The organism is Variovorax sp. Root434 (assembly GCF_001426595.1).
Taxonomy (GTDB): domain Bacteria; phylum Pseudomonadota; class Gammaproteobacteria; order Burkholderiales; family Burkholderiaceae_C; genus Variovorax.
Genome location: NZ_LMEK01000001.1, coordinates 169506 through 225260 on the forward strand (window position 1 = coordinate 169506; position 55755 = coordinate 225260).

Below are 55755 nucleotides of genomic sequence, written 5' to 3' on the forward strand. Positions count from 1 at the left end.
GGTTTCCTTCTTCTCCACGGTGAGCTTGGAGCTCAGCGTCTCGTAGACCTTCTTCAGGTCGTTCGCCGTGCCGGCGTAGAAGTACTCGGCGTTCGTCTTGTTGGCGATGGCCTTGAGCGTTTCCTCGTCGAGCCGCACGCGCATCGACCAGCCCTCGAAGCCGATAGTCTCGCCGTCGACCGTGCCCACGCCCACCGTGTAGATGCGCACGCCGCGGTCGGCCGCAGCCTTGGCCGCGTCGAGCGGGTCGACGCCGGTGGTGCGCTGCCCGTCGGTCAGCATGATGATGGCGGCCGAGGTAAAAGAGCCCGGCGCCACGGGCGTGAAGTCCTTGAGTTTCTTCTCCGACTGGTCGATGGCCGCGCCGCGCTGGCGGCTCGGCGCGCTGAACTGCTCGACGTCGATGCCCGCGTCGGGGAACAGCGTGGCCAGCGACACCACGATGGCGTTGCCCGTGGCAGTGGCGCGCTGCAGCTGGAAGCTGTCGATGGCGGCCACCAGGTCCTCGTGGTTGGTGGTGGGCAGCTGCGCCACCTGCGCGCTGCCCGCGAAGGCGACGATGCCCACCTTCACGCTGCGCGGCAGGTCCTTGATGAAGCTCTTGGCCGCCTCCTGCGCCGCCACGAGCCGGTTGGGCTGCACGTCGGCCGCGCGCATGCTGCCCGACACGTCCATCGCCAGGATGATGGTCTGCTGGTTCGACGGCAGCACCACCACCGCCATCGGCCGCGCCGCGGCCACCAGCATCGCAGCCATCGCCAGCAGGAACAGCGCGGGCGGCAGATGCCGCCGCATGCTCTGCCCGGCACCCATGGCCTCGCGCACGATCGACAGGCTCGCGTAGCGCACCGCCAGCTTCTTCTTGCGGCGCAGCAGCCAGAGGTAGAGCAGGATCAGCAGCGGCAGGGCCGCCAGCAGCCATAGGAATTGAGGCCAGAGAAAAGTCATGCTGCCACCGCCTTCATGCCTGCCGGGCCGATGCGCGCGCGGCGCTTGCGCAGATCGGCGAAACGAACGATGGCTTCCACCAGGTCGTCATTGGTCGAGAGTTCGAGCGCGTCGACGCCGGCCCTGGCCAGTGCCTCGCGCAGTGCGGTTTCACGTTCGGACGCCAGGCGCGCGAAGCGCTTGCGAAAGCCCGCGTCGTGGGTGTCGACCCACAGCTGCTCGCCGGTCTCGGCGTCGCGCAGCGGCACCAGGCCGAGGTCGGGCAGCTCGAGTTCGAGCGGGTCGAACAGGCGCACCGCGATCACCTCGTGGCGCTGCACCAGCTGGCCGAGCGGGCGCTCCCAGCCGGGCTCGCTCAGGAAGTCGGACACCACGAACACGGTGGAGCGGCGCGGCATCAGCGTGGCGGCCGACTTGAGCAGGTCGGCCAGGCGCGTCATGCCTTTCTGCGTGGGCGCGGCCTCGGCCTTTTCAGCGCGCTTCTCCATCGCGTGCAGCAGGTGCAGCACGTGGCGCCGTCCGGTGCGCGGCGGAATCACCGCTTCGAGATCGCTGCCGTAGACCAGCGCGCCCACCCGGTTGCCGTGCCGCGTGAGCAACCGCGCCAGCACGCCGACGAAACCCGCCGAGACCTCGCGCTTGGCCTTCAGGCCCGAGCCGAAATCGACCGAGCGGCTCAGGTCGAGCACGAACCACGCAGCCATCTCGCGGTCTTCGGTGAACACGCGCACGTGCGGCGTCTGCAGCCGCGCGGTGACGTTCCAGTCGATGTGGCGCACGTCGTCGTGGTGCTGGTACTCGCGCAGGTCGGCCAGGTCGAGGCCGGTGCCGCGCATCAGCGTGCGGTAGTCGCCCTGCAGCAGGCCGTCGAGGCGGCGGATCACGGTCCATTCGAGCCGGCGCAGCGCGCGTTCGGCCCCGCCGGCTTCTGCGGCGAGCCGTTCGTCGTTCGCGGCCGCGGGGGCCTTACGCCACCAGCTTTTCATGTTCGAGAGGTTTGGGTGGAGCGGGAACCGCACGCATGATCTTCTCGACCAGTCCGTCGGGCGTCAGTCCCTCGGACAGGCCTTCGTAGGAAAGCGTCACGCGGTGGCGCAGCACATCGGGCACCAGCGCCGTCATGTCTTCCGGCAGCGCGTAGCTGCGGCCGCGCAGCAGCGCCAGGGCACGCGCGCCCTCGGTCAGGCTGATGCTGGCGCGCGGGCTGGCACCGAAGGTGATGAAGCGGCGCAAGTCCTTCAGGCCATGTTTCTCGGGCGTGCGCGTGGCCGACACCAGCTTCACTGCGTACTGGATCAGCGAAGGGTCGACATACACGCGCCGCGCCTCGGCCTGCAGCGCAGCGAGCTGCTCGGTGGTGGCCACAGGCGTGGCGTTGACGGGCGGGCCGATCACGCGCTGGACGATGACGAATTCTTCCTCGTCGCTCGGGTAGTCGACCAGCACCTTCATCATGAAGCGATCGACCTGCGCCTCGGGCAGTGGGTAGGTGCCCTCGGTCTCGATGGGGTTCTGCGTGGCCATCACGAGGAAGGGGCGCGGCACCTTGTGCGTCTCGCCGGCGATGGTCACCTGGCGCTCCTGCATCACTTCGAGCAGCGCGCTCTGCACCTTGGCCGGCGCGCGGTTGATTTCGTCGGCCAGCAGCAGGTTGGCGAACACCGGTCCCAGCGAGGTGCTGAACTCGCCCGTCTTCTGGTTGTAGATGCGCGTGCCCACGAGGTCGGCGGGCACGAGGTCGGGCGTGAACTGGATGCGCTTGAACTGGCCGCGCACGATGTCGGCCAGCGTCTTGACGGTGAGCGTCTTTGCCAGGCCGGGCACGCCCTCGACCAGCAGGTGCCCGCCTGCGAGCATGGCGACCATCACGCGCTCGAGAAAGCGGTCCTGGCCCACGACCACGCGCTTCACCTCGTAGAGGATCTGCTCCATCAGTTCGGCGGTGCCGGCGGGCGTGGGATTGACGGTTTCTGAGCTCATGCGAAGGACTTTCGAAAAGAATCGTCAGAACGGCGGCGAACCCGCGGCGGACGCGGCGTTCTCGATGGGCACCGCGAAGCCGATGCCGATGAAGGTGCGCTGCTGTGTCGGGTTGAGGATGGCGGTCACGATGCCGAGCACCTCGCCGTCCATGTTGATCAGCGGCCCGCCCGAATTGCCGGGGTTGGCCGCCGCGTCGAACTGGATCAGGTTGCCCAGCTCCTGCTTGCCCTCGGGCGAGCGGAACGAACGCTTCAGGCCCGACACCACGCCAGCCGACACGGAGGGCCCGATGCCGAACGGAAAGCCCACGGCCGCCACCTGGTCGCCGGGCCGCAGGTCGGCGGTCGAGCGCATGGTGGCGGGGATCAGGTCGTCGGGAATCTTCTGCGCCTGCAGCACGGCAAGGTCGTTCTCGGGTTGCACGCCGGTGATGGTGGCCACGGCCTCCAGGCCGTCGAAGAAGGTGACCTTGATCTTGTCGGCGCCCGCGACCACGTGCAGATTGGTCAGGATCACGCCCTTGTCGACGATCACCACCCCCGTGCCCACGCCGCGCTCGACCTCGCCCGGTGTGCCGCCATCGCTGGGGGCTTCGGGCGGCTTGCCCTTGGCGAGGTTGCGGCCGCGCTTCTGGATCTTGGCTTCGGGCGTGTTCTTTTCTTCGCCGTAGCTCACCACCCGCACCACCGAGGGCCGGATGATGTCCGCGGCCTTGGCGGCCGGCGAGGGCAGGGTGTTGGTCTGCAGCGTGCGCAGCACGGCCGCGTCGATGTCTTTCTGCGTGAGGGCCTTGGGGCCCGGACGCGGGACCCACAGCGCCGCGCCGGTGACCAGCGCGGCCGACAGCACGACCAGCATCGCGAAGCTGCGGCGGCCGGGTTGCCAGCCGGTCTTCCTTGCGGGGGCGGCTTGCAGCGCAGGGCCCGCGCCGACCGCCTCGGGCGAGGCTGGCGCCCCTGCCCGTTCGGCCGCCTCGTCTGCGGCCGGTGGCAGCGTGCGGGGCGAATGGCTGTAGACACCTGGCCTGCGCATCGGAGCACCTCCGGCAAAAAAATCGCGTGAAGGAGTTCACAGTAGCACGCTTTCCACGCCTGCGCATCCCATCGGGCATCATCGCGCGATGGCTACCTTCGTCGATACCCACTGCCACCTGGATGCGCCTGAATTCGGTGCCGAGATGCCCGTCCTGCGCGCCCGCGCCGCCGCGCGGGGCGTGGCGATGTGCGTAATCCCGGCGGTGGCCGCCTTCAACTTCGCCGCCGTGCGTGAACTGGCCCATGCGCAGGGCGATGCCTACGCGCTGGGCATCCACCCGCTGTGCACCGGCGAGGCGAAAGACGAAGACCTCGAAACCCTCGATGCCGAGCTGGCCGCGCGGCGCGGCGACCCGCGGCTGGTGGCGGTCGGCGAGGTCGGGCTCGACTACTTCGTCGAGGGGCTCGACGGCGAGAAGCAGGAGCGTTTTTTTCACACTCAGTTGCAACTGGCACGCAGGCACGGGTTACCCGTGCTGATCCATGTGCGGCGCTCGGTCGACAAGGTGCTCAAGCACCTGCGGCAGACGGCAGCCGGCAAGCCATGGCAGGGCATTGCGCATGCCTTCAACGGCAGCGAGCAGCAGGCGCATGCGTGCATCGAGCTCGGGTTGAAGCTCGGCTTCGGCGGCGCGGTGACCTTCGAACGCGCGCTGCAGCTGCGGCGGCTGGCCGCCACCTTGCCGCTCGGATCGATCGTGATGGAAACCGATGCGCCCGATATCCAGCCGCACTGGCTGTACCGCACGCAGGCCCAGCGCGATGCCGGCGAGCCGCAGGGCCGCAACCAGCCGGCCGAGCTGCCGCGCATCGCCGAAGTGGTGGCCGGCCTGCGCGGCATCGGCCTCGACGAGCTGGCCGCAGCCACCACCCGGAATGCGCTCGAAGCGCTGCCGCGTCTGGAAAATCTCATGGCCATGTCGGCGCGTCCGCCGCACCCCGCGTAGGCCAATGCCCCGTCCTGCCTGCATGCGGGCAGATGCCGCGGATTTGCTGTCATCCTCGAGCGCCACCAGTTCGTTGCTGGTTCAGTGGCAAGCAAGTCACTCAAAACTTCATCCAACAAGGAGCTTTTACATGAGCACGTCTTTCGTTCGCACCATGCCCGTCGTCCTCGCACTGGCACTCGCCTCCATCGGCGTGTCGGCCGTGGCCCAGACCACCGCGCCTGCAGCCGCGCCGGCCCCCGCTGTGGCCCCGGCCGAGCCCACAACCACCGAGAAGATGAAAGAGACTGGCAAGGAAGCCGTCGACGCCACCAAGCGCACGACCAAGAAGGCTGTCGCCGCCACCGAGAGCGGCACCAAGAAGGCCTGGAATGCCACCAAGCGCACCACCAAGAAGGCCACCAACGCCACCAAGAAGGCAGCCACCAAGACCGGCGAAGCCGTCGAGAACGCCGGCCACAAGACGGCCGACGGCATGCGCAGCACCGGCAAGGCCATCGGCGAGAAGATCCCCGGCACGGCCGAGAACGAAGCCGCCAAGAAGTAAGTGATCCCGGACCTGTTCCGGCCTTCGCGAAAGAACCCGCTTCGGCGGGTTTTTTCATGGGCGGTGCAAACGCGCGCGCGACGGTGGCACGATTGCCGCCCATGAATCCACCCGCCGCATCCGCTACCGCCGCGAGCACGCTGCTCACAGGGCTCGCGCCCATCGTGTCGCCGGCCACCGTGGTGCTGGTCCTCGGCAGCTTCCCCGGGGTCAAGTCGCTCGAACGGCAGCAGTACTATGCACACCCCCAAAACCAGTTCTGGAAGATCTTGCAAGCCGTCTGGCCCGAAGTTCCCTTGCCGTCGGGCATAGACAGCTACGCGCAGCGCTGCCGGTGGCTGCTCGACCGCGGTCTGGGCGTGTGGGACGTGTACGGCGCCTGCGAGCGCGAGGGCAGCCTCGATTCGGCCATCCGCGCGCCCGTGGCGAACGACATCGCCGGGCTGCACCTGCCAAAGCTCGCGGCCATCGCGCACAACGGCGGCGAGAGCTTCAAGCACGCACGGCACACGCGCACCCTCGGCGTGCCGGTCTACCCGCTGCCTTCCACCAGTCCCGCCAATGCGTCGTGGAGCTTCGAGCGCAAGCTCGCGGCCTGGCGCGAGGTCTTCGCCGCCCACCAACTCGTCTGATGGCATCCAGCAAAATTCCCGCCGTTCTTCCCGAAGTCAATTTTTCCGACTGGGGCGACATCCGCTACCTGCACCTGGGCACCGAATGGGTCCAGGGCTCGATGAAGCTGGACGCGCCCTTCGAGATCGAACTCGAATACGTGCAGCGCATGATGGCCTGGCTGCTGTTCGCCGACAGCAAGACCGTGGCCAGCCGCCATGCGATGCAGCTCGGCCTGGGCGCGGCCACGCTCACCAAGTTCAGCCGCAAGATCCTGCGCATGCGCACCACCGCGATCGAGCTCAATCCGCAGGTGGTGTCGGCTTGCCGCGGCTGGTTCAAGTTGCCGCCGGACGACCCGAAGCTGCGCGTGGTGATCGCCGATGCGGCCGCCGAGATCCGCAAGCCCGAATGGCACGGCACGGTCGATGCGCTGCAGGTCGACCTGTACGACCACGAGGCCGCCGCACCCGTGCTCGACAGCGAAGACTTCTATGCCGACTGCCGCGCGCTGCTCACCGAGGACGGCTGCATGACGGTCAACCTCTTCGGCCGCTCGTCGAGCTATGAGCGCAGCCTCGAAAAGATCGCCGGCGCCTTCGGTGCCGATGCCGTCTGGGCCTTCAGGCCGACGCGCGAAGGCAACACGGTGGTGCTCGCGCAGCGCACGCCGAGCCGCCCGAAGCGCGAGGCGCTTGCCGAGCGCGCCCAAACGATCCAGACTCGCTGGAGCCTGCCCGCGCCGAAATGGCTGCGGGTCTTCAAGCCCCTGAATATTTCACTTACCCGACCTGCCGGCTCATGAGCGTTGTTCCCGCTGTTTCTGCTCCCGCCCCCCTGGCTGCCCGCCACGAAGGCCCGCTCGACCTGCGCCGCCTGATCGAATGGCTGGCTACCGACGGCGTGATCTCGCCCATGGAGGCCAAGCGCACCATCGCGCGCTGCGCCCAGGCCGAAAGCCGGCAGGCGCCGCTGGTGCGGCTGGCCAACGTGGCCATGACGCGCGAGGGCGACGGCAAGCCGCTCGATCTCGAAATGCTCACGCAATGGCTCGCGGGCCGCGCCGGGCTCACGTACCTGCGCATCGATCCGCTCAAGGTCGACGTGGGCAAGGTGGCCGACACCATGAGCGCTGCGTATGCCGAGCGCCACAAGGTGCTGCCGGTGCAGGTGCTGCCCAACGAGGTGGTGGTGGCCACGGCCGAGCCCTTTCTCACCGACTGGATCGCCGAGGTCGAGCGCCAGTCGCGCCGCGCGGTGCGCCGCGTGGTCGCCAACCCGGCCGACATCCAGCGCTACACGGCCGAGTTCTTCGCGCTCGCGAAGTCGGTGCGCGCCGCGCAGAAGGCCGGCGGCAACACCGGCGGCGCGAGCTTCGAGCAGCTGGTGGAGCTCGGCAAGAGCAACAAGCAGCTCGACGCCAACGACCAGAGCGTGGTGCAGGTGGTCGACTGGCTCTGGCAGTACGCCTTCGACCAGCGTGCGAGCGACATCCACCTGGAGCCGCGCCGCGAGCAGGGCGTGATCCGCTTTCGCATCGACGGCATCCTGCATCCGGCCTACCAGATGCCGATGGGCGTGATGAACGCGATGGTCGCGCGCATCAAGCTGCTGGGCCGCATGGACGTGGTGGAAAAGCGCCGTCCGCTCGATGGCCGCATCAAGACCCGCAACATGCGCGGCGACGAAGTCGAAATGCGCCTGTCGACCCTGCCGACCGCGTTCGGCGAGAAGATGGTGATGCGCATCTTCGACCCCGACACCGCAGTGAAGGATCTCGACGCGCTGGGCTTCTCGCAGCACGACGCGCAGCGCTGGGAGCAGCTGGTGACGCGGCCCAACGGCATCATCCTGGTGACCGGGCCCACGGGCTCGGGCAAGACCACCACGCTGTACTCCACGCTCAAGCGCGTGGCGACCGAAGAGGTCAACGTGAGCACGGTGGAAGACCCGATCGAAATGATCGAGCCGTCGTTCAACCAGACGCAGGTGCAGCCGCAGCTCGACTTCGGCTTCACCGAGGGCCTGCGCGCGCTGATGCGGCAGGACCCGGACATCATCATGGTCGGCGAAATCCGCGACCTCGCCACCGCCGAGATGGCGGTGCAGGCCGCGCTCACCGGCCACCTCGTGTTCAGCACGCTGCACACCAACGATGCGCCGAGCGCCATCACGCGGCTGATGGAGCTGGGCGTGCCCTCGTACCTCATCAACGCGGTGATGCTGGGCGTGCTCGCGCAGCGGCTGGTGCGCACGCTGTGCCCCAACTGCAAGCAGCCCGACGACACCGTCACGCGCGAGAAGCTCGAGACCATCGTCAAGCCGTGGCAGATCACGGGTTCGGTGCGTGCGTACAAGCCCGTGGGCTGCGTCGATTGCCGCATGACCGGGTACATGGGGCGCATGGGCCTCTACGAACTGCTGAGCATCAGCGAGGCGTTCAAGGGCAACGTGACCAAGGAGCCCAACCTCGCGGGTCTGCGCCGCCAGGCCGTGATCGACGGCATGCGGCCGCTGCGGCTGGCCGGCGCGCTGCGCGTGGCCGAGGGCGTGACCACCATCGAGGAAGTGCTGAGCGCCACGCCGCCACTGGAATAGTCTTTCGCCCCAGGACCCTGAGTCCTTTCGGGTTATCCCTAGGCCTTTTGTTAGTGGAATCCACATCAGGCTGACCGGAGGCTGACTCGACAATCCCGCATCGAAATTTGTTCGAGGAGACTGTTCGTGAAGATCAAGAGTCAGAAAGACTTTTTCTCGGGCCTGATGTTCACGGTGGTGGGTGTGGCGTTCGCATGGGGCGCCACCACCTACACCGTGGGCAGCGGAGCCCGCATGGGTCCGGGTTATTTCCCGTTGATGCTCGGCATCCTGATGGCCCTCATCGGCCTCGGGATCATGTTCAGCGGGCTCACCGTTGAAACCACCGACGGCGAGAAGATCGGCAAATGGGCCTGGAAGCAGGTGGTGTTCATCCTGGGCGCCAACCTCGCATTCGGCATCCTGCTCGGCGGCCTGCCGAGCATCGGCGTTCCCGCCATGGGCATGATCATCGCCATCTACGCGCTGGTGATCATCTCCAGCCTTGCGGGCCATGAGTTCAAGCTGCCCAGCGTGCTGATCCTGGCCACCGTGCTGGCCATTGGCAGCTATGTCGCATTCATCTGGGCGCTGAAGCTCCAGATCCAGGTCTGGCCGACCTTCATCACCGGCTGAGAAGAAAGCTGCTCACATCATGGAATTGGTTGAACACCTCTCGATGGGTTTTGGCGTTGCCTTTACCTTCACCAACCTGCTGTACTGCCTGATCGGCTGCATCCTGGGCACGCTGATCGGCGTGCTCCCGGGCATCGGCCCGGTCGCGACCATCGCGATGCTGCTGCCCGCCACGTACGCGCTGCCGCCCGTGTCGGCGCTGATCATGCTGGCCGGTATCTATTACGGCGCCCAGTACGGTGGCTCCACCACCGCGATTCTGGTCAACCTGCCCGGTGAGTCTTCATCGGTGGTGACAGTGATCGACGGCTACCAGATGGCCCGAAAAGGGAGAGCCGGACCGGCGCTCGCCGCCGCCGGCCTGGGTTCGTTCTTCGCGGGTTGCGTCGGCACGCTGATCCTGGCTGCCTTCGCACCGCCGCTGACCGAGCTGGCCTTCAAGTTCGGCCCGGCCGAATACTTCTCGCTGATGATCCTGGGCTTGATCGGCGCCGTGGTGCTGGCTTCGGGATCGCTGCTCAAGGCCATCGCGATGATCGTGCTGGGCCTGCTGCTGGGCCTGGTCGGCACCGACGTGAATTCGGGCGTGGCACGCTACAGCTTCGACATTCCTGAACTCACCGACGGCATCGGCTTCGTGGCCATCGCCATGGGCGTGTTCGGCTACGGCGAAATCATTGCCAACCTCTCGCGCCCCGACGACGAGCGTGAAGTGTTCACCGCCAAGGTCTCGGGCCTGTTCCCGACCAAGGAAGACTTCAAGCGCATGCTGCCCGCGGTGCTTCGTGGCACGGCACTGGGCGCGGCACTGGGCATCCTGCCCGGCGGCGGCGCGCTGCTGGCGGCCTTCGCGGCCTACACGATCGAGAAGAAGACCAAGCTGAAGCCGGGCGAAGTGCCCTTCGGCAAGGGCAACATCCGCGGCGTGGCGGCCCCCGAGTCGGCCAACAACGCCGGTGCGCAAACCTCCTTCATCCCGCTGCTGACGCTGGGCATTCCGCCCAACGCGGTGATGGCGCTGATGGTGGGCGCCATGACGATCCACAACATCCAGCCCGGCCCGCAGGTCATGACCAGCAACCCCGAGCTGTTCTGGGGGCTGATCGCCTCGATGTGGATCGGCAACGCGATGCTGATCATCCTGAACCTTCCGCTGATCGGCATGTGGATCAAGCTGCTGTCGGTGCCGTACAAGTACCTGTTCCCGGCGATCGTGCTGTTCTGCGCGATCGGCGTGTACTCGACCAACAACAACACCTTCGACATCTGGATGGTGGGCATCTTCGGTCTGGTGGGCTACACCTTCTTCAAACTCGGCTGCGAGCCCGCGCCGCTGCTGCTGGGTTTCATCCTCGGCCCGATGATGGAAGAGAACCTGCGCCGCTCGCTGCTGCTGTCGCGTGGCGACTGGAGCGTGTTCGTGACGCGCCCGATCTCGGCGAGCCTGCTGGCTGCGGCTGCGCTGCTGCTGATCATCGTGCTGCTTCCGGCTGTGAAGTCGAAGCGCGAAGAGGCTTTCGTCGAGGAATAAGCTCACCCCCAGGCTGCGCGCACTTCGTGTCGCTGCCCCTTCCCCCTGCCGGGGGCAACACCTGCGGCCCGGCGAAGCCGGTTCCGCGGTGTTTCACGAAAGACGGCGCCCCTTCTGGCGCCGTTTCATTTTCAGGACTTGCTCGCCCGCGGCGGCTTCATGTGCTGTCGTGCCATCGCCAGGAAGGCCATCCCGGCCGGGCTCAGGGGATGCTTGGCCAAGCGCACGGCGACCACCGGGTACTCCAGCGTGGGCCGCGTCACGCCCACGGCGCGCAGGTTGCCCGGCATCAGCACCTCCACGTAGCGCGGCAGCAGCGCCACCCCCGCGCCTGACTGGATGAGGCCGAACGCCGTCGACAGCATCGACACGTGATGCACCACGCGCGGGTACACGTTGGCCATGCTTGCGAGCTGGCGGCTCACGGCGCGCCACACATTGGCGTCGGGGTTGACGTGGATGAACGGCAGTCCCTCCAGGTGCTTGGCATCGACCACCGCGTGCTGCGCCAGCGGATGGTCTTCGCGCACGAACAGGGCCATGCGCTCCGAGAACAGCGGCTCGGTCGCCAGCTCCGAATGCTTCTGGCCGATGTCCGAGCCGAAGCCCAGGTCGGCCTCCTGCGAGAGGATGCGCGAGATCATCTGCTCCGCCGTGCTGTCGAGCAGCGTGGTCGCGAGCGTCGGGTGCTTCTGCGAAAAGCGCCCGAGCAGCGGCGGCAGCAGGGCGCCGGCCGTGAGATGGCCCACCGCCAGCACGATGCGGCCTTCGCGCAGCTGCGACTGCGAGCGGCAGGCGCCCACGGATTCATCGATCAGCCGCAGCGCCCGCACCGCCGTGTCGACCATCATCTGGCCCGCGTTGGTCATGCGGATGCGGCGCCCGCGCACCACCAGCGGCTGCGCCAGCTCTTCTTCCAGCCGCTTGATCAGGTGGCTGATGGCGGGCTGCGTGAGCTGCAATGCCTCGGCCGCGAGCGTGAAGCTGCCCGTCTCGGCCACCGCCGCCAGCGCCCGCAGCTGCTGCAGCGAGATCTCTTCCGCGGTGGTTCTTGTCATAAGCAATGTTCATAGTTGAATAAGCAGAATTATCTGGCTTGATGCGCCGCTGCTGCATAGCATCAACTTCTCGTTCACAGGCACAGATCCCGCACATGAAACGCCTCCAGTTCCTCCAGGTGCTTGCCGTCGCACTCGGCGTGGCCGCCTCGTCCACCAGCCTCGCGCAGGGCTATCCGAACAAGCCGATCCGCCTGATCGTGCCGTTCCCGGCGGCCGGCGCCACCGACCTGTTCGCCCGCACGCTGGGGCAGAAGATGGGCGACAAGCTCGGCACCACGCTGGTGGTCGACAACAAGCCCGGCGCGGGCGGCGCCATCGGCTCCGACCAGGCCGCCAAGGCCGCGCCCGACGGCTACACGATCCTGCTGGCCACCACCAGCACGCACTCGATCGGCCCGGCCGTCAGCAAGCTGCCCTACGACACGGTGCGCGACTTCACGCCCATCGCACACGTGGGCGATGCGGCCAGCATCATGTTGGTGCCCGTGAATTCGCCCGCGAAGACGGTGCGCGAGTGGATCGACTACGCGAAGAAGAACCCCGGCAAGCTCAACTACGCGTCGAGCGGCAACGGCACCATCGTGCAGCTCACGGCCGAGCTGTTCAAGGCGCAGGCCGGCGTGTTCGTCACGCACATTCCCTACAAGGGCACGGCGCTGGCCATTCCTGACCTGATCAGCGGCAAGGTCGACGTGCTGTTCGATTCGCTGCCCACCGGCATGCCGCACGTGCGCGACGGCCGTCTGCGCGCGCTGGGCGTCACCTCGCTCAAGCGCAGCCCGCTGGCGCCCGAGCTGCCGCCCATCGCCGATACGCTGCCGGGCTACGAGTCGAACACGTGGTTCGGCTTCTATGGTCCGAAGAACCTGCCGGCGGACATCGTCGCGAAAATCAACAAGGCCGCCAACGAGGCGCTGGCCGACCCCGATGTGAAAGAGAAGCTCGCGCGCCTGGGCATCGAGTCCGCGACGCCGGGCACGCCCGAGCAGTTTGCGAAGATGGTGGCAGCAGACGCCGCCAAGTGGAAGAAGATCGTGGTCGACCGCAAGATCACCAACGAATAAGGCAAGGCACACCGACATGAACTTCGACTTCAACAATCCGTACCTCTCCACCCGCATCCCGATCTTCGCGCGCAACGTGGTGTCGACCTCGCACCCGCTGGCCTCGCAGGCCGGGCTGCGCATCCTGCAGCAGGGCGGCAACGCGGTCGATGCGGCCATCGCCACCGCCGCCGTGATGACGCTGGTCGAGCCCGTGAGCAACGGCCTGGGCAGCGACGCCTTCTGCATCCTGTGGGACGGCAAGGAACTGCACGGCCTGAACGCCTCGGGCCCCGCGCCCAAGGCCTGGACGCCCGAATACTTCAAGGCCAAGTACGGCGCCGACGCCACGACGCCGCCGATGCGCGGCATCGACTCGGTCACGGTGCCGGGCGCGGTGCGCGGCTGGGTCGCGATGAGCGATCGCTTCGGCAAGCTGCCGTTCGCCGACCTGCTCGCGCCGGCCATCGACATCGCCGAGCGCGGCTACCTCGTGCCGCCGGTGGTGCAGGGCAAGTGGGCCGCGGCCACGCCGGTGCTGCAGTCGCAGCCGGGCTTTGCGCAGACCTTCCTGCCCTGGGGCCGTGCGCCCGAGATCGGCGAGCTGTTCCGCTTCACGGCCGCTGCGCGGGCGCTGAAGGCCATCGCCCGCACCAAGGGCGAGGCCTACTACAACGGCGAGATCGCCGAGGCGCTCGCGAAGTTCTCGAAGGAGCAGGGCGGCGCGCTTACCGTGGCCGATCTCGCGGCCTACCAGCCCGAGTGGGTCAAGCCGATCTCGCGCGACTACCGCGGCCACACGCTGCACGAGATTCCGCCCAACGGCCAGGGCATTGCGGCGCTGATCGCGCTGGGCATCCTCGAGAAGTTCGACATCGCCTCGCTGCCGGTCGACTCGGTCGCCTCGCAGCATCTGCAGATCGAGGCCATGAAGCTGGCCTTTGCCGACGTGTACCGCTACGTGTCGGAGCCATCGTCGATGACGGTGACCCCCGCGCAAATGCTCGATGACGCCTACCTCGCATCGCGTGCGAGACTCATCGACGTGAAAAAGGCTCAGGACTTCAAGGCCGGCAACCCCGTGAAGGGCGGCACCATCTACCTCACCGCGGCGGACGAGCGCGGCATGATGGTGAGCTTCATCCAGAGCAACTACATGGGCTTCGGCTCGGGCTGCGTGGAGCCCGAGTTCGGCATCAGCCTGCAGAACCGTGGCCACGGCTTCAGCCTCAAGGCCGAGAGCCCGAACGTGGTGGCGCCGGGCAAGCGGCCGTTCCACACCATCATCCCGGCCTTCCTCACGAAGGACGGCCAGCCGGTGATGAGCTTCGGCGTGATGGGCGGCAACATGCAGCCTCAGGGCCACATGCAGACGCTGGTGCGCATGCTCGACTACGGGCAGAACCCGCAGGCCGCGTGCGATGCGCCGCGCTGGCGCTTCAACGCGGGGCTCGAGATCAACGTCGAGGCCGCGATGAACCCGGCCACGGTGCAGGGCTTGCGCGACCTGGGCCACCACCTCGACGTGATCGACGATTCGTACCAGGACTTCGGCGCCGGCCAGTTCATCTGGCGCGCGGGCGAGCCGTCGGTCGAAGGCTACGTGGCCGCGAGCGACCCGCGCCGCGACGGTCTCGCTGCAGGCTACTGAGGATCAAGGGATGATCGGGGAATGAACAAGACAGCCGCATCGATCGGCATTCCCCCTCACCAGGGCGCAAAGAAAGGCGTTGCGTCCGGCCTGATCCTCGCCACGCTGGGCGCTATCGCATTCAGCGGCAAGGCCATCATCGTCAAACTCGCGTACCGCTACGGCGTGGACGCCGTGACGCTCATCATGCTGCGCATGCTGTTCGCACTGCCGCTGTTCGCGCTCATGGCGTGGTGGGCGGGGCGCGGCAAGCCGGCGCTCACCGGCCGCGACTGGATCGGCGTGATCGGGCTCGGCTTCTCGGGCTACTACCTCGCGAGCTTTCTCGACTTTGCCGGGCTGGCCTACATCTCGGCCGGCTTCGAGCGGCTGATCCTGTATCTCAACCCCACGCTGGTGCTGTTCTTCGGCTGGCTGCTGTACCGGCGCCATCCGACGCGCCCGCAGGTGCTGGGTATGCTCGTGAGCTATGCCGGCGTGCTGCTGGTGTTCGGCCACGAACTCTGGACCGGCGGTGGCGGCAAGGGCGGCGGCGCGGCGGCCTGGGGCGCGTTCCTGGTCTTCCTGAGCGCGGTGAGCTATGCGGGCTATCTGGTCTACAGCGGCGAGTTCGTCAAGCGCCTCGGGTCGCTCAGGCTCGTGGGCCTGGCGACCACCGTGGCTTGCCTGCTGTGCATCCTGCAGTTCGTGCTGACGAGGCCGATGAGCGCGGCGATGCAGGTGGCGCCCGAGGTGATCTGGCTGTCGGTGCTCAACGCCACGCTGTGCACGGCGGTGCCCGTCCTCATGGTGATGATGGCCATCGAGCGCATCGGCCCTGCGGTGGCCGCGCAAACCGGCATGATCGGGCCGCTGTCGACCATCCTCATGGGGGTGGTCATACTCGGCGAGCCGTTCACCGCGTGGATCGCGGCCGGCACGGTGCTCGTGATCGCGGGCATCTTCGTTTTCACACGCAAGGGGCGCGAAGCCCCTGCACGATAGGAGCGACAACATGGATCTGGGTATCGCAGGCAAGACCGCGCTGGTATGCGGCGCGAGCAAGGGCCTCGGCTACGGCTGCGCCGAAGCGCTGGTGCGCGAAGGCGTCAACGTGGTGATCGTGGCACGCGGTGCCGAGGCGCTGGAAGCGGCGGCGAAGAAGCTGGCCGAAGCGGCAGGTGCATCGGGCGCCGCGTTCGTCAAGCACGTGGCGGCCGACATCACGACCGAAGCCGGCCGCGCGGCAGTGTTCGCGCTCGGCCACGACTTCGACATCGTCGTCACCAATGCGGGCGGCCCGCCGCCGGGCGACTTCCGCAACTGGGACCGCGAGGCCTGGATCAAGGCGGTCGACGCGAACATGCTGACGCCGATCGAGCTCATCAAGGCCACGGTCGATGGCATGGCCAAGCGCGGCTTCGGACGCATCGTCAACATCACCTCGAGCTCGGTGAAGTCGCCCATCGACATCCTCGGCCTGTCGAACGGCGCGCGCAGCGGCCTGACCGGCTTCGTGGCCGGCGTGGCGCGCACGCCCATCGCGGCGCAGGGCGTGACCATCAACAACCTGCTGCCGGGCTCGTTCGACACCGACCGCCTCAAGGGCACGATGGCCGGCGCTGCCCAGAAGTCGGGCCAGGACTTCGACACCGTGTGGGAAGCCCGCAAGAAGAACATCCCGGCCAGGCGCTTCGGCACGCCGGCCGAGTTTGGCGCCATCTGTGCCTTTCTTTGCAGCGTGCAGGCCGGCTACATGACCGGCCAGAACGTGCTGGCCGACGGTGGGGCCTACCCGGGCACGTATTGAGCTCGCCCCCAGGCTTCGCGCACTTCGTGTCGCTACTCCCACCCCCTACCGGGGGCAACACCAGCGGCCCGGCAAAGCCGGTTCCGCGGTGTTCGCTTGAAGAGGGCGTTGTTGAATCAGCGCCGTGACGACACCGCGATCCCGGCCACGATCAGCAGGAACGCCGCGCCGTGGTACCAGTGTGGCGGCTCGCGCAGGAAGGCTGCCGAAAGCACTGCCGCGAACAGTGGCGTGAGGTTCATGAAGATGCTCGCCGCCTGCGGACCCGCGCGCTGCACGCCGGTGCCCCAGCAGCGATAGGCCACCACCGCGGGGCCGATGCCGATGAACAGCATGGCGGCGACCAGCGGCCAGCCGATGTCGAGGTGCACGTCGGTCAGCGTCCACTCGCCGGCGGCCAGCGCGCCCGACCACGCGAGGCCGAACACCAGCTGCGCCATCAGGAACGCGGCCCAGTCTTGCCGCAGGGCCCTGGGCTCGTTCGTACGTGCCAGCAGCCAGCTGTAGAAGGCCCAGGCGATGGTGCCCAGGATCATGTAGAGGTCTCCCGGCACCAGCCGCAGCCCGAGCAGCTGCCGCCATTCGCCGCGGCTGAGCACCAGCAGCACGCCCGCCATCGACAGCAGCGCGCCGAAGATCTCGCGGGAGCTGACGCGTGCGCCGAAGAACAGCGTGCCCACCGCGAGCATCCACAGCGGCAGGCTGGAGCCGACCAGCGTGACGTTGATGGGCGTGGAGGTCTGCAGCGCGAGGTACTGGAAGGCGTTGTACAGGCCGATGCCGAGCAGCCCGAGCACGGCGTAGCGCTTCCAGTGCGCCCACACCGGGCTGCCGCGGCGCAACACCGGCGTGGCCAGCGGCAGCAGGAGCGCGAACGCGACGACCCAGCGCACGAAGTTCAGCGTGAGCGGTGAAACCAGTTCTCGCACCAGCCGGCCGACCACGGCATTGCCGGCCCAGAGCAGCGGAGGAACGACAAGCAGGAGGACGGTGGAAGGGGCAAGGCGCCGGTGCTGTGTCTGCATGGCGGCCGACTCTACCCGGGCAATGATGTCCCGCGCCGCCACGGGAAACCCAAACATGGCAGGATGCCCCTCCCTCTTCTTTTCCTGTACGTGGAGACTGCAACGATGATGAGCAAAGCCGTCCGTATCGACCGCAATGGCGGCCCCGAAGAACTGAAGATCGTCGACGTGGAAGTCGGCGAACCCGGCCCCGGCGAGATCCGCATCCGCCACAAGGCCGTGGGCCTGAACTTCATCGACACCTACCAGCGCAGCGGGCTCTACCCGTTCCAGATGCCGCTGCAGCTGGGCATGGAAGCCTCGGGCATCGTCGAGGCGGTGGGCGAGGGCGTGACGCACCTGAAGCCTGGCGATCGCGCAGCCTATGCCAGCCCGCCGCCCGGCGCCTACTGCGAGTTGCGCGTGATGCCCGCCAAGTGCGTGTGCAAGCTGCCCGACGACATCTCCTTCGAGACCGGTGCGGCCATGATGCTCAAGGGCCTGACCACGCAGTACCTGCTGAAGAAGACGCTGCCGGCCGAAGGCCTGCAGGCCGGTGACTTCATCCTGTTCCACGCTGCGGCCGGCGGCGTCGGGCTCATCGCCTGCCAGTGGGCCAGGGCGCTCGGCCTGCAGCTGATCGGCACGGCCGGCAGCGACGCCAAGTGCAAGCTCGCGCTCGACCACGGCGCGGCGCATGCCATCAACTACAGCACCGAAAACTTCGCGGCGCGCGTGAAGGAGATCACCGGCGGCAAGGGCGTGAAGGTGGCATACGACTCGGTCGGCAAGGACACCTACGAAGGCTCGATCGACAGCCTGCGCCCCTTCGGCCTGCTGGCGGTGTTCGGCAACGGCTCGGGACCGGTGCCGCCGATCAACCTCGGCACGCTGGCGTCCAAGGGCTCGCTCTACGTGACGCGGCCGACGCTGTTCACGCACATGGCCACGCGCGAAAGCACGCAGGCGATGGCCGACGACCTGTTCGCGGTGGTGCGCAGCGGCGCGGTGAAGATCCCGATCGGACAGCGCTATGCACTGGCCGACGTGCAGCAGGCGCACCGCGACCTCGAAGCGCGCAAGACCACCGGCTGCACGATCCTCACGCTCTGAATCCGCGGGCGCGGGGGCGCCAGCCTTGTCCTACCCGGCGTGGAGTGTCATACCTTCGACTTGTGCCGGGTGCAGTTTGTAGGCTGTGAACACAGCGCAGAGGCAAGCCGTCATGACCACCGTTCGCACTTTCATCGTGGAAGACAACCCCACCATCCGCAAGAACCTCATGGGCGCGCTGCGCGAGGTTGCGCGGGTCGATCCTGTGGGCGAAGCGGAGTCGGAGGAGGAGGCCTCGCGCTGGCTCTCATGCAACCTGTCGCAATGGGACCTGGCCATCGTCGACCTGTTCCTGAAGGACGGCACAGGCTTTAGCGTGCTCGAGGCGTGCCGTCACCGCGGGCCGGCGCAGAAGATCGTGGTGCTCAGCAACTTCGCCACGCCCGACATGCGGCGCAGATGCGCCCAGCTCGGTGCCGATGCCGTTTTCGACAAGGCCACCGAGATCGAGGACCTGATGGACTATTGCCTGCGCCGCCGTCAGGCGCAGTTCAGTTCATCGGCCGCACACTGAGGCAGGGGCATTCTTTCGCCGGCCGGCAGCGATGCCGGGCTTCGCCGAAAATTGCCCCCAGGGCGCGAGGAGCACGCGCCGGGCTCCGCGAAGTGGCGACGAGATTCATGCGCGGAAATCACACATTCCCTTGCTGAGTCGGCCTGCGCGCTTGCGGCGCGTGGCGCCCAGGTTCCATTCATGTCCCGCTCCCGCTTCCTTCCCGACAACTTCACCTTCGCGCTGCTCTCGGCGGTGACCCTTGCCAGCTTGCTGCCCGCGAGCGGGAAGCTGGGGCATCTCTTCGAGCTGCTCACGAGCACTGCCATCGGCCTGCTGTTCTTCCTGCACGGGGCCAAGCTGTCGCGCGAGGCGATCATGAACGGCCTCATGCACTGGCGGCTGCACCTGCTGGTGTTCGGCAGCACCTTCGTGCTGTTTCCCGTGCTCGGGCTGGCACTCAAGCCGCTGCTGTCGCCACTGGTGACGCCAGGGCTCTACACCGGCGTGCTCTATCTCTGCGTGCTGCCGGCCACGGTGCAATCGGCGATCGCCTTCACGGCCATGGCGCGGGGCAACATGCCCGCCGCCATCTGCAGCGCATCGGCGTCCACCCTGCTGGGCGTGTTCATCACGCCGGTGCTGGTCAATCTCGTGGTGTTGCCGAATGGTGGCCATGCGAGCTCGTCGCTGGATTCGATCGGCCGCATCCTGCTGCAGCTGATGGCGCCGTTCGTGCTGGGGCACCTGCTGCGGCCGTGGATCGGCAAGTGGATACAGCGCCGCGCCGCGGCGCTGAAATTCGTCGACCAGGGCTCGATCCTGCTGGTCGTCTACACGGCGTTCAGCGCGGCCGTGATCGAGGGCCTGTGGAAGCAGGTGCCCGCCCATGCGCTGGTCGGGCTGCTGGTGGTGTGCGCGGTGGTGCTGGGGCTGGCGCTGAGCCTCACGACCCTGCTGGCGCGCAAGCTGGGTTTCGACACGGAAGACGAGATCACGATCGTGTTCTGCGGCTCCAAGAAGAGTCTGGCCAGCGGGATACCCATGGCCAAGGTGCTGTTCGCCTCTCACGCGGTGGGCGCGATCGTGCTGCCGCTGATGCTGTTCCACCAGATGCAGCTCATGGTGTGCGCCGTGCTGGCGCAGCGGTACGCGCGGCGCGGGCGCGAGGCGGCCCTGTTGAAGACCGCCGAGTAAGACGCTACCCCTCGATCTTCCCGAGCCGCGATTCCCTGAGCCGGCTGGGCGCCAGCGCCCCTGCCGACTCGAGGATCGGGTACGCGATCGAGCAGATGTGCGAGTTGATGCGCTTTAGGTCGCTGATCAGGTCGATGTGCAGTGAGCTCGTCTCGATGCTCAGCGTGGTGCGGTCCGACAGCCGGTCGAGGTGGGTCGTCGCATAGGCCCGTTCCAGGTCGCGAAAGCGCATCTTCTCTTCCAGGAGCTTCTGCGCGTCCCGCACGTTGCCGTTCAGGAACACGCTCATGCTCAGCCGCAGGTTGGCCACCAGCCGCCCGTGCAGCTCGACGATCTCCGCCATGCCGGCCTGCGAGAAGTTGCGCTGCGGTTTGATCTTCTTGTCTTCCACGTCGATGATCACGCGCTCGATGATGTCGCCGATCTGCTCCATGTTGATCGTGAAGCTGATGATGTCGGTCCAGCGCCGGCTTTCCTCCTCGCCCAGCGCCTCGCGCGAGATGCGGGTCATGTAGTACTTGATGGCCGAGTACAGCTGGTCCACCGTGTCGTCGAGCTGCCGCAGCTCCTGCGCGAGCCGCAGGTCGTTGTGGCGGATCACGTCCAGCGTGCCGATCAGCATGGTCTCCACGATGTCGGCCTGGTGCAGGGCTTCGCGCGCCGCATTGGAAATGGCGAGCGACGGCGTCGACAGCGCCGAAGGATCGAGGTGGTGCGGCCGCGTGGTGCCGGCCGGCTGCTGGGGCACCGGCAGGACGCGCGTCACCAGCCTGGCGACCCACTGCGTGAGGCCGATGAACCCCACGCTGATCACCACGTTGAACGCCAGGTGGAACAGCACCACGCCATGCGTCTGGTTCGGCAGCTCCGGCTGCACGTAGCGGATCCACAGTCCGATGAAGGGCGCGACGATGGCCACGCCCAGTGCCTTGAACAGCAGGTTGCCCACCGTCACCTGCCGCACCGACACGGCCGACTTGGCCGTGGTCAGCACCGCCAGCAGGCCGCTGCCGAGGTTGGCGCCAAGCACCAGGCCGAGCGCCACGTCCAGCGGCACCACGTTCGATGTGGCCATGGCCGCGACCAGCAGCACCACCGCGAGGCTCGAATAGGCCACGATGGCCAGCACCGCGCCGACGGTGATCTCGAGCAGCACGTCGCTGCTGATCGACGCGAGCAGTGCGCGCACGGCCGGCGAGGAGAACAGCGGCTCGGTGGCCTCCACCACCAGCTGCAGTGCCAGCAGCATCAGCCCGAGCCCGATCAGCACGCGGCCGATGCGCCCCGCCATGGAGGCTGAGCGGCTGATGAACAGCACCACGCCCACGAAGATGAACATCGGCGAGAGCCAGGAAAGGTCCGCCGAGAAGAGTACGGAGATCAGTGCGGTGCCCACGTCGGCGCCCCGCATCACCGCCAGCGCCGCCGGCAGCGTGACCAGGCCCTGCCCGACGAAGGACGAGGTCATGAGCGAGGTGGCGGTGCTCGACTGCACCAGCGCCGTCACGCCGATGCCCGAGAGGGCGGCCGTGAAGCGGTTGCGCATGCTCTGCACGAGGATCTTGCGCAGGTTGGCGCCGAACACACGCAACACACCGGTACGGACCAGGTGCGTGCCCCACACCAGCAGGGCCACGGCCGCCAGCAGATTCAGGAGATGCTTCATGGGGGGCGGGTTCTGTCCTTTTCGTTTTGGTTCGTTTCGCCCCCATTTTCCACAAGCGGGCGCTTCAGTCGATCAGGGCTCCGTTGTCGTGGAAAGGATAAGGGCCTTCGAAGCTGCCGGAGGCCGCCAGGTGGGTGATCAGCCGGCGCCCGCGCGCGGACCAGGCGTGCACCCGGAAAGAAGGCGGCTCGAGCGTCCAGGCCGATTCGGCGTCGGGCGCGAGGTCGAGGCAGACCTGGTGGGCCTGCGCCGGAGAGGTCGAGGCAATGGTGCCGCCGAAGCGCACGTCGATGGCGCGGTGCAGATGGCCGCAGATGATGCGTTCGACGTTCGGGTGGCACGAGATCAGGGCTTCGAGCGCGTCGGCGCCCTGTAGCAGGCCGATCTCGTCCATGTGGCCGATCAGCGTTTCGAAGGGCGGGTGGTGCATGGCGACCACCACGGGCTCGCCGCGGCAGGCGTCCAGCTGCGCTTCGAGCCAGCCCAGGCGCTTCTTGCACAGCGAGCCATGGCTGGCGCCGGGCACGCAGGTGTCGAGCGTGAGCAGCCGAAGGTCGCCGACGCGCACCGAGTATTGGATGAAGCCGTCGGTGTCGGCGCCCGTGCCGAGATAGGCGTGGCCGGGGAAGCTGCGGCGCAACTGGTCGCGGTCGTCGTGGTTGCCCGGCATCAGGTAGACCGGCATGGTCAGCGGGGCCAGCAGGCGGGCAAGGTGCTCGTATTCGGCGGCACGGCCGAAGTCGGTCAGGTCGCCGGTGATGACCACGGCATCGGGCTGCTGGCGCAGCGCCAGCACCGACTGCACGGCGCGTTCGAGGTACGGCGCGGTGTCGATGCGGCCATAGGCCAGCCGGCCCGGCTCGCGGATGTGCAGGTCGGTCAGCTGGACCAGGAAGGTGTTTTCTGCTGTTGTCGTCATGCGCTGTTCTCCTGCGACGTCATCAGGCGGTCGGGGTGGATGTGAAGGCCCACCGCGTCGCCCGGTCCGAATGGATTGTCCCGCCCCACGTCGGCCATCAGCACGGGCTGGTCTTGAACACGCAGGTGCAGCTGCACGCGGTCACCGAGGAAGGTGCGGCGTTCGACGGTGGCGGCGCCCCAGCCTGGCAGGGGCGCACCGACCTCGATGTCTTCGGGCCGAACGAGCAGCGTCGCATGGCCCCGCCACGCCGACGGGCAGGGCAGGGCTGACCCTCCGAGTCGGACAACGCCTTGCGCGATGGCATCGGCCTCGCGCTCCAGCCGGTTGACCCGGCCCAGGAACTCGGCGACGAAGGGATGCGCGGGCGCGCGGTAGAGGTCTTCGCCGCGGCCCACCTGCACGATGCGGCCGGCGCGCATCACGGCGAGGCGGTCGGCGATGGCCAGCGCTTCCTGCTGATCGTGCGTGACGTGGATGGCCGTGATGTGCAAGCGGCGCAGCAGTTCGGCCAGCTCGTCGCGCAGCGATTCCTTGAGCTTGGCGTCGAGCGCGGCCAGCGGCTCGTCGAGCAGCAGCACGCGCGGGCGCACGGCCACCGCGCGCGCCAGGGCCACGCGCTGGCGCTGGCCGCCGGAAAGCTCGGCGGGGCGCTTGTTCTCCAGCCCGCCGAGTCGCACGAGGTCGACCAGCTCGCCGACGCTGCGCTTTTCTTCATCGGGCGCCACGCCGCGAATGCGCAGCCCGTAGCCGATGTTGGCCGCGACCGTCATCTGCGGAAAGAGCGCATAGCTCTGGAACACCATGCCCACGCCGCGGTGCTCTACGGGGCGCTGCGTGACGTCCTGTCCGCCGAACACGATGCGGCTGCCCGCGTCGGGCGATTCCAGCCCGGCGATCAGTCGCAGCAGCGTGGTCTTGCCGCAGCCCGAGGGGCCGAGCAGCGCCAGCACTTCGCCGGCTTCCACGTGCAGGTCGGTGGGCTGCAGGCCGCGTGTGCCGTCGGCGTAGGTCTTCGCACAGTTGGCGATATCGATGGGAATGCGTTCAAGTTCCATGGCGTTTCTGCATCAGGTTGGCAAGGTACTGCAGAGCCCACAGCACCGGAAGAATGACGGCGAAGAAGACCAGCGTGTAGGCCGATCCGATCTCGATGCGCATCGAGGCATAGCTGTCGGCCAGGCCCACGGGCAGCGTGCGCGTGAGCGGCGTGTGCAGCATCCACGTGAGGTTGAATTCGCCCACCGAGAGCGTGAACACCATCAGGCTGCCGGCCACGATGGCCGGGAACACCGCGGGCACGAGGATGCCCATGAAGCGCTGGCGGAAGTTCGCACCCAGCGAGCGCGCGGCCTCCTCGAGCGCGAGCAGGTCATCGCGCTGGAAGGCCGAGCTCACGGTGCGCACCATGAACGGCAGCGTGAACACCATGTGGCCCACGAGGATGAAGGCGAAGCTCTGGCGGAAGGCGGTGAGCTGGCCATAGGCGAGGATCAATGCGAGCGCCGTCGCAAGGCCCGGCACCGCGACCGGCAGCGTCAGCAACTCCTCGAAGACGCGCGCCGTGCGCGAGCGGCTGCGTGCCAGCGCATAGGCACAGGGCACGCCCAGCAGCACGGTGCCGATGACGCAGGCCACGGCCAGTGCGAGCGACCAGCCGACAGTGCCGCCGTAGTTCTCCCACACCTCGCCGAGCCAGCGCAGCGTGAGGCCGCTCTTGAGGCCGGTGCTGTAGTTGTTGACGAGGCCCGCCATCACCGACAGCAGCATCGGCGCGATCATGAAAAGGCTCACGATGACCGTGACGGCGAGCAGGAAGGGCGCTTTGGCCTGGGTATTGGTTCGCATGGTGCGTGGGCTCTCAGCGTGCGACGGGATTCGCGCCAAAGCGGCGCGCCACGAACAGCACCAGCCATGTCACGATGCCCAGCGAGATCGACAGCGATGCGGCAAGCGCGAAGTTGGCGTAGTTGGTGAACTCGTTATAGATGGTGATCGGGATCACCTCGAACTTGCTGGCCAGCGTGAAGGCCGTTCCGAAGGCGCCCATCGAGGTGGCGAAGAGGATGGCGCCGCAGGCCAGCGTGGTGGGTGCAAGCTCGGGCATCCACACGTCGCGCGCCACGCGAAGCCGCGAGGCGCCGAGCGAGCGTGCGGCTTCTTCGAGCTGCGTGTTTATCGATTCGGCCGCTGCGGCGTAGGTTGCGATGGCGCGCGGCAGCGAGAAGTACAGGTATGCCAGGAACAGCCCGAGCAGGCCGTAGGCGAAGGTGATGCGCTCGCCGAAGAGGCTGTCGCTGAGGTCGGCCACCACGCCTTGCCGGCCGCCCAGCAGGATCACGAAGAAGCCGATGATCACGCCCGGGAACGAAAGCGGCAGCGTGAGCAGCGAAAGCAGCACGCGCTTGCCGACGAAGGCATGGCGCGCGAGGTAAATACCGACGGCCGCGCCCAGCACCAGCGTGGCCAGCGTCACGGCCACCGAGAGCGCGACGGTGTTGGCCATGCTCGTGAGGTAGCGCGCGTCGGTCAGCACGGCGAAGTAGGTGGACCAGCCCTTGTCGGCGGGCAGCGTGAGAAGACGCACGACCGGCAGCAGCCAGAAGGCCGCGAAGAAGGCGGCCGCGGGTGCCGCGCAGGCCAGCAGGCGCCAGCGTGGGTTCCAGGAGGTGTCGGACTTCATCTCAAATATCGCCTCGCGTTGTGTTTCGGGGTGATTTGTTCAGGGCGCGTGCACAGGCCGCCGGGTACTCCCCTCCGCGAATGTCCCCCGCTTCGCTCCTCCTTTATTTCGCTGCGGGGAGCACCCGACGCCCTGTGCACGATCACGCCGGCGGGGTGCCTTGCGCAGCGAAATAAAGGAGGAGGCCGCAGGCCGGGGGACATTCGCGGAGCAAGGTACCCCGTCGGCGTGATCGCGCCCTGAACAACGGACCGACTTAGCGCACTTCCTTCAAATACTCATCAGAGAAGGCCTTCTGCGCGGCAGCCATGCGCCCGTAGTCCACGCTCTTGGCGCGCGCGTATTCGCTCGCCGGCAGGAACTGCGCTTCGATGTCCTTCGGCATGGCGCTCGCGCGCACCGGCCGCAGATAGGCCTTGGCCCAGATCGCCTGGCCTTCGTCGGACAGCGTGAAGTCGAGCACCTTCTTCGCATCGGCCGCGTGCGGGGCCTTGGCGACCAGGCTCATGACGTAGGGCACGGCCAGCGTGCCTTCGCTCGGGATCACGAAGGCGACGTTGGCCTTGTCCTTGTACTTGGCGCGGTAGGCGTTGAAGTCGTAGTCGAGCAGGATCGCGATCTCGCCCGACAGCACGCGCGCATACGAGGTCTGCTTCGGCACGATGGGTTCGTTCTTCTGCAGCGCCTTGAAGTAGTCGATGGCCGGCTTGAAGTTGTCGAGCGTGCCGCCGCGTGCTTCGTTCACCGCCACCGCGCCGACGTAGCCCACGAAGGCCGAGGCCGGGTCGAGGTAGCCGATCAGGCCCTTGTATTCGGGCTTGAGCAGGTCGGCCCACGACTTCGGGATCGGCTTGCCCTTGAGCGCGTCGACGTTCACCATGAAGCCGAGCGTGCCCGAGTGGATGGTGAACCAGTTGCCGGCCGGGTCCTTCAGGCCGTCGGGAATGTCTTTCCACGCGGCGGGCTTGTAGGGCTCGACCACGCCGTCTTTCGCGGCCTGCACCGCGAAGGTCACGCCGAGGTAGGTGACGTCGGCCACGGGGCTGGCCTTCTCTGCGACCAGCTGCGCGAGCGACTGGCCCGAGTTCTTGTTGTCGGCCGGCACGGTGATGCCGGTCTTGGCCTTGATGGCCTTCAGCTGCGTGCCCCAGTCGGCCCATTCGGTCGGGCAGTTGTAGCAAATGGCGGTCTGGGCCATGGCGCTGCCGGCGGCGAGCGCGGCGGCCAGGATGCCGAGACGAGCCAGGCGGTTGAAGCGAAGTGACATGGTGGGACTCCTTGGATGGATGTGGTCGGAGAACGAGGGGAGGTCAGGGAATCGCGGCGTTGTTGTTCTCGCGCGCCGAAGCGCACGACTCGCCGTCTCGGAAGGCATGGGGAAGCAGCAGGCTCGCGTCGGGCTGCAGCGTCGCGCCCCCGGCGATGGCCGGGATCAGCAACTCGACGCTGTGGCGGCCGATGTCGCTGTTGGGCTGCGCAATGGTGGTGAGCGCGGGCGTGAGGTCTTCACCGAGCGCGATGCCGTCGAAGCCGACCACGCTGAGGTCGTGGGGCACCGCGAGGCCGCTCAAGTGCGCGGCGCGGATGCTGCGGATGGCCAGCAGATCGTTCGAGCAGATCAGTGCGGTGGGGCGGCGGCGCGCCTGCAGCTGGCGAGAGAGCGCATCGACCGCGGTTTCGACGAAGGGCACTTCGATCAGCGCGGGCGCGGCGAGCCCGGCTTCGGCCATGCCTTTGCGGTAGCCGCGATAGCGCTGCTGCGCACGGTCCGACGCGGCGAGCGTGCCGCTTACCATCGCGATGCGGCGATGGCCCAGCAGCACGAGGCGCGCGACCGCATCGGCCACGGCGCCTTCGCTGTCGACCGACACGCAGGGATGGTCCGCATGGCGGTTGTAGGCCAGCACGTAAGGCACCCCCGCCACCTGGAGCCGGGGCAGCGCGGCCGACGTCGAAGGATTCGACACCACGAGGATCAGCCCGTCGACATTGCCGGCCAGCAGCAGTTGCACCGCGCGTTCTTCCTCGTCGAGCCGGTAGCCCGTGGTGACGGGAATGATCGCGTAGCCGCCCGCGATGGCCGCGCGCGCGATGCCCTGCAGGCACTCGGCGAAGGTCGGGTTGAGCAGTGTGGGGAGCACCACGCCGAGCACGCGGCTGCGCTGGGTGCGCAGCGTGCGCGCGCTGGCGTTCGGCACATAGTGGAGCTCCCGCGCCACGCGCTCCACAAGTTCGCGGGTGACGGGCGTCACCTTGTCGGGAAAGTTGAAGGCCCGCGACACGGTGGCCACGGAGACCCCGGCTTTGGCTGCAACGGCTTGAATGCTCATCGTGCGGTGTTCATGTAATCGATTACATTGGACCGCCGCAGTATGACTTTGTTATGACATTGCGAGAAAGCGGGGAGAAACCCTCGGACTTTCGCGAGGGGGCGGACCCAAATAAGAAGGGGGCCCGTAGGCCCCCTGAGAAAAGTTACTTGCCCCGGCGAACCCGCCGGATCTCGTCCAGGATCAGGCAGATGGCGCCCAGCGTGATGGCGCTGTCCGCGGCATTGAAAGCAGGAAAGTACCAGTTGCCGGCGTGGAAGCTCAGGAAGTCCACGACATAGCCGTGCATCATCCGATCGACCACGTTGCCGATGGCGCCGCCCAGGATGCAGGCCATCGAAAACGAGAACAGCTTCTGCCCGGCATGCGAGCGCAGCATCCAAACGATGAACACAGCAGCCGCCACGCCGATGGCGGTGAACAGCCAGCGCTGCCATCCCGAGTGGTCCGCCAGGAACGAGAAGGCCGCCCCCGTGTTGTGCGCGCGCACGACGTTGAAGAAGCTCGTCACGTAGGTCGCGTCGCCGAGCTTGTAGTAGCCCAGGATCAGCGTCTTGGTGAACTGGTCGATGATCACGATGATCACCGCCAGCCCGAGCCAGGGCCAGATGCTGCTGCTGCCGCCGCGTGAACGCGATGCCGACATGGAACGTGCCGCCGCCATCAGGCAACGCTCCGCGATTCGCCGGCGCCGAACAGGTTGCTCGTGCAACGGCCGCAGATCGTGGGATGCGCGGGGTCGTGGCCCACGTCGTCGCGGTAGTGCCAGCAGCGCTCGCACTTCTGCGCGGCGCTCGGCGTGACCACGGTCGACAGCGCATCACCACCGGCAGCCAGTTCGATGGCCGAGGCGATGAAGACGAACTTCAGGTCCTCGCCCAGCGTGCCCAGCAGCGCGAAGTCGTCGGCCGGTGCCGTCAGCTGCAGGTTGGCCTGCAGCGACGAGCCGACCTTGCCTTCGGCGCGCACGGCTTCGATGTCCTTGTTCACCGCGTCGCGGATCTCGCGGATGCGCGTCCACTTGGCGAGCAGGGCTTCGTCAGGTGCGGGGAACTGGCTGTAGGTCTGCGCGAAGATCGATTCGCCCGGCTTGCCCGTGCCCACGATCTTCCACGCCTCTTCGGCCGTGAAGCTCAGGAACGGCGCCATCCAGCGCAGCATGGCTTGCGAGATGTGCCACAGCGCGGTCTGTGCGCTGCGGCGCGCCAGCGAGCCCGGGGCCGTCGTGTAGAGGCGGTCCTTCAGGATGTCGAGGTAGAAGCCGCCCAGGTCTTCCGAGCAGTAGATCTGCAGCTTGGCCACCACCGGGTGGAACTCGTACACCTTGTAGTGCGCGAGGATCTCGGCCTGGAACTGCGAAGCGCGCGCGAGCGCATAGCGGTCGATCTCGAACAGCTGGTCGAGCGGCACCGCATCCTTCTGGATGTCGAAGTCGCTCGTGTTCGCGAGCAGGAAGCGCAGCGTGTTGCGGATGCGGCGGTACGCATCGACCACGCGCGCCAGGATCTTGTCGTCGCCCGCGATGTCGCCGGAGTAGTCGCTCGCGGCCACCCACAGGCGGATGATTTCCGAGCCCAGCTTGTTGCTGATTTCCTGCGGGTCGATGCCGTTCTTGAGCGACTTGCTCATCTTGATGCCCTTGGCATCGACGGTGAAACCGTGCGTGAGCAGGCTCTTGTAGGGCGCGCGGTCTTCCAGCATGCAGGCGATCAGCAGCGACGAATGGAACCACCCGCGATGCTGGTCATGGCCTTCGAGGTACAGGTCGGCCTCGGGGCCGGTGTCGTGGTGCACCGTGGGGTGCGTGCCGCGCAGCACGTGATAGAAGGTCGAGCCCGAGTCGAACCACACCTCCAGGATGTCGGTGCTCTTGGTGTAGTGCGGCGCGTCTTCGGCGCCGAGGATCTCCTCGACCGTGACGCGGCTCCAGGCCTCGATGCCGCCCTTCTCGACGATGTCGGCGGCCTGGTCGAGGATTTCCATGGTGCGCGGATGCAGCTCGCCCGAATCCTTGTGCAGGAAGAACGGGATCGGCACGCCCCAGTTGCGCTGGCGGCTGATGCACCAGTCGGGACGCCCGGCGATCATGTCGTGCAGGCGCGCCTTGCCGTTCTCCGGATAGAAGCTGGTCTCTTCGATGGCGTCGAGCGCGGTCTGGCGCAGCGTCTTGGGCGCCTTGTCCTTGGTGAACACGCCTTCGCCCTCGTCCATGCGCACGAACCACTGCGCGGCCGCGCGGTAGATCACCGGCGTCTTGTGGCGCCAGCAATGCGGATAGCTGTGGGTGATGGTCTCGGTGGTCATCAGCCGGTTGGCGTCGCGCAGCGCGGCAATGATCACCGGCACGGCCTTCCAGATGTTCTGGCCGCCGAACAGCGGGAAGTCGGGCGCGTAGCTGCCGTTGCCCTGGACCGGGTTCAGGATGTCGTCGTACGCCACGCCGTGGGCGATGCAGGAGTTGAAGTCGTCCACACCGTAGGCGGGCGAGGAGTGGACCAGGCCGGTGCCGTCGGTGGCGGTGGCGTAGTCGGCCAGGTACACGGGCGACAGGCGCTTGTAGCCGGCATCGACGTCATAGAGCGGGTGTTCGAATTCGAGCCCGCCGAGCGCCTCGCCCTTGACCGTGGCCAGCACCTTGCCGTCGAGCGCGTAGCGCGTCATGCACATCTCGACCAGCGAGTTGGCCAGGATCAGCAGGCCGCGCTCGGTGTCGACCAGTGAGTACTCGAGCTCGGGGTTCAGGTTGATCGCCTGGTTGGCCGGGATGGTCCACGCGGTGGTGGTCCAGATCACGGCGAAGATGTCGCCGAGGATCGTGTGGTCGGTGCCGAAGGCCTTGAGCACCTTCTCGCGCTCGTGCGCCTTGAAGGCCACGTCGAGGGTCTGGCTCTTCTTGTCGGCGTACTCGATCTCGAATTCGGCGAGCGAGGAGCCGCAGTCGAAGCACCAGTACACGGGCTTCAGGCCGCGGTACACAAAACCGCGCTCGATCACGCGCTTGAACGCGCGCAGCTCGCCGGCTTCATTGGCGAAGTCCATCGTCTTGTACGGATGGTCCCATTCGCCCAGCACGCCCAGGCGTTGGAAGTCGGCCATCTGCTGGGCGATCTGCTCCGTGGCGTAGGCGCGGCTCTTGGCCTGCATCTCGTCGCGGCTGAGGTTGCGACCGAACTGCTTTTCGATGGCGTTCTCGATCGGCAGGCCGTGGCAGTCCCAGCCGGGCACGTAGAGCGCGTCGAAGCCTTCGAGCTGGCGCGCCTTGGTGATCATGTCCTTCAGGATCTTGTTCACCGCGTGGCCCATGTGGATCTGGCCGTTGGCGTAGGGCGGGCCGTCATGCAGGATGAACTTGGGGGCGCCGTGGCGGGCGTCGCGCAGGCGGTGGTAGCGGCCCTCGTCGTTCCATTCCTTGACCCAGCCCGGCTCGCGCTTGGGCAGGTCGCCGCGCATCGGGAAGGGGGTGTCGGGCAGGTTCAGCGTGGAACGGTAGTCGGTGGAGGTGGCAGCGTCAGACATGTTGGGGTGCGAAACAGGGGCTTCGACAGGCTCGGCCCGAACTGCCCGGAGAAAAAAGGAGCGCGTCGGTGCGGAAGGTAAAGCCGTTCGCCCTGAGCTTGTCGAAGGGCGGCAGCACGGTGCGTGCAGGGCTAAATTCGATCGCGCGTGGTCTGGCGGTGGGTTTCGGCGTGGGTCGATGCAAAGAACGCACGTGCGTCGCGCCCATCCTTCGCGATGCCCGCAGTGAGGGCTTCGAGGCTGGTGTAGCGCAATTCGTCGTGCAGTTTGTGCAGGAGTTCCACGCGGACGATTTTACCGTAGGCCCCTTCGGCGCCCAGATGCGAGGGCCACTCAAGGCAATGCGTCTCCAGCAGAACCCGGCCGGCGTTGACGTCGTTGGCGTCCAGCGAGGGCCGCACACCGAGGTTGGCCACGCCCGGCAGCGGCTGGTCGGCCAGGCCGTGGACCAGCACCGCGAAGATGCCGCTGGCAGCCGGCTTCCAGTGCTTGAAGCGCAGGTTGAGGGTGCGAAAACCGTCGTCCTTGCCCGGCGCGGAGGCGCCCAGCGCGCGGCCCAGCTTGCGGCCATGGACCACGTGGCCCGAGATGGTGTACGGGCGCCCCAGCAGCGTGTGGGCGTCGGCCATGCGGCCTTCGGCCAGCGCATCGCGCACGGCCGAGCTGGAAACGCGCAGGCCATGCACCTCGTAGCTGTTCATGCGCGCGACGTCGAAGCCGCGGGCCTCGCCGGCCGCGTCGAGCATGGCGTAGTCGCCGGCCCGTTTGGCACCGAAGCGGAAGTCGTCGCCCACCAGCACGTAGCGCGCGCCCAGGCCGTCGATCAGCACATTCTGGATGAACGCCTCGGGCGACTGGGACGCCAGCCGGCCGTCGAACGGCAGCACGATGGTCTGGGCCACGCCGCAGGCCGCCAGCTCGGTCAGCTTGTCGCGCAGCGTGCCGATGCGCGCCGGCGCCAGGTCGGGTTTCCTGGTGACGGCGGCGAAATAGTCGCGAGGGTGCGGCTCGAAGGTGAGCACGCAGCTCGGCAGCCCGCGGTGGCGGGCCTCGGTCTGAAGCAGCGCCAGCATGGCCTGGTGGCCACGGTGGACGCCGTCGAAATTCCCGATCGTGAGGGCGCAGGCCGGAGCTACGCCCGGGTGCCGGAAGCCGCGAAAAACCTGCATCGGTGAGTATCTTTTTGATAGCGCCTTTCGCCCGTCGAATGGGCGAATCAGGCCGATTTGTCACAAAGCCGGTATATTGTGACGCAGTGCGTGGTCTGAAGTGAGTCCCCGATGCACCCCGAGTCTCTGGTCTCTGCGTGGTTTTCTCGTTTCGAGGAGTCGTGTGTGAAGGTCTTGAAGCTGTCGGCCCAAGGGCTGCCCCAGTCATGGATTTCGCTGGAACAGGCGGTGATCCACTACGCGGCGGACGAAGTTCGCTGGGAAGTGGGCGCGCAGGTGGCGGTGTTTCGTGGCGGCCACAACGCGATCACGGGCGAGCAGTCGCAGATCGCGATCAACAGCATCATCGGCACCAAGGGCGTGCCGCGCATCAATCCCTTCACGCAGCGGCCTGGGCTCACCAACAGCAAGCTGTTCTCGCGTGACCGCAACGTTTGTGCTTACTGCGGCGGGCATTTCCATGAAGACGAGCTCACGCGCGAGCACATCATCCCGTTCGCCCAGAGGGGCATCGACACCTGGATGAACGTGGTCACGGCCTGCAAGCCGTGCAACCACCGCAAGAGCAGCCGCACGCCCGAGCAGGCGAACATGCCCTTGCTCTACGCGCCCTACGTGCCCAGCCTCTGGGAAGATTTCATTCTGCGCAACCGCCGCATCCTGGCCGACCAAATGGAATTCCTGATGGCGCACCTGCCCCAGAGTTCGCGGCTGCACGACGGCTAGGCCGCTGCGCTTCGCGCCAGACTGCTCCCACGCGCATCCGCTGCGCCCTCCGACCAGGCGCACCGTCGTTTTGCCGAACATGGCGGAACTTCTTCCTCCGTCGAGGGGGGGGTGCACATGCCAGGAGGCGCCATGAGCATCGCCGTGAAACCGCTCCCCGGCTCCGCGGTGTCGGGTTCGTCCCGTCTGCCGCCGGGCCTTCGCAGCGTCGTGACCTGGGACGTGGACCCGCACGGCTACTGCACCGAGCACGAGCATGCCACGCGCGCCCACTTCGCACGGCGGCTGGCGGCTCTCAAGGGCTGCACTTTCGCGGGCGTCTACGATCCTCGGCAAGCCTACGACAGCGTGCCTTACTTCGTGCCGAGCGACACCCTGACCGATCCGGTGCTCGTGCGCACGATGGGCATCGCCGGCGTGGACGATCTGTTCGGCGGGGTGGTGCCGTACCCCTTCGTCGCCACCAAGGCGCTCACCCATCCGTTGATCGGCGCCGATGCTTCTCGGCCGGCGGGCTGGTCCCTGCGCTTCGCGACCGAGGTCGCGGATGCGGTACTCCCCGGCTATTCGTGCTTCTCGCGCGAAGAGGCGCGCAAGGCGGGGCGCATGCTGCTCGACGGCGGCCTCGCACGGGTCAAGCCGGTGATCGCGACCGGTGGACGTGGGCAGGTCGTCGTGGGAAGCGTCGATGCGCTCGACCGCTGTCTCGATGCCATGGACGAGACCGAGATCACGGCCCGCGGCCTCGTGCTCGAGGAGAACCTCGACCGGCCGCGGACCTACAGCGTCGGACAGGTGAGCGTGGAGCACCTTGTCGCCAGCTATTGCGGCGAGCAGCGTTTGACCCGGGACAACGCCGGGCAGGAGGTCTACGGCGGTTCCGACCTGATGCTCGTGCGCGGCGATTTCGACAGGCTGCTCGCCGTCGTGAATCCGGCGCCGCCGCTTCGCCGTGCGATCGAGCAGGCGCGGCACTACCACCGGGCCGTGTCCGGCTGCTACCCGGGCTTCTTCGCCTCGCGGGTGAACTATGACGTGGCGCAGGGCATGGGCAGCCGGGGCGACTGGCGCTCGGGGGTGCTGGAGCAGTCGTGGCGCGTGGGTGGCGCCACGGGCGCGGAGATCGCGGCGCTCGAAGCGTTCCACGCGCATCCGAAGTGCGACCGCGTGCTCGCGTCCTCTTTCGAGGTCTACGGAGCGGCCGCGCCGCCCGCCGACGCCATCGTGGCCTACCACGGCACCGACAGCGAGATCGGGCGGCTTTCGAAATTCACACTGCTGAAGCGACATGCCGACACGCCATAGCCTCATCGACATTGCCGTGGACGACCAGCACATCCAGGGCACATTGTTTGCCGCGTCGACGATGGTGCCCGGTGTGCTCCTGGTCCACGGCTGGGATGGAAGCCAGGAGCAATACCTGAAGCGGGCCAATGAAATCGCGGCGCTGGGCTGTGTGTGCCTGACCTTCGATCTGCGGGGGCATGCGCGCCACGCGGCACAGCGCCTGGAGGTGACCCGCGAAGACAATCTGCGCGATGTGCTGGCTGCGTACGACGTGCTGGTCGGCCATCCGACCGTCGACCCCGGCGCCATCGCCATCGTCGGCAGCAGCTATGGCGGGTATCTCGCTTCGCTGGTAAGTGCCCTGCGGCCGGTGCGCTGGCTCGCGCTGCGTGCGCCGGCGCTCTACCGCGACCGCGAGTGGGACACGCCCAAGGGAAAGCTGAGCCGGTCCGACCTCGTGGCCTACCGCCGCTCGCTGGTGGGACCGGGTGACAACCGGGCACTGGCGGCATGCGCGGCCTTTGCCGGCGACGTCCTCATCGTCGAGTCGGAGGATGACCAGATCGTCCCCCACCCCGTGGTGGAGAACTATCTGGCTGCCTTCAAGCGGGTGAAATCGGTGACCTACCGCGTGCTCTCCGGCGCGGATCACGCGCTGTCCAAACAGGAGTCGCGCCAGGCCTACGGCTCGTTGCTGGTCTCGTGGATCACCGAAATGACGCTCGGAGCGCGGGCGACGGTGACCATCACGAAGCCGGTTGCCAGCAGTTCGGCCTGAGCAGCAGCGTACCGCCAAGCCGAAAGCCGCTCAGCTACTTTTTCATCGCCTTGACTTCGGCCATGCCCTTGGCCTCGTCGGCCTTGGCCTGCTTCACGCATGCGGACTTCGCATCGCCCTTCTGGTCGTCGCATTTTTCCTTCGCGATGCTGTAGGCCGCTTCCACCTTGGCCTCAGCCACCTTGCGCGCATTGCTGTCGCTGGGCTTCAGCTTCTGGTCGAGTTCAGCCTTGGCGATCTTTTCCTTGCCCTTGGCTTCTTCGACGCAGACGTCCTTGGCGTTGTCCTTCATGGCATCGCATGCTGCCCGGTCGGCCTTGTAGTCGGCGGCGATCTTGTCGCGGCCAGCCTTGAGTTCAGCGACGGCGGGGTCGACGGAGGCCGGCGGTGGCGTGTTCACTTGAGCTTGCGCTGGCAGCATCGCAAGGAATGCGACTGCAGCGCAGATCTGCATGAGCTTTTCCATGATCAATCTCCTTGACGTCGGCATCGGATCTTCAGCAACAGGCATGAGGTCCGACACCGAAAATCCATCTTAGGAATCGAGGTCATGGAGGCGGTAGGACGCCTTTCGGTGCGCCCGTAAGCGCATGCCGACGGGCAGTGGACTTTCTTCTCAGCGCTTCCAGTCCGGCGGGCGTTTGTCGATGAAAGCTTGAACGCCTTCGAGCGCACTCTCGTCCATCATGTTGCAGGCCATGGTCTGGCTGGCATCGGCCAGCGCGGCCTCGATGCCGGTTTCGAGTTGGCGGTAGAACAGAGCCTTGCCCAGCGCGAGCGCCTTGCGGGGCTTGGCGACGATGCTGGCCACCAGTGTCTCTACAGCTGCATCGAGCTCTTCGGGCGGCGCCACGCGGTTGACCAACCCTCTCTCGCGCGCTTCCCGCGCATCGATGAAATCGCCCGTCACCAGCATCTCGAAGGCTTCCTTGCGGCCGAGGTTGCGCGAAAGCGTGACGCTCGGCGTGGCGCAGAACAGCCCCACGTTCACGCCGCTGACCGCGAAGCGCGCCTCGCTCGACGCCACCGCCAGGTCGCAGACCGCGACGAGCTGGCAGCCCGCCGCCGTCGCGATGCCGTGCACGCGCGCAATGACGGGCACCGGCAGCTTCTGGATCGACAGCATCATCGCGCCGCAGCGTTCGAACAGCTGTCGGTAGTAGCCGAGCGAGGGTGTGGCGCGCATTTCCTTCAGGTCGTGGCCCGCGCAGAAGGCCTTGCCCGCCGCCGCGATGACGACCGCGCGAATGCTGTCGTCTGCCGCGATCTCGCCGAGCGCCCGCTCGAGCGCGCCGAGCATGCCTTCCGACAGCGCGTTGAACGAGGCCGGCCGGTTCAGCGTCAGCGTGGCCACGCCGCGGCTGTCGCGCGCCTGCAGGACGAAGGGCGTGCTCGCGTCGTTCATGGCTGGCCTCGCTTCAGTAGGTCAGTTCGAGCACGGTCGTGTGCTCGCTCGCGGCCGGCCACGTGAGGCCCGTGATGCGCTCGCCGTTGAATTCACCGGTCACCGCGCGCGGGGCGCCACCGCCCTCGATGCGCAGCCGCGAGGTCGAAACGCCCGAGCCCTGGGGTGGCACACCTGTCGGAGGGCTCTTGCCGTCGAAGCGCATGGTGTCGCGCTGTGCGTCGAAGTAGCCGCGCGGCCGCGTGAACACGACGACCGCGCTGGCCCCGTTGTCGGCTGGAATGATGCGCTCCGGCCGCAGGTTCACGACGCTGCTGCTGCGCGGAAAGGGGCTGCGGTAGATGTGCGTGGTGCCGTAGCTCGGCGTGGCCAGGACGAACTCGTAGGCCGCGTCGCCGCGCGCCTTGAAAGGCCCCCAGCGGCCGTCGGCGCCGACCGACTTGGTGAAGACGGCCTCGCCGAGCCGCGCGCCGGTGGCGGGGTCGACGGCATACACGGTGACCTTCGCGCCGTTCAGCGGAAGGTTTTCCGCACCGAGCGCACGGCCGTTGAGCACGACATCCGCCTCGGCCGCAACGTCGGTGCTGCGCGGCGCCTGCCCGTTCAGGAACTGCCAGGTCGCGGCGAACGCCGCGGGCGAGAACGAGGTCTCGCGATGATCGACGCGCGGCAGCACCACATTGGTCGCGCCCTTGAGCGCCGGCCCGTCGAAGCCGATGTTCGTCGGCTTGCCGGGTGCGCCGATCCACACGCCATCGGGCTGCGCATACTTGTCGTTGTTGTCCGAGCGCAGGGTCATCCACTTCACGCCCGGCGTGACCTCCTCGCCATTCGGCCCCTTCGGCGCATTGAGCTGCTGCATGAAGCCGGACAGTCCCGAGAACTCGTTGTTCTCGCGGAAGCCCTTCACCACCCAGATGCCGTGCGCCGGATTGCCGCCCAGCACCACATGGCTCACCACGGCCGCGCCGCCGCCGTTCTGCACGTAGTTGCGGATGGTGTTGCCGCCGCGCGAGTTGCCGATCAGCACGACCTTGCTGGCGCCGGTGGCCTTCAGCACCTTGTCGACCTCGGCCTTCAGGAACACCGCCGAATCGCCTGTCGAGCTGCGCCCGGCCTGGGCCACGGCGTCGTCGTCGCGCGCGACCGGGTTCGGCTGGTCGACCGCGAAGAGCCGCTCGCGCGGCCAGCCGTTCGACTCGAAGCGCCAGATCGTCGTCTGCCAGAGCGCGGCCGAGTCGCCGTTGCCGTGCATGAACACGATGGGCGGACGCTCGGTGTACGAGGGCGATGGGGCGGTGGCGCAGGCGGTCAGCATGGCGGTGGCCGTCCCGGCGACGGCCATGGCGGCAAGAAGGGTGCGGCGGGTCTGCATGTTCTGTTCCTGGATTCCTGAAGTAGGGGGCCAAGTGAAAACGCCCGCCAGCGAGAAGCGGGTGGGCGTTGGATGCTAGCGGAACACCGCGGAACCGGCTTTGCCGGGCCGCTGGTGTTGCCCCCGGTAGGGGGGTGGCGTAGCGACACGAAGTGCGCGCAGCCTGGGGGCGAGCCTTGTCCTAGGCGAAGACGCCGGCGGTGTCCTGCATGCGGGCCGACACTTCGCCCAGGTGGTGCAGCGTGTCGCCGAAGGTCATTTCCATCTGCGTGAGCTTGCGGAAATAGTGGCTGCCGATGTATTCGTCGGTCACCCCGATGCCGCCGTGCAGCTGCACCGAGTTCGCGGCCACGAAGCGCATCGACACGCCGAGCTGGTACTTGGCGCGTGCCAGCGCCTGGCGGCGTTCGTCCGCCGGGGCGTTGAGCTTGAGCGTCGCGTAGTAGCTCATCGAGCGCGCGAGTTCGAGCTGCATCTTCATGTCGGCGACGCGATGGCGCAGCGCCTGGAAGGTCGAGATGGCCACGCCGAACTGCTTGCGCTGGTTCATGTAGTCGACGGTGACGGCCATGGTCTTGTCCATCACGCCGACCGCTTCGGCGCAGGTGGCGGCAATGCCGACGTCCACGGCGTATTCGAGCGCGGCCAGGCCATCGAGCGTGACCAGCGTCGCATCGGCCTTGTCGAACACCACTTCGGCCGCGCGGCTGCCGTCCTGCGTGCCGTAGCCGCGGGCCTCGACGCCGCTGGCACTGCGTTCGACCAGGAAGAGGGCGATCTTGCCGCCGACCTTGGCGGGCACCAGGAAGGCGTCTGCCTCGTCGCCCACCGGCACCACGCTCTTGGCGCCGGTCAGCGCATAGCCGTCGCCCGACTTGGTGGCCGTGGCCTCGCACACGTCGAGGCGCCAGCGTGCCTTGCGCTCCTGGTACGCCAGCACCACGATGGCCTGGCCGCCCGCGATGCGCGGCAGCCAGTTGTCCTTGGTGTCGGCGCCGGCATAGCCGCTGAGCACCGCGCCGGCGATCAGCGTCTGCGCGAAGGGCTCCAGCACGATGCCGCGGCCCAGTTCTTCCATGACGACCATGCCGGCCACCGGGCCCATGCCCAGTCCGCCGTCGTCCTCGCTGATGTACAGGCCGCCCAGGCCGAGTTCAGCCAGCTCGTCCCAGGCCTCGCGCGAGAAGCCGCCCTTGGCCTCGATGCCGCGGCGGCGCTCGAAGTCGTAGCCCTTGTCGACCCACTTGCGAACGGCGTCGCGCAGTTGTTCCTGGTCGTCGGTGAAGTTGAAATCCATGTTCTTGTCTCCTCAGCCCAGAACCGTCTGCGCGACGATGTTGCGTTGCACTTCGTTCGAGCCACCGTAGATGGTGGTCTTGCGCATGTTGAAGAAGGTCGACGTCAGCGGCGCGAGCGCCGGGTTGCCGCCCGGGAAGTTGCCCTGCCAGCCGGCTTCCATCGCCTCGCGGATCAGCGGCAGCGAATACGGGCCGCCGGCCAGCATCATCAGTTCGCTGTAGCGCTGCTGGATCTCGCTGCCGCGGATCTTGAGCAGGCCCGCGACGTCGAGCGAGTTCTTGCCCGAGGTGGCGGCCGACAGCACGCGCAGCACCATCATCTCCAGGGCGACGATGTCGACCTCGAGCTTGGCGATCTCGTCGCGGAAGCGCTGGTCTTCGTAGACGCCTTCGCTCTTCGCGATGCGCTTGAGGCGCTCGAGTTCGCGCTTGGCGCGGTTCACGTCGGCGATGTTGGTGCGTTCGTGCGAGAGCAGGTGCTTGGCGTAGGTCCAGCCCTTGTTCTCCTCGCCGATCAGGTTCTCGGCGGGCACTTCGACGTTGTCGAAGAACACCTCGTTCACCTCATGGCCGCCGTCGAGCAGCTTGATGGGGCGCACGGTCACGCCGGGCGACTTCATGTCGAGCAGCAGGAAGCTGATGCCGGTTTGCGGCTTGCCTTCGTTGCTGGTGCGCACGAGGTTGAACATCCAGTCGCCGTGCTGGCCGAGCGTGGTCCAGGTCTTCTGGCCATTGACGATGTACTTGTCGCCCTTGCGTTCGGCCTTGGTCTTCACGGACGCGAGGTCGGAGCCCGAACCCGGTTCGCTGTAGCCCTGGCTCCACCAGACTTCGCCGCTGGCGATGCCGGGAAGAAAGCGCTTCTGCTGCTCGGCATTGCCGAAGGCCATGATCACTGGCGCCACCATCACGGGGCCGAAGGGGATGATGCGCGGCGCGCCGGCCAGCGCGGTTTCTTCCTCGAACAGGTGGCGCTGCACGGCGGTCCAGCCTGGGCCGCCGAATTCCTTCGGCCAGCCGTAGCCGAGCCAGCCCTTCTTGCCGAGGATCTTGGCCCAGCCTTGCAGATCGTCGCGCGTCAGCTCGAGCGCGTTGTGCACCTTGTGCGAAATCTCTTGGGGAAGGTTCTCTTTGACCCAGGCGCGAACTTCTTCGCGGAACTTCTGTTCTTCGGGTGTGAAGCTCAAATCCATGCGTGCCTCGCTGTGTTGATCGGTTCACCGCAGACGCGGTGTGTCTCCGGAACCGTGAGTTTTAGCACGGTCGTGCTGTGAAACGGTGTCCGCGCCGCGACAAGCGTGGGCACAGATAATCCCGCCTTCCCATGAAGAACATCGTGATCCTGATCTCCGGCGGCGGCTCCAACATGGCGGCCATCGTGCGCGCCGCCGAGCGCGACCGCTGGGCCGAGCGCTTTGGCGCACGCATCGCCGCCGTGGTGAGCAACAAGGCCGAGGCCGGCGGGCTGGCAATCGCCAAGGCGCACGGCATCGATACCGCAGTCATCCCGCACAAGGATTTCGCCACCCGCGAAGCCTTCGACACAGCGCTGGCGACGGCGGTCGACGGCTACGCGCCGGCCCTGGTGGTGCTGGCGGGGTTCATGCGCATCCTGACGCCGGGCTTCGTCGAACGCTACGCCGGCCGGCTGGTGAACATCCATCCCTCGCTGCTGCCGGCGTTCCCGGGACTTCATACGCACCAGCGCGCCATCGAGGCGGGCTGCAAGGTGGCGGGCGTGACGGTCCATCAGGTGACCACCGAGCTCGACCACGGACCGATCCTGGCCCAGGCCGTCGTGCCCGTGTTGCCCGACGACACGGCAGTCACCCTGGCCGGGCGGGTGCTGGGCCAGGAACATCTGTTGTATCCGCGTGCCATTGCTGCGTGGCTGGCAGATACATCGAGTCACAATCGGTAAAGTTGTTTATATTCGCGGGTTTTCGGGAGCTTAGAAAGTGAAAACCCAATCGTTGCTGCTGGCTGTTGCCAGCGCCGCCCTGATGGCGGCCTGTGCCGCTCCGGCGCCCGCGCCCGCCCCGGCACCTGCCGCGCCGCCGCCTGAACCGGTCTACCAGTGCAACGCCGATGGCGCCCGCTTTGCCGTGGGCCAGCCGCTGACGCCCCAGCTCGAAGCCGCCGCTCGCGTGCGCGCAGCCGCCGGCACGGTGCGCGTGCTGAAGCCCGGCGACGCGGCCACGACAGAACTCAATGGCGGTCGACTCAACCTCGACGTCGACGCCCGCAGCCGCGTGACGGACGTCCGCTGCGGTTGATGGAACCCGGAATTGCTGCGAAAAATGTAGCAGTTCATTCAGGCAAGTCGGGCATGCACGCCCGCTTGGCTAGATCGGGGTGAATCTTTGCCGGGGCGTACCGTCGATCTCGATGGTTTCGCCGAACATGGCGGCCGGCCGGACCCAGAGGCCATGGGCGCCGTACAGGGCGCGATACAGCGTCATCGGCTCCAGCGTCTCGCTGTGGCGCACGGTGCCGATCACCTCGTATTCGCCGCCCTTGTAGTGGCGGTAGCGGCCGGGGGTTGTTTCGATCAGGGGCGGGAGGTCTTCGTCGTTCAACGGGGCTTCTTTCTTCAAAAACTGTCGGGGCTTGATTTGACGGGAGTCGGATGGATCGCGCTGATTTTGTTCACCTGGTTCGACTGAGCGAGCACGCCAGCGCGGACGATGGTGCGCGCTATCGACGCAGCGTCGCGGCCTTTGCCGCGCTCGGCTACCTGTGGGTGCTGGGCTGTCTCGGGCTTTCGGTGGGCATCATTGTCTGGGTGGTTTCCTCGATCGGGGAAGCGCGCTTCAATTTCACGCGGGGCTGGCTGCTGCTGTTCGCCCTGGGGCTGCTGTGGGCCACGCTGCGTGCGCTCTGGGTGCGCTTCGACGAGCCCGAGGGCGTGGAACTCCGCAGGGCCGACGCGCCGGCGCTCTTCGAGGCGCTGGACCGCATCCGCGGCAAGATCAAGGGGCCGCCGGTCCACCACGTCTATCTCGATGACGAATTCAATGCCAGCATCCGGCAGGTGCCGCGCTTCGGGCTGTTCGGCGGTGCCGTCAACTCGCTGAGCATCGGCCTGCCGCTGATGATGATGCTCGACCGGCGGCGGCTGCTGTCGGTGCTGGCGCACGAGTACGGCCATCTGCGCGGCAACCACGGCAAGTTGAGCGCCTGGATCTACCGCACCCGCCTGTCGTGGCTCAAGCTCGATGCCGACCTGCAGCGCAACGAAGGCGTGATGGCGCTGTTTTCGCAGGCCTTCTTCCGCTGGTACTTCCCACGCTTCGCGGCCAAGACCTTCGCGCTGGCCCGCCAGGACGAGTACGAGGCCGACCGCATCTCGGGCCGGCTGCTGGGCGCTTCCGTGGCGGCGGCTGCGCTGACCGAGATCGCGATCAAGGGCAACTGGTACGCCAACGAGTTCTGGCCCGGGCATTGGGCCCGCGCCGAGCACGAGCCGCAGCCGCCGGGCCCGTTCGAGGCCCTGCGCAAGCGCGTGCACACGCCGCCCGGCGAGGACTTCGCCCGTCAGGCGCTGCGCGAGGCGATGCGCCGCGTCAGCGACCTCGAAGACACCCACCCCGTCTTGCGGGATCGCCTGGAGGCGCTCGACCAGAAGGCGGTCATGCCCGAATGGTCGATGCGCCCGGCACTCGAGCTGTTGGCCGACGAAAAGCAATGGATCGAGCATTTCGACCAGCAATGGCGCCGCGCCCACGCCTCCGACTGGAAGCAGCACCATGCACACCGGTCGCGCATCCGCGAGCGCATCACCGTGCTGGCCGCGCGTGGCGAGCGCAACACGCCCGACGAGATGGTCGAGTGGGCCGATTCCGAACGACGGCTAGATCCCGCTGCCCCCGTGCGCGTGCGCTACGAGAGCGCCCTGCAGATCGCGCCGGAGCATCCCGGCGCGCTGCGCGGGCTGGCCCAGATGCTGCCCGCGAGCGATCGCGAAGCGCGTCTTGCCGTGCTCGAACGGCTGCACGGCTCCGGCGCCGCCAGCCGCTGGTGGGCGGCCAAGAGCGCCGTGGCCTCGCTCGAAGATCCCGACGCGGGGCCGCACGACGAAGAGGCGCTGAAGCTGTGGCGCGGCCGTCTCAAGGAGGCGGAAGAGGCCGAGACGCGTGCCTGGGAAGAGATCACCGGCACGCCGGTCTTCAGCCAGATCTCGCGGCACGACCTGAACGATTTCGAGCTGGGCGAACTGCGGGCCGACCTGGTGCGCTGCCTGCCTGCTTCGCGGGCCTGGCTGGTGCGCAAGAACCTGCACGAATTCCCGTGGCGCCGTGCCTACATCGTGTTCGTCGAGCTACCGGGGCTCGACGACGAAGACCGCTGGAGCCTGTGCCGCCAGCTGGAGCAGACCCTCACGCTGCCGGGCGTCGCGCTGGTGCTGTGGGCTGGCCATTCGCCCAAGCTGGAAGACGTCGAGCGGGAGGCCTTCGGGGCCGTCTGGATGCGCGGCGCATAGCCCTTCGGACTGGACGGGGCGGCGGCTGAGACAATCGGGGGATGCACCCCAAAGCCCTGTTGGAGGCCACCGCCGATCTGGTCGGCCTTGTCCTGAAATTCGATCACCCGGCCGACCAGGTCGTTTCGCGGTTCTTCCGCGACCACCGCGAGTTCGGCCCGCGCGAGCGCGCGACGCTTGCCGAAACCGTCTACACCGTGCTTCGCAAGAAGCTGCTGTTCGATCACCTCTCGCCCTCGGGCAGCGGCTCGAAGGAGCGCCGCATGGCGATCCTGGGCTTTCACGGCCCGCGCGATTTTCTGAAGAGTGCGCTCAACGACACCGAAAAGCGCTGGCTCGACAACTGCGACGCCGTCAAGCCGGACGACCTGCTGGAACGCCATCGCCACAACCTGCCCGAGTGGCTGGTGGCGCCGCTCAAGGCGCAGCTGGGCGACGGTTTCTGGCCGCTGGTCGAAGCCCTGCAGCAGCCCGCACCGCTCGATCTGCGCGTCAATGCGCTGACCGACAAGCGCGCGGATGTGAAGGCGGAGCTTGCGAAGGCTGCTATCAAATCGGAAGCGACCCCGTTCTCGCCCTGGGGCCTGCGCATCGAGGGCAAGCCGGCACTGACCAAGCTGGACGCCTTTGCCCGTGGCGCCATCGAGGTGCAGGACGAAGGCTCCCAACTGCTGGCGCTGCTGCTGGATGCCAAGCGCGGCGAGATGGTGGTCGATTTTTGCGCCGGTGCCGGCGGCAAGACGCTGGCCATCGGCGCGACGATGCGCAACACCGGCCGGCTGTATGCCTTCGACACCTCGGCGCACCGGCTCGACGCGCTCAAGCCGCGGCTGGCGCGCAGCAAGCTCTCGAACGTCCATCCGGCCGCGATCGCGCACGAGCGCGACGACCGCATCAAGCGCCTGGCGGGCAAGATCGACCGCGTGCTGGTCGACGCGCCCTGTTCGGGGCTGGGCACGCTGCGGCGCAATCCTGACCTGAAATGGCGCCAGTCGCTCAAATCGGTCGAGGAATTGACGATCAAGCAGACGGCAATCCTGCAAAGCGCGGCGCGACTCGTGAAATCGGGCGGCCGTCTGGTTTATGCCACGTGCAGCGTGCTGCCGGAGGAAAACGAGGCGATTGCGGAGGCCTTCGGCGCCGCCAACCCCGATTTCGTGCCCGTGGATGCGGCGGAGTTGTTGCAGGGCCTCAAAGTCGAGGGCTTCGAGGCGCTGTGCGCTGGCGGGGAGGGCGGCCGCCGCTACCTGCGGCTGTGGCCGCACCGTCATTCGACCGACGGTTTCTTCGCCGCGGCGTGGAACCGGAAATAGAGGCGGAACTCCAAACTAGGGTTAATCTGCGCTTTTCTTGAAGGTTTAAAGGCTTTGCTTTAGGCCTGCCGCTTTAAAATCGCGGGTTATCTAAAGGCTGCACCTTCGTGTGGCCATGGAGTACCTGACTCAATGTTGCTTCCTGACTCGGCCGTCCTGAATGCGGCTATCCAATGGCTCGGACACGGCCTGTGGGACCTCGCATGGTGGCAAGTCGTGCTGTACACGCTTGTCACCACGCACATCACGATTGCCGCGGTCACGATCTTCCTGCACCGCACGCAGACGCACCGGGCCATGGATCTGGGCCCGATCCCGTCGCATTTCTTCCGCTTCTGGCTGTGGCTCGGCACCGGCATGGTGACGAAGGAATGGGTTGCCATCCACCGCAAGCACCACGCCAAGTGCGAAACCGTCGACGACCCGCACAGCCCGCAGGTCAAGGGCATCGACGAAGTGCTCTGGCGCGGCGCCGAGCTGTATCGCGCCGAGTCGAAGAACAAGGAAACGATGGAGCGCTACGGCCACGGCACGCCCGATGACTGGATCGAGCGCAACCTGTATACGCGCTACAGCTGGCAGGGCGTGGGCTTGATGCTCGTGATCAACCTGGCGCTGTTCGGTACGCTCGGCATGGCCGTGTGGGCCGTGCAGATGCTCTGGATCCCCATCACCGCCGCCGGCGTCATCAACGGCATCGGCCACTACTGGGGCTATCGCAACTTCGAGGCGCCGGACGCCAGCCGCAACATCATGCCCTGGGGCCTGATCATCGGCGGCGAAGAGCTGCACAACAACCATCACACCTATCCGACCTCGGCCAAGTTCTCGGTCAAGAAGTACGAGTTCGACATCGGCTGGATCTACATCCAGGTGTTCCAGAAGCTCGGCTGGGCCAAGGTCAAGAAGGTGCCACCGAAGATGCTGATGGGCGACATCCAGCCCGTGGCCAACGAGAAGACGCTCGAGGCCGTCATCGCCAATCGCTATGAAGTCATGGCTGGCTATGCGCGCGAAATGCGCCGTGCCACCAGCCAGGAGCTGGACGCGCTGAAGACCAAGGGCGCCGACCTATCGGTGCTCAAGGCTGCCAAGCGCTGGCTGCACCGCGACGACGACAAGGTGCCTGCCGCGGCCCGTTCGCATGTGGTACAGGCCCGCGCCGCCCACCCCGTGCTCGATAAGATGGCCACGATGCGCGAAGAGTTGCGCCAGCTGTGGCTGAACACCTCCCAGTCGCGCGAGCAGCTGGCGGCCGATCTGGCGGCCTGGTGCCACCGGGCGGAAGCCAGCGGCATTGCCGGCCTGCGCGACTTCTCGACCCGCCTGCGCGCTGCACGCGCCTGACGCGCGAGCCACGTCAGTCAAAAAAAGGCCGGCTTGATCGCCGGCTTTTTTACGCCTGTCGTTTCTTGCGGCATGCCCCGCTTTTCCGATGAGGGGAGGGCGAGAGCGAAAACTGCAGGCAACAAAAAACCCGCTGGGTAAGCAGCGGGTTTTTTGTTTGGGAAAGCCGAGAGCCGAATTACTTCAGCTTGATTTCCTTGTATTCGACGTGCTTGCGCGCCTTTGGGTCGAACTTCATGATCGACATCTTTTCAGGCATCGTCTTCTTGTTCTTGCTGGTCGTGTAGAAGTGGCCGGTACCCGCGGTGGATTCCAGCTTGATCTTTTCGCGTCCGCCTTTGCTCGTTGCCATGTTTCAGCTCCTTAAGCTTGGCCGCGTGCGCGCAGGTCTGCGAGCACGGCGTCGATACCGTTCTTGTCGATCAGGCGCAGTGCAGCGCTCGAAACGCGCAGGCGAACCCAGCGGTTTTCAGTCTCGACCCAGAAACGGCGGTATTGCAGGTTCGGCAGGAACCGGCGCTTGGTTTTGTTGTTGGCGTGGGAAACGTTGTTTCCGACCATCGGGCCTTTGCCCGTTACGTCGCATACGCGTGCCATGTGGACACTCTTTCTTGAACAGCTGGCACCGGCGCAATCGTGGCGATTGCAGGTGTTTTGCAGCTTGACCTCGCCAGAAAACGGGTGGCGGTACCCCGGCTTTGCCTGTATGCCAGGAATCCTCGTGAGAGGGCCCTGTTTCGGCAAAGCCTTGGATTATAGCCCTTTTGGGGCCCGCACCGGTTACAGCGTGCCGTCCTGCTCCAGGAATCGCTGGGCGTCGAGTGCCGCCATGCAGCCGGTGCCGGCGCTCGTGATGGCCTGGCGGTACACGTTGTCCTGCACGTCGCCGGCGGCAAAGACGCCTGGAATGCTGGTCATCGTGGCGAAGCCCTGCAGGCCCGAGCGGGTCAGGATGTAGTTGTCCTTCATCTCCAACTGGCCCTGGAAGATGTCGGTGTTGGGATGGTGCCCGATGGCAATGAAGCAGCCCTTGAGGTCGATCTGCTCGGTGGCTCCAGTCTGTGTGTTCTTGATCCGGATGCCCGTCACGCCCGAGTTGTCGCCGAGCACCTGGTCGAGTTCGTTGTGCAGCTTCAGCACGATCTTGCCTTCGGCGACCTTCTCGTTGAGCTTGTCGATCAGGATGGGTTCGGCGCGGAACTTGTCGCGGCGATGCACCAGCGTCACCTTGTTCGCGATATTGGCGAGGTAGAGCGCCTCTTCGACAGCAGTGTTGCCGCCGCCGATCACGCAGACCTCCTGCTCGCGGTAGAAGAAGCCGTCGCAGGTCGCGCAGGCGGAGACGCCGCGGCCCATGAACTGCTGTTCGGAATCGATGCCCAGGTACTTCGCGGAAGCACCCGTGGCAATGATCAGCGAGTCGCAGGTGTAGGTGCCGCTGTCGCCGGTGAGGGTGAAGGGGCGCTTGCCCAGGTCGACCTTGTTGATGTGGTCGAAAACGATCTGCGTCTTGAAGCGCTCGGCGTGCTCCAGGAAGCGCTGCATCAGGTCGGGGCCCTGCACGCCGTGGACGTCGGCCGGCCAGTTGTCGACCTCGGTGGTGGTCATCAATTGCCCACCCTGGGCGATGCCGGTGATGAGCAGGGGCTGAAGGTTTGCGCGGGCTGCGTAGACGGCTGCGGTATAGCCGGCCGGGCCGGAGCCGAGAATCAAAACCTTGGCGTGTCGAGGAGCGGACATGAGTAGAAAACCTAAGATATACGCTGCTTCAGCGTGTACATTTTCAGGGTGGTAGCGATATATATGGAGTATCACTGCCCGGTTCAACACCGGGTAAACGGTGTTTTCAATGCGCGCGATTGTAGTAATCCATCGGCTTGCTCTTCGGACTGCTCCGCGCGCTGTCTCAGGGATTGATAAATGTCGATGCTGTCCAACCTCGAATTGCTTCGGCGCGTTCCGCTGTTCGCGTCGCTGACGGCCACGCAGTCCGCCAGCATTGCGGACGCGATCATCAAGAAGCGCTTCAAGCGCGCGGAGGTCGTGGTGGAGCAGGGCAAGAAGTCCGATGCGCTCTACATCATCCTGACCGGCCGCGCGCGCGTCACCAGCGCCGACAGCCGCGGGCGCGAGGTCATCCTTGCCACGCTGCACCCCGGCGACTACCTGGGCGAGATGAGCCTCATCGACGACGAGCCGCACTCGGCCACGGTGCGCACCGAAATCCAGTGCGACGTGCTCATGCTGGGCCGCGACGCCTTCGCGCGCTGCCTGCCCGAGAACTCCTCGATGGCCTACAACATCATGCGTGGCCTGGTGCAGCGCCTGCGGCATGCCGACCGCAAGATCGAGTCGCTGGCGCTGATGGACGTCTACGGCCGCGTGGCGCGCTCGCTGCTCGAGTTCGCCGTCGAGGACGGCGTCGGCAATCTCAAGGTGCGCGACAAGATTTCCCGCCAGGACCTGGCCAAGATGGTGGGCGCTTCACGTGAAATGGTGAGCCGTGTGATGAAGGACCTCGAAGAGCGAGGTTTCGTGCAAACCCTGGATGACGGGTCGATGATCGTCAAGGAACGGCTCCTGTCGTTGGCTTGAAGCTCCAGGGCCGGGCCCGCCGTTGCCGGCGGCCCCGGCCTTTTGTTGTAGTGTTCGTGCTTCCGGCCCCCGATTTTTTGGGCCGGGCGCCGTGTTTTTCATGACCTATTCGCTCAATACGCTTCAATCTTCTTCTGCTGCCGAGGGGCAACCCGTGCGCATGCGCGCCATGCGCTTCGCCCACGAAATCACGCTGATCGCAGGCTTCGCGGCGCTGTTGTTCTGGCTGCTCGCGATGCTGAGCTTCACGCCTTCCGATGCCGCCTGGTCGACCTCGGGCACAGGGGGCGAAATCAAGAACTGGGGCGGCCGCATCGGCGCCTGGCTGGCCGATGGCAGTTATTACCTCGCCGGTTATTCCGTGTGGTGGTGCCTTTTCGCCGGACTGCGCGCATGGCTCTCATCGCTGGCCAACTGGCTGCGCGGCGGCGAGCCTGCATCCGGCGAGCAACCGGCGCCGCGTGGGCGCTTCAATCGCAGCCGTCTTGCCTTCTGGTTCGGCCTCGTCCTGCTGCTGTGCGCAAGCACCATGCTCGAATGGTCGCGCCTGTACCGGCTCGAGGCGCATCTGCCGGGTTCGGGCGGCGGCGCGCTGGGCTATCTCGTGGGGCCGGCCAGCGTGCGCTGGATGGGCTTCACTGGATCGGCGCTGGTGGCCATCGCCGGCGGCGTGATCGGCTCGGCGCTGGTGTTCCGTTTCTCCTGGAGCCTGATCGCCGAGCGCATCGGCGCGCGTGCCTACTCGCTGTTCGAGTCGCGTCGCGAGAAGCGTGAAATGGCCGCCGACATCGCCATGGGCAAGCAGGCCGCCCGCGAGCGTGCCGAAGCCGACGAACCTGCGTTCACGCGCGACGACGCGGCCAGGGCGGAGCCCTCGCTGGTTTCGTCGTCAGGTGGCGCCTTCGACGACGAGGACGAAATCCATATCGAGCCGCGCCCCAAGCGCCGCCCGCCATCGCCGCCGGTGCAGATCGAGCCCGCGATGACCGAAGTGCCCAGGAGCGACCGTGTCGTCAAGGAGCGCCAGAAGCCGCTCTTCAAGGAGTTGCCCGACAGCAAGCTGCCGCAGGTCGACCTGCTCGACGCCGCGCAGGCGCGCCAGGAAACAGTGTCGGCCGACACGCTCGAGATGACCTCGCGCATGATCGAGAAGAAGCTCAAGGACTTCGGCGTCGAGGTGCGCGTGGTGCTCGCTTCGCCCGGCCCCGTCATCACGCGCTATGAAATCGAGCCCGCCACGGGCGTCAAGGGCTCGCAGATCCTCGGTCTTGCCAAGGACCTCGCACGCTCGCTCTCGCTGGTGTCGATCCGCGTGGTCGAGACGATCCCGGGCAAGAACTACATGGCGCTCGAGCTGCCGAACGCCAAGCGCCAGTCGATCAAGCTCAGCGAAATCCTGGGCTCGCAGATCTACAACGAAGGCAAGTCGATGCTCACCATGGGCCTCGGCAAGGACATCATCGGCAACCCGGTGGTGGCCGACCTCGCGAAGATGCCGCACGTGCTGGTGGCCGGTACCACCGGCTCGGGCAAGTCGGTGGGTATCAACGCGATGATCCTGTCGCTGCTCTACAAGGCCGAGGCACGCGACGTCCGCCTGCTCATGATCGACCCGAAGATGCTCGAAATGTCGGTCTACGAAGGCATCCCGCACCTGCTGGCGCCCGTGGTCACCGACATGCGCCAGGCGGCGCACGGCCTGAACTGGTGCGTGGCCGAGATGGAGCGCCGCTACAAGCTCATGAGCAAGCTCGGCGTGCGCAACCTGGCCGGCTACAACACCAAGATCGACGAAGCCAAGGCGCGCGAGGAGTTCATCTACAACCCCTTCAGCCTCACGCCGGACGATCCGGAGCCGCTGCGGCGCGAACCGCACATCGTCGTGGTCATCGACGAGCTGGCCGACCTGATGATGGTGGTGGGCAAGAAGATCGAAGAGCTGATCGCCCGCCTCGCGCAGAAGGCGCGCGCCGCCGGCATCCACCTCATTCTTGCCACCCAGCGCCCGAGTGTCGACGTGATCACCGGCCTCATCAAGGCCAACATCCCGACCCGCATCGCCTTCCAGGTGTCGAGCAAGATCGACAGCCGCACCATCCTCGACCAGATGGGCGCCGAAGCGCTGCTGGGCATGGGCGACATGCTCTACATGCCCAGCGGCACCGGCCTGCCCATTCGCGTGCACGGGGCCTTCGTCAGCGACGAGGAAGTGCACCGCGTGGTGGCCTACCTCAAGAGCCAGGGCGAGCCCGACTACATCGAGGGCGTGCTCGAAGGCGGCACGGTCGATGGCGACGGCGATGGCGACCTGCTGGGCGGTGGCGACGGCGAGAAAGACCCGATGTACGACCAGGCGGTCGAAGTCGTGCTCAAGAACCGCAAGGCCAGCATCTCGCTGGTGCAGCGCCACCTGAAGATCGGCTACAACCGCGCCGCGCGCCTCGTCGAGGACATGGAAAAGGCCGGCCTGGTCAGTGCCATGAGCGGCAGCGGCCAGCGCGAAATTCTGGTGCCGGCGCGCGCGGCGGAGTAATTCGCCGCGCTGTGGTTCTCAAGATTCAGGTTACGTGCTGAAAGGCAATTTGCAAAAACGCCCGGCGGCATTGCAAATCTTCATGAAGTCCTGCAGCTGCCGCAATTCGCGGCGGTTAGGGTCGATGCCAATGCCACAGCTTTTCCAAGCGAGGAATCCAAATTGAAATTGCGTCATTGGCTGTTGATCGGCCTCCTGAGTTCCGCCAACGCCTGGGCCGGCGGGCTCGAAAGCCTTGAAACCTTCGTCAGGACGGTCAAGTCCGGCCGCGCCGATTTCACCCAGACCGTGACCGCCCCGGCGCGCGAAGGGCAACCGGGCCGCACCAAGACCTCGAGCGGCACCTTCGAATTCCAGCGCCCCGGCAAATTCAAGTTCGACTACCAGAAGCCCTTTGCGCAGGTCATCGTGGCCGACGGCAAGACGCTGTGGCTCTACGACGCCGACCTGAACCAGGTCACGCAGCGCGCGCAGGCGCAGGCGCTGGGCTCCACGCCGGCGGCGCTGATCGCCGCGGCGCCCGACCTGAAGGCCCTGCAGGCCGATTTCACTCTCGAGGCCGCGCCGGAGCGCGATGGCCTGCAATGGGTCAAGGCCACGCCGAAGAACAAGGACGGCCAGCTGCAGAGCGTGCAGGTCGGCTTCCAGGGCGAGGCGCTGGCGGCGCTCGAAATCCTCGACAGCTTCGGCCAGCGCTCGGTGCTCAAGTTCGGCAAGGTCGAGGTGAATCCCTCGCTGCCGGCGAGCGTGTTCGACTTCAAGCCGCCGGCCGGTGCGGACGTCGTCAAGCAATAAACCCGCAGGCTTGGCCACCACCGCCCACCAACCCCTTGCCGAGCGCCTGCGTCCCAAGACGCTGGGCGACGTGATCGGCCAGCAGCACCTGCTCGGCCCGGGCATGCCGCTGCGCATCGCCTTCGAATCGGGCCAGCCACATTCCTGCATCCTCTGGGGGCCGCCGGGCACCGGCAAGACCACCATCGCGCGGCTCATGGCCGATGCCTTCGACGCGCAGTTCCTGAGCATCAGCGCGGTGCTCGGCGGCGTGAAGGACATCCGCGAAGCGGTAGAGCGCGCCACCGCCGCGCGCGACGGGCTGGAGCAGCAGCGCACCATCGTCTTCGTGGACGAGGTGCACCGCTTCAACAAGAGCCAGCAGGACGCCTTCCTGCCGCATGTGGAGTCGGGCCTCTTCACCTTCATCGGCGCGACCACCGAGAACCCTTCGTTCGAGGTCAACTCGGCCTTGCTTTCGCGTGCCGCCGTGTACGTGCTGCAGTCGCTCGGCGAAGACGACCTCAAGCAGATCGTGGCGCGCGCGCAGGCCATCCAGGCCGTGCCCGCCATCGACGCCGCGGCGGTCGATCGCCTCGTGGCCTATGCCGACGGCGATGCGCGCCGGCTGCTCAACACCCTCGAGACCCTCGCGGTCGCGGCCCGCGCCGAAAAGCTCGACCACATCACCGACGAGTGGCTGCTGCGTGTGCTCGGCGAGCGCATGCGGCGCTACGACAAGGGCGGCGAACAGTTCTACGACACCATCAGCGCGCTGCACAAATCCGTGCGCGGCAGCGACCCCGACGCCGCGCTCTACTGGTTCGTGCGCATGCTCGACGGCGGCGCCGATCCGCGCTACATGGCGCGCCGGCTGGTGCGCATGGCCAGCGAAGACATCGGCCTGGCCGATCCGCGCGCGCTGCGCCTGGCGCTCGATGCGGCCGAGGTCTACGAGCGTCTGGGTACACCCGAGGGCGAACTGGCACTGGCCGAATGCGTGGTCTATCTCGCCATCGCTCCCAAGTCGAACGCCGTCTACAAGGCCTACAACGCGGTGCGCGCCCTCGTGAAGACGGACAGCACGCGACCCGTGCCCATGCACCTGCGGAATGCGCCCACCAAGCTCATGAAAGAGCTCGACTACGGCAAGGGCTACCGCTATGCGCACGACGAGGAGGGCGGTTTCGCCGCCGGCGAGCGCTACCTTCCGCAAGGGCTGGAAGGCCAGGTCTTCTATGAGCCCGTCGAGCGTGGACTCGAGATTCGCATCGCGGAAAAGCTGCGCGAACTGCGCCGCCGGAACGCCGAAGGCAACGGCTGATACTTGTTTGCAGCACGCTTGCAAAGCGTGCATGGCCCCACGCGCATACAGCATGACGTGAGCGGGTAAACCCCCGTCGCCGCGCACCAAATCGACGCTGGTGCATGACTACAATCCCGCCCACAAATCCGCCGGCGACACATGTTGGCTGGTTTTTTGCTTGTCAACCCAGGGGCGCCAAACCGGTGCCCGGCGGGTGAATGGCACCCCGCAACGGTGCAACACATAGGAAATCGCGTTATGGACATTTTGCTGCAGCAGATCATCAACGGTCTGGTACTGGGCAGCATGTATGCCTTGATAGCCTTGGGCTACACCATGGTGTACGGCATCATCAATCTGATCAACTTCGCGCACGGAGAAGTGCTGATGGTGGGGGCGCTCACGAGCTGGACCATCATCGGGCTCATGAAGGACGGCATGCCCAACACACCGGGCTGGCTGATCCTCCTCATCGCGTTGATCATTGCCTGCGTCGTCGCGGCAACCCTCAACTTCGTGATCGAGAAGGTGGCCTACCGGCCGCTGCGCAACAGTCCCAAGCTCGCGCCGCTGATCACGGCCATCGGCATGTCGATCCTGCTGCAGACGCTGGCCATGATCATCTGGAAGCCGACCAACAAGGCCTATCCCAACCTGCTGCCGACCGACCCCATCCACGTGGGCGGCGCGGTGATCTCTCCCACCCAGGTCATGATCCTGAGCGTCACGGCGTTCTCGCTCGTGGTGCTCATGTGGCTGGTCAACTACACCAAGCTCGGCCGTGCAATGCGCGCCACAGCGGAGAACCCGCGCGTGGCGGCACTCATGGGCATCCGGCCCGACATGGTGATCTCGGCCACCTTCATCATCGGTGCCGTGCTCGCGGCCATTGCCGGTGTGATGTACGCATCGAACTACGGCATCGCGCAGCACGCGATGGGCTTCCTGCCCGGCCTCAAGGCCTTCACTGCGGCCGTGTTCGGCGGCATCGGCAACCTCGCCGGTGCGGTGGTCGGCGGCATCCTGCTGGGGCTCATCGAGGCCATCGGCTCGGGCTACATCGGGACGCTGACGGGCGGCGTGCTCGGCAGCAACTACAGCGACATCTTCGCGTTCATCGTGCTGATCGTCATGCTCACGCTGCGTCCGTCCGGCCTGCTCGGCGAACGCGTGGCGGACCGTGCCTGAGGAACGAGCCATGAAAAACAGCAAGAACCTCGCCTTCTACATCATCGGCATCGTCGCCGTGCTCGCGCTGCCCCTGCTGCTGCAGATGCAGGGCAACGCCTGGGTGCGCATCGCCGACATCGCATTGCTCTACGTGATGCTGGCACTGGGCCTGAACATCGTGGTCGGCTATGCCGGCCTGCTCGACCTGGGCTACGTGGCCTTCTTCGCGATCGGGGCCTACCTGTACGCGCTGATGGGTTCGTCGCACCTGAGCGAGACCTTCCCGTGGTTCGCACAGATGTTCCCGAACGGGCTGCACACCTCGCTGCTGATCGTGATTCCGCTGGCCCTTGCGGTGGCCGGTTGCCTGGGCGTGCTGCTCGGCGCCCCCACGCTCAAGCTGCGCGGCGACTACCTCGCCATCGTCACGCTCGGCTTCGGCGAAATCATCCGCGTGTTCCTGAACAACCTCGACCAGCCGGTGAACATCACCAACGGGCCGAAGGGCATCACCGCCATCGACTCCATCAAGTTCTGGGGCCTCGACCTCGGCAAGGCATGGAAGTTCGACGGCTTCTCGATCTCCTCGGTCTCGCTGTACTACTACCTGTTCCTGGCGCTGGTGATCGCCACGATCATCATTTCGCACCGCCTGCAGACCTCGCGCGTCGGCCGCGCCTGGATGGCCATCCGCGAAGACGAGATCGCGGCCAAGGCGATGGGCATCAACACCCGCAATATGAAGCTGCTGGCCTTCGGCATGGGCGCCAGCTTCGGCGGCGTGTCGGGCGCGATGTTCGCGGCCTTCCAGGGCTTCGTGTCGCCCGAGTCCTTCAGCCTGATGGAGTCGGTGATGATCGTCGCGATGGTGGTGCTCGGCGGCATCGGGCACCTGCCCGGCGTCGTCCTCGGTGCC

At 66.8% G+C, this 55755-nt stretch carries 53 protein-coding genes (2 of these 53 running past the window's edge); 28 read left to right on the plus strand and 25 right to left on the minus strand.

Annotation, left to right across the window (positions count from 1 at the left end; translation table 11 throughout):
* The 4 genes in view from ASD05_RS00780 to ASD05_RS00795 are tightly spaced (at most 24 nt apart) and all read right to left on the minus strand, a layout consistent with a single transcriptional unit that may run on beyond the window.
* Positions 1–948 carry the 5' portion of a VWA domain-containing protein gene (locus ASD05_RS00780; protein WP_056586291.1) on the minus strand. The gene continues 90 nt to the left of window position 1, outside the view, so the window shows 948 of its 1038 coding nt (coding positions 1–948); it begins with the start codon at positions 946–948; its stop codon lies beyond the left edge, outside the window.
* Positions 945–1934 (minus strand): DUF58 domain-containing protein, encoded by a 990-nt coding sequence (locus ASD05_RS00785; protein WP_056586294.1) that lies wholly within the window; start codon positions 1932–1934, stop codon positions 945–947. The genes ASD05_RS00780 and ASD05_RS00785 overlap by 4 nt, the downstream gene beginning before the upstream one ends.
* Positions 1915–2928, minus strand: coding sequence for an AAA family ATPase (locus ASD05_RS00790; protein WP_056586296.1), 1014 nt, complete (start codon positions 2926–2928; stop codon positions 1915–1917). Before ASD05_RS00790 ends, ASD05_RS00785 begins: the two co-directional genes overlap by 20 nt.
* A gap of 24 nt (positions 2929–2952) precedes the next feature.
* On the minus strand, positions 2953–3963 hold the full coding sequence (locus tag ASD05_RS00795) for a S1C family serine protease (protein ID WP_056586299.1): 1011 nt from the start codon (positions 3961–3963) through the stop codon (positions 2953–2955).
* A gap of 88 nt (positions 3964–4051) precedes the next feature.
* On the opposite strand from ASD05_RS00795, the gene ASD05_RS00800 reads away from it, so the two are divergent.
* The 7 genes from ASD05_RS00800 (at position 4052) to ASD05_RS00830 (ending at position 10815) form a co-directional block, all read left to right on the plus strand.
* A complete protein-coding gene (locus tag ASD05_RS00800; RefSeq protein ID WP_056586301.1) occupies positions 4052–4912 on the plus strand; it encodes a TatD family hydrolase in 861 nt (286 codons plus the stop codon).
* A gap of 130 nt (positions 4913–5042) precedes the next feature.
* Positions 5043–5459 (plus strand): hypothetical protein, encoded by a 417-nt coding sequence (locus tag ASD05_RS00805; RefSeq protein ID WP_056586304.1) that lies wholly within the window; start codon positions 5043–5045, stop codon positions 5457–5459.
* A 101-nt stretch (positions 5460–5560) separates the two neighbouring features.
* Entirely contained in the window at positions 5561–6091 is a 531-nt protein-coding gene (locus ASD05_RS00810) for a DNA-deoxyinosine glycosylase (RefSeq protein ID WP_056587745.1), read from the plus strand.
* On the plus strand, positions 6091–6876 hold the full coding sequence (locus tag ASD05_RS00815; protein ID WP_056586306.1) for a hypothetical protein: 786 nt from the start codon (positions 6091–6093) through the stop codon (positions 6874–6876). The genes ASD05_RS00810 and ASD05_RS00815 overlap by 1 nt, the downstream gene beginning before the upstream one ends.
* A complete protein-coding gene (locus tag ASD05_RS00820; RefSeq protein WP_056586309.1) occupies positions 6873–8669 on the plus strand; it encodes a GspE/PulE family protein in 1797 nt (598 codons plus the stop codon). Before ASD05_RS00815 ends, ASD05_RS00820 begins: the two co-directional genes overlap by 4 nt.
* Before the next feature lie 126 nt (positions 8670–8795).
* A complete protein-coding gene (locus ASD05_RS00825; RefSeq protein WP_007837406.1) occupies positions 8796–9284 on the plus strand; it encodes a tripartite tricarboxylate transporter TctB family protein in 489 nt (162 codons plus the stop codon).
* Between the two features lie 19 nt (positions 9285–9303).
* Entirely contained in the window at positions 9304–10815 is a 1512-nt protein-coding gene (locus tag ASD05_RS00830) for a tripartite tricarboxylate transporter permease (protein ID WP_056586312.1), read from the plus strand.
* Positions 10816–10946: 131 nt separating this feature from the next.
* Here ASD05_RS00830 and ASD05_RS00835 read toward each other — a convergent pair whose 3' ends face one another.
* Positions 10947–11873, minus strand: a complete 927-nt coding sequence (locus tag ASD05_RS00835) for a LysR family transcriptional regulator (protein WP_056586315.1) — start codon at positions 11871–11873, stop codon at positions 10947–10949.
* A 95-nt stretch (positions 11874–11968) separates the two neighbouring features.
* Between ASD05_RS00835 and ASD05_RS00840 the strand changes: the two genes are divergently transcribed.
* From ASD05_RS00840 to ASD05_RS00855, 4 genes are read left to right on the plus strand one after another with little or no spacing between them, the layout of a single operon-like run.
* Entirely contained in the window at positions 11969–12940 is a 972-nt protein-coding gene (locus tag ASD05_RS00840) for a Bug family tripartite tricarboxylate transporter substrate binding protein (protein ID WP_056586318.1), read from the plus strand.
* Positions 12941–12956: 16 nt separating this feature from the next.
* Positions 12957–14570 carry a gamma-glutamyltransferase family protein gene (locus ASD05_RS00845; protein ID WP_056586322.1) on the plus strand — a complete coding sequence of 538 codons (1614 nt, stop codon included), beginning with the start codon at positions 12957–12959 and terminating at the stop codon, positions 14568–14570.
* A gap of 21 nt (positions 14571–14591) precedes the next feature.
* A complete protein-coding gene (locus ASD05_RS00850) occupies positions 14592–15554 on the plus strand; it encodes a DMT family transporter (protein WP_056586324.1) in 963 nt (320 codons plus the stop codon).
* Positions 15555–15564: 10 nt separating this feature from the next.
* Positions 15565–16359, plus strand: a complete 795-nt coding sequence (locus tag ASD05_RS00855) for an SDR family oxidoreductase (RefSeq protein WP_056586327.1) — start codon at positions 15565–15567, stop codon at positions 16357–16359.
* Positions 16360–16475: 116 nt separating this feature from the next.
* Here ASD05_RS00855 and ASD05_RS00860 read toward each other — a convergent pair whose 3' ends face one another.
* Positions 16476–17384, minus strand: a complete 909-nt coding sequence (locus ASD05_RS00860) for a DMT family transporter (RefSeq protein ID WP_056586330.1) — start codon at positions 17382–17384, stop codon at positions 16476–16478.
* A gap of 108 nt (positions 17385–17492) precedes the next feature.
* Between ASD05_RS00860 and ASD05_RS00865 the strand changes: the two genes are divergently transcribed.
* The 3 genes from ASD05_RS00865 to ASD05_RS00875 all read left to right on the plus strand — a co-directional run bounded on the left by ASD05_RS00865 (position 17493) and on the right by ASD05_RS00875 (position 20166).
* Positions 17493–18476 (plus strand): quinone oxidoreductase family protein, encoded by a 984-nt coding sequence (locus ASD05_RS00865; protein WP_056587748.1) that lies wholly within the window; start codon positions 17493–17495, stop codon positions 18474–18476.
* Between the two features lie 112 nt (positions 18477–18588).
* Positions 18589–18990: a response regulator gene (locus ASD05_RS00870; RefSeq protein ID WP_056586333.1), complete on the plus strand. Its 402-nt coding sequence runs from the start codon at positions 18589–18591 to the stop codon at positions 18988–18990.
* Positions 18991–19170: 180 nt separating this feature from the next.
* Positions 19171–20166 (plus strand): bile acid:sodium symporter family protein, encoded by a 996-nt coding sequence (locus ASD05_RS00875; protein ID WP_056586336.1) that lies wholly within the window; start codon positions 19171–19173, stop codon positions 20164–20166.
* 4 nt (positions 20167–20170) lie between these two features.
* On the opposite strand, the gene ASD05_RS00880 is transcribed toward ASD05_RS00875, so the two are convergent.
* From ASD05_RS00880 to ASD05_RS00925, 10 genes are all read right to left on the minus strand, one after another.
* Positions 20171–21832 carry a Na/Pi cotransporter family protein gene (locus ASD05_RS00880; protein WP_056586339.1) on the minus strand — a complete coding sequence of 554 codons (1662 nt, stop codon included), beginning with the start codon at positions 21830–21832 and terminating at the stop codon, positions 20171–20173.
* Between the two features lie 64 nt (positions 21833–21896).
* Positions 21897–22751, minus strand: coding sequence for a phosphodiesterase (locus ASD05_RS00885; RefSeq protein ID WP_056586343.1), 855 nt, complete (start codon positions 22749–22751; stop codon positions 21897–21899).
* On the minus strand, positions 22748–23809 hold the full coding sequence (locus ASD05_RS00890; protein WP_056586346.1) for an ABC transporter ATP-binding protein: 1062 nt from the start codon (positions 23807–23809) through the stop codon (positions 22748–22750). Before ASD05_RS00890 ends, ASD05_RS00885 begins: the two co-directional genes overlap by 4 nt.
* On the minus strand, positions 23799–24599 hold the full coding sequence (locus ASD05_RS00895) for an ABC transporter permease (protein ID WP_056586349.1): 801 nt from the start codon (positions 24597–24599) through the stop codon (positions 23799–23801). Before ASD05_RS00895 ends, ASD05_RS00890 begins: the two co-directional genes overlap by 11 nt.
* Positions 24600–24612: 13 nt before the next feature.
* Positions 24613–25434: an ABC transporter permease gene (locus ASD05_RS00900; RefSeq protein ID WP_056586352.1), complete on the minus strand. Its 822-nt coding sequence runs from the start codon at positions 25432–25434 to the stop codon at positions 24613–24615.
* Positions 25435–25690: 256 nt separating this feature from the next.
* Positions 25691–26701 carry an ABC transporter substrate-binding protein gene (locus ASD05_RS00905; RefSeq protein ID WP_007830241.1) on the minus strand — a complete coding sequence of 337 codons (1011 nt, stop codon included), beginning with the start codon at positions 26699–26701 and terminating at the stop codon, positions 25691–25693.
* Between the two features lie 43 nt (positions 26702–26744).
* On the minus strand, positions 26745–27764 hold the full coding sequence (locus tag ASD05_RS00910; RefSeq protein ID WP_056586354.1) for a LacI family DNA-binding transcriptional regulator: 1020 nt from the start codon (positions 27762–27764) through the stop codon (positions 26745–26747).
* A 145-nt stretch (positions 27765–27909) separates the two neighbouring features.
* Positions 27910–28428 carry a signal peptidase II gene (gene lspA / locus ASD05_RS00915; protein WP_056586357.1) on the minus strand — a complete coding sequence of 173 codons (519 nt, stop codon included), beginning with the start codon at positions 28426–28428 and terminating at the stop codon, positions 27910–27912.
* The gene (ileS, locus tag ASD05_RS00920; RefSeq protein ID WP_056586360.1) at positions 28428–31280 is read right to left on the minus strand and encodes an isoleucine--tRNA ligase; all 2853 of its coding nucleotides are present in this window, start codon (positions 31278–31280) and stop codon (positions 28428–28430) included. The genes lspA and ileS overlap by 1 nt, the downstream gene beginning before the upstream one ends.
* A gap of 131 nt (positions 31281–31411) precedes the next feature.
* Positions 31412–32449 carry a bifunctional riboflavin kinase/FAD synthetase gene (locus ASD05_RS00925; RefSeq protein ID WP_056586362.1) on the minus strand — a complete coding sequence of 346 codons (1038 nt, stop codon included), beginning with the start codon at positions 32447–32449 and terminating at the stop codon, positions 31412–31414.
* Between the two features lie 165 nt (positions 32450–32614).
* Between ASD05_RS00925 and ASD05_RS00930 the strand changes: the two genes are divergently transcribed.
* The 3 genes from ASD05_RS00930 (at position 32615) to ASD05_RS00940 (ending at position 35240) form a co-directional block, all read left to right on the plus strand.
* Positions 32615–33175 (plus strand): HNH endonuclease, encoded by a 561-nt coding sequence (locus ASD05_RS00930; RefSeq protein ID WP_007830252.1) that lies wholly within the window; start codon positions 32615–32617, stop codon positions 33173–33175.
* A 144-nt stretch (positions 33176–33319) separates the two neighbouring features.
* Positions 33320–34480: a DUF3182 family protein gene (locus ASD05_RS00935; protein WP_235507824.1), complete on the plus strand. Its 1161-nt coding sequence runs from the start codon at positions 33320–33322 to the stop codon at positions 34478–34480.
* Positions 34464–35240, plus strand: coding sequence for an alpha/beta hydrolase family protein (locus ASD05_RS00940; RefSeq protein WP_056586364.1), 777 nt, complete (start codon positions 34464–34466; stop codon positions 35238–35240). The genes ASD05_RS00935 and ASD05_RS00940 overlap by 17 nt, the downstream gene beginning before the upstream one ends.
* A 34-nt stretch (positions 35241–35274) precedes the next feature.
* Here ASD05_RS00940 and ASD05_RS00945 read toward each other — a convergent pair whose 3' ends face one another.
* The 5 genes from ASD05_RS00945 to ASD05_RS00965 form a co-directional block, all read right to left on the minus strand.
* Entirely contained in the window at positions 35275–35706 is a 432-nt protein-coding gene (locus ASD05_RS00945) for a hypothetical protein (protein WP_056586367.1), read from the minus strand.
* A gap of 150 nt (positions 35707–35856) precedes the next feature.
* Complete coding sequence (locus ASD05_RS00950) at positions 35857–36645, minus strand: enoyl-CoA hydratase (RefSeq protein ID WP_056586370.1); 789 nt, start codon at positions 36643–36645, stop codon at positions 35857–35859.
* Between the two features lie 13 nt (positions 36646–36658).
* Positions 36659–38020, minus strand: coding sequence for an alpha/beta fold hydrolase (locus ASD05_RS00955; protein ID WP_056586373.1), 1362 nt, complete (start codon positions 38018–38020; stop codon positions 36659–36661).
* Between the two features lie 181 nt (positions 38021–38201).
* Positions 38202–39317, minus strand: a complete 1116-nt coding sequence (locus ASD05_RS00960; RefSeq protein ID WP_056586376.1) for an acyl-CoA dehydrogenase family protein — start codon at positions 39315–39317, stop codon at positions 38202–38204.
* 12 nt (positions 39318–39329) lie between these two features.
* Positions 39330–40511, minus strand: coding sequence for an acyl-CoA dehydrogenase family protein (locus ASD05_RS00965; RefSeq protein WP_056586379.1), 1182 nt, complete (start codon positions 40509–40511; stop codon positions 39330–39332).
* Between the two features lie 131 nt (positions 40512–40642).
* Here ASD05_RS00965 and purN point away from each other — a divergent pair, with 131 nt between their 5' ends.
* Both purN and ASD05_RS00975 read left to right on the plus strand, forming a co-directional pair.
* Positions 40643–41239 carry a phosphoribosylglycinamide formyltransferase gene (gene purN, locus ASD05_RS00970; RefSeq protein ID WP_056586383.1) on the plus strand — a complete coding sequence of 199 codons (597 nt, stop codon included), beginning with the start codon at positions 40643–40645 and terminating at the stop codon, positions 41237–41239.
* Between the two features lie 37 nt (positions 41240–41276).
* Complete coding sequence (locus ASD05_RS00975; RefSeq protein ID WP_007830276.1) at positions 41277–41594, plus strand: I78 family peptidase inhibitor; 318 nt, start codon at positions 41277–41279, stop codon at positions 41592–41594.
* Between the two features lie 69 nt (positions 41595–41663).
* Here ASD05_RS00975 and ASD05_RS00980 read toward each other — a convergent pair whose 3' ends face one another.
* Entirely contained in the window at positions 41664–41897 is a 234-nt protein-coding gene (locus tag ASD05_RS00980) for a DUF1653 domain-containing protein (protein WP_056586386.1), read from the minus strand.
* Positions 41898–41947: 50 nt separating this feature from the next.
* On the opposite strand from ASD05_RS00980, the gene ASD05_RS00985 reads away from it, so the two are divergent.
* The 3 genes from ASD05_RS00985 (at position 41948) to ASD05_RS00995 (ending at position 46461) form a co-directional block, all read left to right on the plus strand.
* Positions 41948–43801 (plus strand): M48 family metallopeptidase, encoded by a 1854-nt coding sequence (locus tag ASD05_RS00985; RefSeq protein ID WP_056586389.1) that lies wholly within the window; start codon positions 41948–41950, stop codon positions 43799–43801.
* 41 nt (positions 43802–43842) lie between these two features.
* On the plus strand, positions 43843–45114 hold the full coding sequence (locus ASD05_RS00990) for an RsmB/NOP family class I SAM-dependent RNA methyltransferase (RefSeq protein ID WP_056586393.1): 1272 nt from the start codon (positions 43843–43845) through the stop codon (positions 45112–45114).
* A 132-nt stretch (positions 45115–45246) separates the two neighbouring features.
* Positions 45247–46461: a fatty acid desaturase gene (locus ASD05_RS00995; RefSeq protein WP_007830285.1), complete on the plus strand. Its 1215-nt coding sequence runs from the start codon at positions 45247–45249 to the stop codon at positions 46459–46461.
* A 178-nt stretch (positions 46462–46639) separates the two neighbouring features.
* On the opposite strand, the gene rpmG is transcribed toward ASD05_RS00995, so the two are convergent.
* The 3 genes from rpmG to trxB form a co-directional block, all read right to left on the minus strand.
* Positions 46640–46813 (minus strand): 50S ribosomal protein L33, encoded by a 174-nt coding sequence (gene rpmG, locus ASD05_RS01000; protein ID WP_007830291.1) that lies wholly within the window; start codon positions 46811–46813, stop codon positions 46640–46642.
* A gap of 11 nt (positions 46814–46824) precedes the next feature.
* The gene (gene rpmB, locus ASD05_RS01005) at positions 46825–47058 is read right to left on the minus strand and encodes a 50S ribosomal protein L28 (protein WP_007830293.1); all 234 of its coding nucleotides are present in this window, start codon (positions 47056–47058) and stop codon (positions 46825–46827) included.
* 183 nt (positions 47059–47241) lie between these two features.
* A complete protein-coding gene (gene trxB / locus ASD05_RS01010; protein WP_056586396.1) occupies positions 47242–48201 on the minus strand; it encodes a thioredoxin-disulfide reductase in 960 nt (319 codons plus the stop codon).
* Between the two features lie 180 nt (positions 48202–48381).
* Here trxB and ASD05_RS01015 point away from each other — a divergent pair, with 180 nt between their 5' ends.
* From ASD05_RS01015 to ASD05_RS01040, 6 genes are all read left to right on the plus strand, one after another.
* A complete protein-coding gene (locus ASD05_RS01015; protein ID WP_056586398.1) occupies positions 48382–49056 on the plus strand; it encodes a Crp/Fnr family transcriptional regulator in 675 nt (224 codons plus the stop codon).
* Between the two features lie 100 nt (positions 49057–49156).
* On the plus strand, positions 49157–51589 hold the full coding sequence (locus ASD05_RS01020; RefSeq protein ID WP_056586401.1) for a DNA translocase FtsK: 2433 nt from the start codon (positions 49157–49159) through the stop codon (positions 51587–51589).
* Between the two features lie 162 nt (positions 51590–51751).
* Positions 51752–52384 carry an outer membrane lipoprotein chaperone LolA gene (gene lolA, locus ASD05_RS01025; RefSeq protein WP_007830299.1) on the plus strand — a complete coding sequence of 211 codons (633 nt, stop codon included), beginning with the start codon at positions 51752–51754 and terminating at the stop codon, positions 52382–52384.
* 10 nt (positions 52385–52394) lie between these two features.
* Positions 52395–53687: a replication-associated recombination protein A gene (locus ASD05_RS01030; RefSeq protein WP_056586404.1), complete on the plus strand. Its 1293-nt coding sequence runs from the start codon at positions 52395–52397 to the stop codon at positions 53685–53687.
* Between the two features lie 240 nt (positions 53688–53927).
* The gene (locus ASD05_RS01035; protein WP_007830303.1) at positions 53928–54857 is read left to right on the plus strand and encodes a branched-chain amino acid ABC transporter permease; all 930 of its coding nucleotides are present in this window, start codon (positions 53928–53930) and stop codon (positions 54855–54857) included.
* A 10-nt stretch (positions 54858–54867) separates the two neighbouring features.
* Positions 54868–55755: the 5' portion of a branched-chain amino acid ABC transporter permease gene (locus ASD05_RS01040; RefSeq protein WP_056586407.1), read on the plus strand. It continues 321 nt past the right edge of the window; the window shows 888 of its 1209 coding nt (coding positions 1–888); its start codon is at positions 54868–54870; its stop codon lies off the right edge, out of view.

Bases quoted from the DNA above. Each gene is read 5' to 3' on its own strand.
- purN (WP_056586383.1), top strand. From the start codon at position 40,643: ATGAAGAACATCGTGATCCTGATCTCCGGCGGCGGCTCCAACATGGCG.
- ASD05_RS00820 (WP_056586309.1), top strand. From the start codon at position 6,873: ATGAGCGTTGTTCCCGCTGTTTCTGCTCCCGCCCCCCTGGCTGCCCGC.
- ASD05_RS00960 (WP_056586376.1), bottom strand. From the start codon at position 39,317: ATGGATTTCAACTTCACCGACGACCAGGAACAACTGCGCGACGCCGTT.
- ASD05_RS00880 (WP_056586339.1), bottom strand. From the start codon at position 21,832: ATGAAGCATCTCCTGAATCTGCTGGCGGCCGTGGCCCTGCTGGTGTGG.
- trxB (WP_056586396.1), bottom strand. From the start codon at position 48,201: ATGTCCGCTCCTCGACACGCCAAGGTTTTGATTCTCGGCTCCGGCCCG.
- ASD05_RS00875 (WP_056586336.1), top strand. From the start codon at position 19,171: ATGTCCCGCTCCCGCTTCCTTCCCGACAACTTCACCTTCGCGCTGCTC.
- ASD05_RS00955 (WP_056586373.1), bottom strand. From the start codon at position 38,020: ATGCAGACCCGCCGCACCCTTCTTGCCGCCATGGCCGTCGCCGGGACG.
- ASD05_RS00795 (WP_056586299.1), bottom strand. From the start codon at position 3,963: ATGCGCAGGCCAGGTGTCTACAGCCATTCGCCCCGCACGCTGCCACCG.
- ASD05_RS00905 (WP_007830241.1), bottom strand. From the start codon at position 26,701: ATGTCACTTCGCTTCAACCGCCTGGCTCGTCTCGGCATCCTGGCCGCC.
- ASD05_RS00810 (WP_056587745.1), top strand. From the start codon at position 5,561: ATGAATCCACCCGCCGCATCCGCTACCGCCGCGAGCACGCTGCTCACA.
- ASD05_RS01035 (WP_007830303.1), top strand. From the start codon at position 53,928: ATGGACATTTTGCTGCAGCAGATCATCAACGGTCTGGTACTGGGCAGC.
- ASD05_RS00790 (WP_056586296.1), bottom strand. From the start codon at position 2,928: ATGAGCTCAGAAACCGTCAATCCCACGCCCGCCGGCACCGCCGAACTG.
- ASD05_RS00950 (WP_056586370.1), bottom strand. From the start codon at position 36,645: ATGAACGACGCGAGCACGCCCTTCGTCCTGCAGGCGCGCGACAGCCGC.
- ASD05_RS00850 (WP_056586324.1), top strand. From the start codon at position 14,592: ATGAACAAGACAGCCGCATCGATCGGCATTCCCCCTCACCAGGGCGCA.
- ASD05_RS00840 (WP_056586318.1), top strand. From the start codon at position 11,969: ATGAAACGCCTCCAGTTCCTCCAGGTGCTTGCCGTCGCACTCGGCGTG.
- ASD05_RS01015 (WP_056586398.1), top strand. From the start codon at position 48,382: ATGTCGATGCTGTCCAACCTCGAATTGCTTCGGCGCGTTCCGCTGTTC.
- ASD05_RS00785 (WP_056586294.1), bottom strand. From the start codon at position 1,934: ATGAAAAGCTGGTGGCGTAAGGCCCCCGCGGCCGCGAACGACGAACGG.
- ASD05_RS00990 (WP_056586393.1), top strand. From the start codon at position 43,843: ATGCACCCCAAAGCCCTGTTGGAGGCCACCGCCGATCTGGTCGGCCTT.
- ASD05_RS00885 (WP_056586343.1), bottom strand. From the start codon at position 22,751: ATGACGACAACAGCAGAAAACACCTTCCTGGTCCAGCTGACCGACCTG.
- rpmB (WP_007830293.1), bottom strand. From the start codon at position 47,058: ATGGCACGCGTATGCGACGTAACGGGCAAAGGCCCGATGGTCGGAAAC.
- ASD05_RS00800 (WP_056586301.1), top strand. From the start codon at position 4,052: ATGGCTACCTTCGTCGATACCCACTGCCACCTGGATGCGCCTGAATTC.
- ASD05_RS00865 (WP_056587748.1), top strand. From the start codon at position 17,493: ATGAGCAAAGCCGTCCGTATCGACCGCAATGGCGGCCCCGAAGAACTG.
- ileS (WP_056586360.1), bottom strand. From the start codon at position 31,280: ATGTCTGACGCTGCCACCTCCACCGACTACCGTTCCACGCTGAACCTG.
- ASD05_RS01020 (WP_056586401.1), top strand. From the start codon at position 49,157: ATGACCTATTCGCTCAATACGCTTCAATCTTCTTCTGCTGCCGAGGGG.
- ASD05_RS00895 (WP_056586349.1), bottom strand. From the start codon at position 24,599: ATGCGAACCAATACCCAGGCCAAAGCGCCCTTCCTGCTCGCCGTCACG.
- lspA (WP_056586357.1), bottom strand. From the start codon at position 28,428: ATGGCGGCGGCACGTTCCATGTCGGCATCGCGTTCACGCGGCGGCAGC.
- ASD05_RS00845 (WP_056586322.1), top strand. From the start codon at position 12,957: ATGAACTTCGACTTCAACAATCCGTACCTCTCCACCCGCATCCCGATC.
- ASD05_RS00965 (WP_056586379.1), bottom strand. From the start codon at position 40,511: ATGGATTTGAGCTTCACACCCGAAGAACAGAAGTTCCGCGAAGAAGTT.
- ASD05_RS00985 (WP_056586389.1), top strand. From the start codon at position 41,948: ATGGATCGCGCTGATTTTGTTCACCTGGTTCGACTGAGCGAGCACGCC.
- ASD05_RS00855 (WP_056586327.1), top strand. From the start codon at position 15,565: ATGGATCTGGGTATCGCAGGCAAGACCGCGCTGGTATGCGGCGCGAGC.
- ASD05_RS00995 (WP_007830285.1), top strand. From the start codon at position 45,247: ATGTTGCTTCCTGACTCGGCCGTCCTGAATGCGGCTATCCAATGGCTC.
- ASD05_RS00870 (WP_056586333.1), top strand. From the start codon at position 18,589: ATGACCACCGTTCGCACTTTCATCGTGGAAGACAACCCCACCATCCGC.
- ASD05_RS00900 (WP_056586352.1), bottom strand. From the start codon at position 25,434: ATGAAGTCCGACACCTCCTGGAACCCACGCTGGCGCCTGCTGGCCTGC.
- ASD05_RS00910 (WP_056586354.1), bottom strand. From the start codon at position 27,764: ATGAGCATTCAAGCCGTTGCAGCCAAAGCCGGGGTCTCCGTGGCCACC.
- ASD05_RS00815 (WP_056586306.1), top strand. From the start codon at position 6,091: ATGGCATCCAGCAAAATTCCCGCCGTTCTTCCCGAAGTCAATTTTTCC.
- ASD05_RS00830 (WP_056586312.1), top strand. From the start codon at position 9,304: ATGGAATTGGTTGAACACCTCTCGATGGGTTTTGGCGTTGCCTTTACC.
- ASD05_RS00940 (WP_056586364.1), top strand. From the start codon at position 34,464: ATGCCGACACGCCATAGCCTCATCGACATTGCCGTGGACGACCAGCAC.
- ASD05_RS00925 (WP_056586362.1), bottom strand. From the start codon at position 32,449: ATGCAGGTTTTTCGCGGCTTCCGGCACCCGGGCGTAGCTCCGGCCTGC.
- ASD05_RS00835 (WP_056586315.1), bottom strand. From the start codon at position 11,873: ATGACAAGAACCACCGCGGAAGAGATCTCGCTGCAGCAGCTGCGGGCG.
- rpmG (WP_007830291.1), bottom strand. From the start codon at position 46,813: ATGGCAACGAGCAAAGGCGGACGCGAAAAGATCAAGCTGGAATCCACC.
- ASD05_RS00805 (WP_056586304.1), top strand. From the start codon at position 5,043: ATGAGCACGTCTTTCGTTCGCACCATGCCCGTCGTCCTCGCACTGGCA.
- ASD05_RS00945 (WP_056586367.1), bottom strand. From the start codon at position 35,706: ATGGAAAAGCTCATGCAGATCTGCGCTGCAGTCGCATTCCTTGCGATG.
- ASD05_RS00860 (WP_056586330.1), bottom strand. From the start codon at position 17,384: ATGCAGACACAGCACCGGCGCCTTGCCCCTTCCACCGTCCTCCTGCTT.
- ASD05_RS00890 (WP_056586346.1), bottom strand. From the start codon at position 23,809: ATGGAACTTGAACGCATTCCCATCGATATCGCCAACTGTGCGAAGACC.